We start from the raw sequence: 57136 nt of genomic DNA on the forward strand, positions 1-57136 counted from the left end.
CTGGCCCGCATCCTTGCGCTGACCAGCGCGATCTGGCTCAACGATAAAACCGGCCAGCCGATCAAGCGATCCCTGATCGCCTACGACCACTAACCGTAACCAGACCCCTTGGCATCAATCATCTAGACGGGCTGGTGGCGGCGCGCCCACACCCTGCGGGTGTGCGCCTGCCACGCCTGGAAGTCCTCGTGGGTGTGCGGATCGTGGCCGAGCGCGATGAGCGCGCTGTCCGCCCAGGCGGCCGCCTCTTCGGGGGTGGCCCCGGCGAGGATCGGTACGGCCTGGGCGACATGGTCGGGCAGTGGCCCCGCGTGCGTCCTGGCCGCCACCGCGAACGCGCAGCCCTGAGCCACGTGCGCCCTGAACCCGTCGGCGCCCGCGTGGTCGGTCAGCCACCACAGCTCGTCGGCCTCCGCGCCGCCGGTGTAGGCCGCCGCGAATCCGACGCCGCTCCACAGGGCGGCCCGCCTGCCGACCGGGTATGCGGCGATCCTGGCGGCCACGTCGTCCGGCGAGGCGCAGTCGTGATACCAGAGCAGGCGTCCCAGGCCCTGGTCGAACAGTGCGCAGTGCGCCCTGGTGAGCAGATCGGGCATGGCCCGCTCACCCACCATCCTGTCGGCCCGGGCCATGCTCCACCCGAAGCCGAACCCGTCGAGGGCCAGCCAGCGAAGCAGCGGATGGACCCGCCGCAGCGGCCGCACCGGGCGCAGGCGCAGCATCGCGTAACCCCTGCCGGCGCCCAGATGGACGGCGAACGGGTGACGTGCCCCGGGGCCGGTCAGTAGCTCGCGAAGGCGCCGGCCCCGGGTCGCGGTGATCAGGTCGAGCACCGCACACGCCGCCCCCGCCCCTTCGAAGGCGAAGGCTTGCTGCTCACGGGAAATCTCATCGATCCTCACAACTTCCCGTGAGATAACTGCGTTGAAGCCAAACAGATACGACTTTTCCGCATTCTCAATGACCGCCCGAGAAAGTCCTCGGGTGAGCCGGAACCTCCGTCTACTCAGATCGGACTCGCGAGGATCCTTGACCAGAAATCGTCGCCAGCCCCGGACCGGGGCCAGCGTCGGCTGGATCCCGACCTGCTCCAAGAACGATGTTGTGCCCGTGTCGCCCACGCTTCCCCCGAAGACGCCTCGTACGGCCACTCCCGAAACTAGTGACCCCAATGCGCACATCCACGGAGCCGCCCCGCCCTCACCGGCAAAGAAGCTGCAAAACCCCTTGCGTCAGCGGTGGGCGGGGGTGCAGCCGCACACCTCGGGCTGCGCGGGGGAGTGGGCGGAGTCGGCGGCGGCGTCGCGGAAGATGCCGGACGCGCCCGTCAGGCCGCCGAGGGCGTCCGCGGCCAGCACCACGGCCGCGGCGGTGTATCCGGATCTCTCGTGCGGGAAGTGCTTGGCGTTGGCGAACTGCCAGCCGGTCCAGTAGGACCCGTCCTCGTGCCGCAGATGCTGCATGTCGCCGAACAGCGTCGCCGCGCGCCCGGTGTCGCCGAGCGCGTCGAGGGCCAGCGCCAGCTCGCACGTCTCGGCTCCGGTCACCCACGGCTGGTCCGACACGCACCGGATGCCGAGCCCCGGCACCACGAACGTGGACCACTCGCGTTCCAGCAGCTCGAACGCCTGCGGCCCGCGGACGGCGCCGCCGAGGACCGGGTAGTACCAGTCCATCGAGTAACGGCTCTTGTCGGCGAACGCCTCGGGATGGGCGGCGAGCACGTGCGCCAGGCGGTCGGCGGCCAGCTCCCAGTGCGGCTGCGGATCGCCCAGATGGTCGGCGAGCAGCACGCCGCACCGCAGACCCTGGTGGATGGACGAGCACCCGGTCAGCAGCGCGTACGTGGACGCCCGGCCGTGCGCGTCGCGCTCCCAGACGATCTCGCCGCGCTCGGTCTGCAGCCCCGCCACGTAGTCGAGCGCGGCCTTGGCCATCGGCCACCGCTCCTCGGCGAAGGACCGCTCACCGGTGACGAGGAGGTGGTGCCAGAGCCCGACCGCGATGTAGGCGGCGTGGTTGGACTCGCCGCCCTGCTCGACGGCGAGCCCGTCGACCAGCTTCATCGGCCAGGAGCCGTCGTCGCGCTGGTGCCTGGCGAGCCAGTCGTAGCCCCTGCGCACGGGCTCGTCCAGCCCGGCGACGGTCATGGCCATCAGGCACTCGATGTGGTTCCACGCGTCGACGTGCCCCTCCGGCCAGGGCACACCGCCGTCCTCCCGCTGGATCGCCGCGATGCTCTGTGCCGTCTGGACGACCTGCTCGCGCGAGATCACGCCTCGGGCTTCCTGACGTAGAGGACGACGCTCTTGCCGATGACCGGATTGAGCAGGGCCTCGGCTATCCGGGTCGCGGCGGGGCGCTTCATGATGTCCCAGACCAGCAGCTCGTGGTAGGCCTTGGCGATCGGGTGGTCGTCGTTGTTGACGCCGACGGCGCACTTGATCCACCAGTACGGCGCGTGCAGGCCGTGGGCGTGGTGGTGCGGGCCGACGACGAACCCGGTGGCCTTCAGCTTGGCCGACAGCTCGGCCAGCGTGTAGATGCGCACGTGCCCGCCGGGGGCGGTGTGGTAGTCCTCGTCGAGAGCCCAGCAGATCCGCTCGGGCAGGAAGCTCGGCACGGTGATCGCGGCCGTGCCGCCGGGCTTGAGCACCCGGAAGATCTCCCGCATCGCCGCCATGTCGTCGGGGATGTGCTCGAGCACCTCCGCCGCGATGACGCGGTCGAAGCCGCCCTCGTCGAACGGCATGTCCAGCGCCGTGCCCTGGACGGTCTCGCCGGTGGCTCCGAGCGGCACCTCGCCGGCCTTGTCCATGGCCACGAACATGGCGGCCACGTTGTCGAGCTCGGTCTGGTCCATGTCGAACGCGACGACGTCCGCGCCGCGGCGCAGCACCTCGAAGGCGTGCCGGCCGCCGCCGCACCCCAGGTCGAGTACGCGCACGCCGGGGCCGACGGGCAGCCGGTCGAAGTCGACTGTCAGCACTGCACGATCTCCTCTGATCAGCGGGTACGGCGGGCCGCGATGGCCTCTCGGTAGGCCTCGACGGTCTTCTTGGCGACGACGTGCCAGGTGTAGCGCTCCATGGCGCGGTCGTATCCGGCCTTGCCGACGCGCTCGCGCTCCTCGGGCGAGTCGTGCAGGCGGAGCAGGACGGCGGCGAGCTCCTCGGAGTCGCCGGGCGCGACCTGGACGGCGGCGTCGCCGACGACCTCGGGCAGCGCGCCGGTGCGGCTGGCGACCAGCGGCGTGGCGCAGGCCATGTGTTCCACGGCGGGCAGGGAGAAGCCCTCGTACAGTGACGGCACGACCGAGATCTCGGAGGTAGCGATGAGCTCGCCCAGCTCGTCGTCGGAGATGCCGTGCACGAACCGGACCCGGTCCTCCAGGGACAGCTCGCGCACCAGCTTCTCGGTGGGCCCGCCGGGGGTGGGCTTGCTGACCACGGTCAGGTTCACGTCGCGCTCGGTGGCGAGCTTGGCCACCGCCCGCAGCAGCGTCGAGACGCCCTTCATGGGCGAGTCGGCGCTGGCCACGGCCACGATCGAGCCCTTGCGCCGGGGCTTGTCCGGACGCGGGTGGAAGTAGCGGGTGTCGACCCCGAGCGGGATGAGGCGCATGTTCGCCTGCGGCACGTTGAAATCGCGGTGGATGTCGGCCAGCGACGACTCGCTGACCGTCAGGATCGGGTTCAGCCGGGGCGCGACCTTGGCCTGCATCTTCACGAAGCCGTACCACCGGCGCATGGTCAGCTTCTTGGCGCCCTTGGCGGCCTCCAGCTCGATGCGCCGGTCCACGCTGATCGGGTGGTGGATGGTGCCGACCACCGGGAAGAGCTTCTGGATGCCGAGCAGGCCGTAGCCGAGCGTCTGGTTGTCCTGGACGACGTCGAAGTCGCCGACGCGCTTCTTCAGCTCGCGATGGGCGCGCAGGGTGAAGGTGAGCGGCTCGGGGAAGCCGGCGGTCCACATGGTGCCGACCTCGAGCAGGTCGATCCAGTCGCGGTATTCGCCGAGCTTGGGAGTCCTGAAGGGGTCCTCGTCGCGGTAGAGGTCGAGGCTCGGCACCTTCCGCAGGATCACGCCCTCGTCGAGCTCGGGGTAGGGCTGGCCGGAGAACACCTCGACGTGGTGCCCGAGCGCGACCAGCTCGCGGCTCAGGTGGCGGAGATAGACGCCCTGGCCACCGCAGGTGGGTTTGCTGCGGTAGGACAGCAGCGCGATCCGCAGCGAGTCGCTCACGGACACCCCTTTCTCCGCCGGTAGGCCCAGACGCGGGCGTGTACCGTGAAAGATGACCTTAGTCCGAGAAGGCTACCATTCGGTAGGTCATCTGGAATTGTTCACAACGGCAGCCACAGGCCGTGCGAACTGCGACGTTGCCGTAACCGAGCGTGGTTCGGTGGAACGTGTTCTAGATGGGTGGGTGCTTAACAAAGGTCGTAGCTGTACATTCCCGTCCCAACGGACGCGGTAGCGATAGTTGGAGGAACCGTTGGCCAGGCGCGCTCTGATTACCGGCATCACCGGCCAGGACGGTTCCTATCTGGCGGAGCACCTGCTCGGCCAGGGATACGAGGTGTGGGGACTGGCCCGCGGCCAGGCCAATCCGAGGCTGTCGCGGATGCGCAAACTGCTGGCCGACGTCCAGGTGGTCCGTGGCGATCTGCTCGACCAGGGGTCGCTCATCTCCGCGGTGGAGCGTGTTCAGCCCGACGAGGTCTACAACCTCGGCGCGATCTCGTTCGTGCCGATGTCGTGGGAGCAGGCCGAGCTGACCGCCGAGGTCACGGGCATGGGCGTGCTGCGCATGCTGGAGGCCATCCGGGTGTGTTCGGGGGCGTCGCGCGGTGGCCGCCCTTCAGGCCAAATCCGCTTTTATCAGGCTTCGTCCTCCGAGATGTTCGGGCAGGTCAGCGAGACGCCCCAGACGGAGAGCACCGCCTTCCATCCCCGCTCGCCCTACGGCGTCGCCAAGACCTACGGCCACTTCCTCACCCAGAACTACCGCGAGTCCTACGGCATGTTCGCGGTCTCCGGGATCCTGTTCAACCACGAGTCGCCGCGCCGGGGCGCCGAGTTCGTCACCCGCAAGGTCTCGCTCGGCGTGGCCCGCATCAAGCTCGGCCTGGCCTCCGAGCTCCGCCTCGGCAACCTGGAGGCCAGGCGCGACTGGGGCTTCGCGGGCGACTACGTCCGGGCCATGCACCTGATGCTGCAGGCAGACACCCCGGAGGACTACGTCATCGGCACGGGCCGGATGAAGTCGGTCAGGGAGCTGGTGGAGGCCGCGTTCGCGGCGGTCGAGCTGGACTGGGAGCGGTACGTCGTCACCGACCAGAGCCTGCGCCGCCCGGCCGAGGTCGACCTGCTGTGCGCCGACCCGAAGAAGGCCCGCGTCCAGCTCGGCTGGGAGCCGACGGTGCCCTTCGACGAGCTGGTGGCCATGATGGTGGAATCCGACCTGCACCTGCTGTCCAACGGCGGCGATCCGGACCAGGAAAGCTCCTGGCCCTGATCTGGATCCAGGCTTCTTTGCGCTCATTCTCGCGGCGTTATTGACAAACGCGATTTTTACGTAAAGAGTGATTTTTGCGATGAGAGACGTCCTGTATCTGGAAGAGATCGAGCAGGCCGAGGCACTGCTCAAGCCGCAGCGCGTCGAGGTGCTGCGGCAGCTCGCCGAGCCGCGCACCTGCACCGAGGTCGCGGCCCGGCTCGGGCAGACCCCGCAGCGGGTCTACTACCACGTCAAGAGGCTGCTGGACGCGGGCCTGGTCGACCTGGTCTCCGAGCGCAAGGTGCGCGGCATCAACGAGGGCATCTACCAGGCCGGTGCCCGCGCCTACTGGCTGTCGCCCCGTCTGGTCGGCCGGATCGGGCTGAGCAGGGCGCGCGACGAGCTCAGCCTCGGCTACCTGCTCGACCTGATGGAGGAGGTTCAGGCCGACATCGCGGCCCTGGACAGGACCGCGCCGGAGCTGCCCTCGATCGGCCTGTCCGGGGAGATCCACGTACGGCCTGAAGACCGTCAGGGGTTCCTGGACGATCTGCAGACGATGATGCGGGACCTGTTCACCAGGTACGGCGGAACCGAAGGCGACGCCTTCAAGCTCGCCGTGGCCTGCTACCCCAAGGGAGAAGACCATGAGTGACCCGATGATCATTCGTGCCCGTGTCCCGGCCCCGGTCAAGGAGGTGCGGCACGCCCTGACCGACCCCGCCGTCCTGCGCGTGTGGCTGGCCGAGCATGTGGAGGTGGAGCTGCCCGACCGCTACGAGTTCTGGGGCCGCTACACGCCGGAGGGCGACGCGCCCCACCAGCGGCTGCTCCATGCCGACGACCACACGGTGCGCTTCGCCTGGACCCTCGACGGCGTCGAGACCACGACGGAGTTCGCCGTGGCCGAGGACGGCCCGGAGGCGACGATCGTGTCGGTGTCGCAGACCCACTTCGACATGAGCGAGGCGCACGAGGACGGCGTCCGCGGCATGCTGCAGACCTTCTGGTACCTCGTGCTGGCGAACCTGGTCGAGCACTTCGAGGGCCGCCCCCTCACCCCCAGGCCCGACTTCACCTCCGCCGAGCTGCGCGCGGAGGTCCTGATCGACGCCGCGCCGGAGAAGGTGTACGGCTCGCTGATCGACTCGGAGTCGGTCACCCGCTGGTTCGGCTACCCGATCGAGATCGAGCCGCACGTCGGCGGGCGCTACGCCATGGGCGGCCTGGACAGCGGGGGCGAGCCTGCGAAGATCCTGGAGCTGGAGACCGACCGCAGGCTCTCCGTCGACTGGGGATCGGTCGGCGTCGCCACCTGGGAGCTGGAGGGGACGGGCGGCAAGACGCGGCTGACGATGTTCCAGAGCGGCTTCGACCGGACGCCGTACGCCGCCTGGCTCGGCAGCGTCGCCGGGCTGGCGGACCTGCGCCGCTTCAACGAGATGCCGGACTGGAGCCCGATCTGGCTCGCCTGATCACTCCTGCGGGTCCGGCAGGTGGGCCAGGACGGTCTCCGCGACCGTGCCCAGCACCTCGATCTGCTCCTCGGTCAGCAGGTCGATGAAATGGCGGCGCACCGACTCGACGTGGTCAGGCGCCGCCGCCTCGATGGCCCGCAACCCGCCCTCGGTCAGCACGATCTCGGCGCCCCTACCGTCGGACTCGCACTCCTCGCGGGTGACCAGACCGCGCTGCTCCATCCGCGAGATGTGCCGCGACAGCCGGCTCTTGGACCAGAGCATCCGATCGGCCAGCTTGGTCAGCCGCCAGCGGTGCTCCTTGGTCGAGGTCAGGGCCGAGAGCACGTCGTAATCAGGGTCCGACAGCCCTGACTCGCGCATCAGGTCGCGACTGATCTGGGCGTCGAGCAGCAGCCTCATCCGGCGATAGCCGATCCATGCCCGGAACTCGGCGTCGTCCAACCAGCGCGGCTCGTCCATGCTCCTACCCTAGCCCTCTTGTTGACATGTAACCAATACCCCCTTAGGTTTACATGTAAACCGTTTGGGAGGGTGTCATGACCATGTCACTGTTCGGGCTGGGTATTTCCACGTCGGCCGCGCCCGGGGCCGATCCGGTGGGCGACGCCCGGGCCGCCGAGGAGCTCGGGTACGACTTCGTCTCCGCCTCCGACCACCCGTCGGGCACCGAGCCGACGTACGAGGTGTGGACGATGCTCACCTGGGTCGCGGCCGCCACCTCACAGCTCAAGATCGCGACCCGGGTGCTGGGCGTCCCCTACAGGCCGCCCGCGATGGTCGCCAAGATGGCCGAGAGCCTGCACCGGCTCTCCGGCGGCAGGCTCATCCTCGGCCTCGGCGGCGGCTACTCCGACGAGGAGTTCCGGGCGTTCGGCCTGGGGGTGCCGACGCCACGGGAGAAGGTCGACGGCATGGTGGAGGCCATCCACATCATGCGCGGCCTGTGGTCGCAGCCGGAGTTCAGCTACGCGGGCAGCCGCTACCGCACCGAGCACGCGGCCATGGAGCCCAAGCCGGACACCCCCATCCCGATCTGGCTCGGCACCTACGGAAACCGCGCGCTGGCGGCGACCGGGCAACTGGCGGACGGCTGGATCCCCTCGCTCGGCTTCGCCCCGCCGGAGCAGGCCGCCGCCATGCGCGAGCGCGTCCTGGCCGCCGCCGAGGGGCGGGAGGTGCGGTGCGTGTACAACGTGCCCTTCCAGATCGGCGCTCCGGCCGCCGACTCGCCGTCGGTGGTGACCGGTTCGCCGCAGGCCGTGCTGGATCGGCTCGCGTCGTTCGCGGAGCTGGGGTTCGCCTCGATGAACTTCATGCCCACCGGCCCGGACCCTCGTGGCCAGGCGGAGCGGCTCGCCCGGGACGTCCTGCCGGACCTGCGCAAGCTGGTGTGACGTTCGCTCGCGATGGTGTCGCTGCGGCACAGGGCTGGGGGGCGGCTACGGGTCCCCCGCCGATCCGGCTTGTGGACGATGCCACGTCATCCACAGAATCCCGTTCGCCTCCGTGGGCGACGCCACGGGGCACGCATCCTGGACGACGTGCACGAACCCGCCCGATCTCTGCTCGACCGCGCCCGCCGCGTCACCCGTGCGATCCCCGAGGCCGTCGCCTGCCGCCGGACGGCGGCACGCATCTGGGGGCTCGACTCCCTGACCAGCGCCACCGCGGAGTGCGACTGGCCGGTCGAGCTCATCGCCCCCGGCCACCTGCCGATCCCCGGCTGCGCGTCATCGTCGTCGACGGCGGCCTCCCCGCACCCGCCGCGCAGATCCGCGTCCCCTCGACGGCGACCGCTGCGCCTACCTGGACCTCGGCTGGGAGCCCTACAGGGGGGCGGTCGAATACGACGGCCGAGCCCACCACACCTCTCCCGCCGACCAGCGGAGAGACGAGATCCGCAGGCAGGAGCTCGGGCGGCAGGGGTGGCGCGTCATCGCGGTCGGCCGCGACGTCATCCCCGCCCGGACCGCCGACCTCCTGGAGCACGTCGCCAACGCCCTGATCGAGCGTGGCTGGCAGCCAGGCCCCAAGGGCATGGTGCGCGTCCTGTCCCGCATCCGAGCCGCCCGCCGCCGCTCCCGCCCGCCGTCTCCCCGCAGCCGTCACTTCCGGCAGAGCGGCTACGGCTGACCTCTCCGCGCTCCGGCCCAGGCCGCCCTCACGGCGACTCCCAGGTCTCCGATCACGTTCTCGCCGACCGGTAGAGATAAGTCCACGTCATCGCTCGCGTTTTCCTACGGCGGTCACCCCGCAGGGCGCACAATAAGTGTGCGGCCATCGTTCTCCCTCGACCCTGAATCGTTGCTACTCGAAGGATCGCGGTGGCCGCACCCGCACCCGCACCCGCTTCCGGTGTCATGTCTCTGACGGGCGACTCGTCAATGCGACATTCTGTAGAAGCCGACACATGTCCCGCCGTCGTGTTCTGGTCCGGGAGACAATCAAGAAGCTCCGGCTCGGGAAGCCTTGTGAGGGCTGCCGGGGGCGAAGGAGCAGGTCAGGCCGACTCGCCGCGGGCTTCTGGGTAAGTGCTCACCATGGTATTGAAATATCCCTCTGGCAACTCCTCGAGATAGTCCAGCAAATTGTCCAGGAAGGTACGCAAGGGCGGATATTCGTGGTGCCGGTCAAGGTCCTCCTGGGAGCGCCAGATCTCATATAGAAAGAGTCGGCCGTCTTCTTGCTCGTGCAGGTGGTATTCGAGGTTGCCTTCCTCCTGGCGTGTGGGTTCCACCAGGGAGGCGAGAAGCTGCTTGACCTCGTCGGCGCGTTCGGGCTTGGGGCGCAGGAATCCATACAGGGAAATGGGGGCTTGATTCACATTCATAACTACAACCTAGAATCTGACATAATGTGAGGTTCAAGCGGAGTTCGTATGAGATGGGTCACATGAGGATCGGCGATCTGGCCGGCGAGACGGGCGTGAGCGTCAGGCTGCTGCGCTACTACGAGGAGCAGGGACTGCTGGAGCCTCACCGCACGAGCGGCGGACACCGGCACTACTCGGCCGACGCCCCGGCCACGGTCGTGCGCATTCGCATGCTGTTGGCCGCCGGGCTGCCGACCAAGGTGATCCGCGAGCTCATGCCGTGCTTCGCGGGGGACGGCCCCGAGCTTGAGGCATGCGTTCTCGAGCACGTCCGGGGCCAGTTGGCCGAGCTGGACACCCGGATCAGCGAGCTGCACCAGGCGCGGACATCGCTCAGCGATCTCCTCGACGCGTCCGTTCGAGTCCAGACCGGCGCCGTTGACGTGCTGTGACCGGAAACGACCATCGGGTCGGCTGGATGTGCTGTACGTGCCCGGTCGACGCCAGGAGGCGTGGTGCCAGGACCGGTCAGGGTGCGCAGGCTCACCGATCTGGAGGGGCGGAAGCTGCATCGGATCGCGCGGCGGGGCAGCATCGGCTCGGACGATCTGGAGGGGCGGAAGCTGCATCGGATCTCGCGGCGGGGCAGCGCCGGTTCGGCGGGCGATGAAGCTGCCGGCCTCCGCAGGAGGCGCCCAACCCGGTGATCGTTTTGGTCACAGCACGTGCGACGAGCAGCCGCCGTGTTCGGCGCGAAACCGCGTTGATCAGGCGGTACGCGTACAACCATGATGAACCTCATGGACGTCATCTCCTCTCTGCCCGCCTTCGTCCTCGCCGTGGTGCTGATCTCCGCCTCGCCGGGCCCGGCGATGGCGCTGATCCTGCGCCGCGCGGCCATGCGCGGCTTCTCCGGCGCGGTGCCCACGGTCCTGGGCCTGGAGGCCGGCCTGTACCTGTGGGCGTTGCTCGCCGCCGCCGGGCTCGCCGCCCTGGTGGCCGCCTCGGAGGTGGCCTTCCTCGTCCTGCGCGTGGTGGGCGCGGGCTTCCTGCTGTACCTGGGGTTCAAGGCCTGGCGCTCAGCGTGGCGCAGCCGGGGAGCAGACGGGGCGGCCGAAGAGGTCGCGGTCGGGGAGCCGAAGCCCGGCTCGGCGCTGACCTGGTGGAAGGCGTTCGGCGAGGGATCGGTGGTGATGCTGGCCAACCCGAAGGCCGCCGCCTTCATGATCGCGTTCTATCCACAGTTCGTACCGGCCGACCAGCCGCTGTTCGCCACGACCGCGCTACTCGCCGTGGTCCAGGTGGCCATCGAGATCGTCCTGTACCTGGCACTGGCGGCCGCGGTCGGGCGGGCCGGCGCGTGGTTCCACCGCCCGGTGATCCGGCGTCGGCTGGACGCAGTCAGCGGCACGGTCCTCGTCGCCCTGGGCCTGCGCGTGGCCGCCGAGACCCGCTGACGCGCCGGAGCCGAGCGGCGAGCCGTCGGGGAGTGTCAGTCTGGAGCGACGGCCGGTGGACGGTTGCGCCGGGATGGTCATGTCTGCTGGGGGCTGCTGACGCGCTGGAGTCGAGCGGTGAGCCGTCGGGACGTCAGTCCGGTCCGATCGCCGGTGAAGGGGCGCGCCATGCCTGCCCTGGGTGCTCCAGCACCTCGTGACCCAGTCTCCGGAGGTTGACCGATTGCCCCAACCTGCCCCCGTCAGCACTGTCCAGCCGCCAGCAGCGCCCCGCACAGCAACCAGGTGATCGTTTCCGGTCGCGGCGCTGGCGACGAGAGCCTCTGCACGACGAGACGAGGGGCCTCGGGGGCGGGAGGGGGGCAGGAGGCTTCGCCTTTCGGACGGGGGACATCGTGGGGCCGGGCTGAGGGGAGACGGTGTTCCCTTCTGCCCGCCTGGACTTCGCGCTCCCCGGAAGGCGGGTCAGTACGATGTCCGCGATTTGTCGAACGATGTCCCTTTCTACTGTGGGGTATAACGGGGTCCCGGCCCGCTGGACTGATGTCAGGAGGTCGTGACCGCCGTGGAGCGAAGAGGCTCGGCCGCCTTGATCGGGGTGCTCGGCGCGATCCTGGCGGCGGCGACGCTGGGGACCTACACCGGCTGGTGCGGCGGCGAGAGGTACTTGCCCTACCTCGTGGCGGGATACGGCCTCGGGATGGCCATGGCCGGTGGGGCGCTGATCATCCGTTTCAGGCTCCGCGTGGCGATGTCGGTCATCCTCATGATCGGTGTCGCGCTGATCGCCTTCCTCTTCGCGATCCTGGGCTTCGCCATCTCGTTCAGCCGTTGTTTCGAGTGGTGACCGCAACGAGATTCGCGTTCGGTGGCGCTCAAAGGGGTGGCAAGTCGGGGTGAGAGGCGCGCGCCGCCTTCGATGTCCACGGTGTGGCGCTGCCCATATCCCAGCGTGACTCCCCGGCGGACCCGAAAGGCCGGCGCCGCGTGGCGACCGCGCCATTCACCGAGTCGGCCAAGGCGCGGCGCATGACCGCGGGCCACGTGACCATCGTCCTTGCCCCTCAATCCCTGAGCCATCGGCGACCGGCCAGTCGTACCCCGCTCTCGGTTCCTGTGCTGTTGGTGGCTGGATGGTGGTGTCCTGATCGCGGTCCTTCAGCTGTCGGCGTGCGGACGGCCGTGCCTCCTCAGCGTGCGCCTTCGGCGTAGTGCCATAGGCGGGCCGCGGCTTTGTCCAGGTCGGCGGCGGCTGTCGTACATGCGGTGAGATAGGCGTTCACCGCTTCGCGCAGCCATGGCGGTGCGACGCCGCCGGCCGCGAGTGTGGTCTCGACGTGCCGCAGGCGGTCGGCGCACGCGGCGAGCTGGCGGGCGTCGGAGTGCAGGGCTTCGGCGCGTGCGGTGATCGCCGTGGGGTCAGTGGGCATGGGACCTCCAGGACGGGACCGGCACCGCGACGGCGGCGTCCCGCAGCGTCTGGCGGCCGGTGGCCGACAGGCACAGCAGGGGGCGGGCGCCGTTGAGGCCCAGTTCGCGGAGCCGGTGGGCCAGCGGGTGAGCCGACCGCGGGTCGACGGCCAACCGCAGGAGCGGCAGGGGATGCGCGCGGGCCCTGCCGCGGACGCGTACGGACGAGCGCAGGGCGGGATCGGCCGCATCCGCCCGCGAGTAGCCGACCAGGTCGCGGTCACGCACGGGCAGCCCGGGGCCGAGCAGGCCGCGCAGAGTGAGGAGCCGTTCGCCGGGAGCGCCGACGGCGACCCGCGCCGACCTCGCGGACAGCCCGAACTCCAGGGTCGCCTGGTGCGGCTCACCGCCCCACAGGCGGGGCGCCATGGAGGCGACGGCCTCACTGTCCACGACCGAGCCGATCAGAAAGCTGCCCGCGCGGCGCCGGTCGGCGCCGCGCAGCAGGTCGGGCCAGACGCCGAGGGACCGCCGCCGCCACGGGTCGGGCACGACGATGCCGAGGTGCATCTCGCGGTAGCCGCCCATGCTGGTGCGCCGGTTGCAGCAGGTGTGGACGGTGACGAGCGCGCGCCCGGCGAGCCGCACGGCGGGGCCGAACCCGGTGCCCTCCAGCAGGCGGTCCGCCGCCGCCGGGTCAGCGGCGAAGCAGGCCGTGAGAGCGCTGCCGTCATGGCATCTGATCGGCAGGTCCACGGCGCCGGCCGGGCTGTCGACCGGGTGCGTCGCAACGGTGAGGAAGGGGAAACCCTCCGGGCGGGGAGGGCGGTCGGACAGCAGGTAGGCCTGCGAGCGCACGACGCGTCCCCGGTACGGGCCGAGCCGCTCGTCGATGTGCTCGCGCGCCTCCACGAGGTCGTCGGCGAGATTGGCGACGTAGTGGTCGATGCTGTGGCAGAGCGGGAACAGGTGGGTGGAGTCGTAGTAGTCGACGACGTACCAGTCGGGATGCAGGTCGAAACAGACGCCCGCGCCCTGCCCGTCGAGGGTGGGGATGATGTCGTGCTGGTTGGTGACGCAGGCGACCCAGGTGCGCGGGTCGGCAGGTCGCTTGAAGTCGACGGGCGAGCCGACGGCCACGGCGTGGGTGACGGTGTAGCGGCTGCAGAATCCGGCGTCCTGTGCCAGGTTCATGATGGCGGCGCCACCCGCGCTGTGGCCGATGAGCGCCAGTTCGGCGCCCTGCGGCAGGCCGTAGTCGTCGACGGCCCGGGCCAGGGCGCGGCTGTAGGGGCTGCTGGCGAGCACGGCGCTGCTGAAGGCGCCGAGCAGGTCCTGAGGGGAGTCGCTGTCGGGCCGTCCGGCCCGCATCCCGGGAGCCTGGAGGACGTGACGCACCACACCGTCGGGGCCCTCGACGCTCTGGAGGATGGCGCGCCCTGTCGTGCCGATCGCGCTGATGTCGCGCAGGAAGCCGAGCAGCGACCCCTGCTTGCACAGCTGGGCCGATTCGGCGGCGGTCAGGGTGGTCCGGCGGGCGGCTCCCTCGCCCTTGTCGAGGGCGGCGACGGCCCGGTTGCTCATCCCGGTGATCGGGTCGGCGGTGGCGTAGCCCTTGCCGGTGGCGATCAGCCAGGCGGCGGCGTCGTTGAGCGGGTTCTCGTCCAGCAGCGCGCGCAGGGCGAGCACCTCGCCGAAGACGGGGGCGAGCTGGCTGAGCGCGCGCACCGCCCCGCGGTCCCTGAACAGGGTGCGCAGGGCGCGGACCGCCTCCAGGTCGCGATCGGCGGCGGCCGCCCGGATGAGCCGGTCGATCATGGGGTCGTCGGTCAGCTCGGGGTGGTCGGCGGCGACGGCGGCGATCCGCAGCCGCAGTGAGGTGGCCACGACGCGTACGGCCAGGCTCTCGGCGCCGGCCATGGCGCCCAGCTTCCCCGCCAGGGTGCCGAGCCGCCCGCCGGTGAACGCGTATCCGAGGCCTTGACCGTTCGTGACGGCACGCAGCAGCGCGCTGTAGGCCGCCTGCCCCGCAGACGGGGCGTGCGGCAGGGCGCGGAGCAGGGTGTCGTCGGTGAGCGCTGCCGTGGCGTGGGCCGCCGCCTGCTGGATCGTGAGCCCGATGTCCACCAGCTCGCGGGCCGCGTCGCGCAGTGGCCCGGCGGTCGCGGTGGCGTGCGCGCTCACGGTTGCCGCCGCCGGGTCATCCCGACGAAGCGGGGGGACGGATCCTCCGGGACGTTGCGGTGCAGGATGTCCGACAGGGAGCGCGTGGTCGCGATGATCCGCATGCCGTGCCGGGAGAAGGTCGCGGCGTTGAACACCCGAGGAGCCAGCAGCGGGTTGGTCAGCGCCTGGGAGAAGGCGTCGATGGCGATGATCTTCGTCAGGAGCGGCGGCAGGATCGCGCCGGGACCGCCGGGGTCCTCGGCGAAGAGGCCGACGTAAAGGTCGAGGTCGTCGACGCCGCGGTAGAGCTCGCGCAGCGCGCCGCTGACCCGCTCGTCGCCGCTGATCTGCTCGAACGTGCGCACGCGGGGGAAGCGGCAGTGCTCGCGGTAGCTGTTGTACGGAGCCAGGGCGAGGGCGCGGGAGTCTGCGACGCTGGCGACGTCGACCTCTCGCAGGAGGGGGTCGGTGTTGAACAGGCCGATGCGGCCGGCGCGCTGGAGTGAGGCGTCCTCGAAGAGCCGGCCGAGGCCGGGCTCGGGAATCAGCGCACCGGCGAACAGGGTCTGCGCCATGGGCAGGTCGCGTTCGCCCACCTTCAGGCAGGAGGGGATCAGGCTGTGCCAGCGGTAGACGAGGTTGAACTCCACCGAGGCCCAGTTCTCGCGGTGCCAGGGCGCGCGGGCCAGCATCGCCGGCAGCCGGGAGTCCAGGGTGAAGCGGAAGTGGTAGGGGGTGATGTGGTTGATGTACTCCTCGACCACCAGCTTGATCAGCAGCACGATGAGGATGTTGCGCGCCGTCTGGAACAGGCGCTCGTCGTCCCAGCGCGGGTAGTGGCGCGCGAGCTCGCGCGCCACCCTGTTGTGCTCGCGCAGGAACAGCACCGTGAGCATGGTGAAGCCGATCTGGCCGTTGCCCCGGTCGCTCCCGGTGGCGAACAGGGCGTCGCGTTGCGCCTCGGTGAGCTGGGCGAAGCGGATGGCGCTCAGCGGGGCGAACTCCGGCTTGATCGCCCCGTTCTCGCACAGATGGGGCGGGAACTCCCCGCCGTTGATGAGCTGGCTCTTGAGGAGCCCGCCTTCGAACGTGCGCAGCGCGGCCGTCGCCGTCGTGTTCAGGCCGTACACCTGGTTGAGGTCGATGTGATGGTTTGAGCTGTTCTTGCGGGGGTCGCGGGGGACGTTGGTGTCGCCGCGCAGGAATCCGTCGGTGAACCACTGGGCGAAATAGGCGAACAGCACCGTGGAGCGAGGGCAGGGGACCATGGTGTCGCCGCGGGTGAACAGGTCGGCGGCGCGCTCCGGGGTGGGGCGTCCCTCCTCGGCCACGGTGACCGGGGGCATGTGCCTGCCGCTGTAGGTGCGGTCGGTCAGGGAGGCCCACGAGGTGTAGTCGGCCATCGTGCTCAGCGGCTCCGGCCGTGGCGGCATCTCGCGGACCGCCCGGTCGATCAGCGAGACGTTGAGGTGTCGCCGTAGCGGCTCGACGGACTGGACGAGGTCCCAGAACGGCCGGCCGCTGGTCAGGGCCAGGAACTTGAGCCGGTTGGCGGCCCCGTCGGTGGCGATGCCGCGCGCCTTGACCCTGTCCGTCATCGTCGGCCCTCCTGCCCCTCAGGCTCGCCGTGCCCTTGGCCGGGCCCTTCGCCGAGTCCCAGGACGAACCGGTCGGGGAAGATCCCGTCGGCGCGGACGACCTGCCCGTCCGGCGGTGGGAGCGGGTGCACGCCGCGCAGCAGCAGGCGGCGGACGACTTCGCAGATGACGGCCCTGGCGGGATGCACTCCCAGGCACGCGTGGTGGCCGTGGCCGAAGAACAGCCGGTGGTGGCCCGGCCGGTCCGTGCGGAACTCCTCGGGCTGCTCCAGCACGTCCGCGTCGAACATGGCCGAGGCCGGCGCGGCGAGCACGAACGTGCCCGCGGGGATCATCGTGCTGCGAGAGGTGCCCGCCGCCAGGACGTGGTCGCGCTCGCAGAGCCGGGGCAGCAGCTTGAAGAACGGGTTGAACCGCAGCGCCTCCCAGACGTAGGGGTCGAAGAGCGCGGGGTCCCGGGCGGCCTCGACCGCCCGCGCCAGCACCCGCGGGCGCAGCAGGAGCTGCTCGACGGCCTCGGTCATGGCCCCGGGCGCGCTCTCCACGAATCCCAGGGGCAGCCCGGCCATGTTGATCAGGATGCGCTCGTCGTCCATGCCGATCCCGGCGGGCAGGGTGGTGCGGGCCAGCCGGGCGAGGACGTCGTCGGGCAGGTCCCGGCCCGCTCGCAGCGCGCTCCGGTACGCGGCGAGCCGCTCACCCGCGTAGGCCATCATCTCCGAGCCCGCGCGGACCGACGCGGCCTGGATGTGAGGGTCGCCCAGGAAGTTGGCGAAGCTGTCGTTGATGATGGCCCGCGTCCAGTGCGACAGGGTCTGCGGGTCCGGGCCGGGGAAGCCGAAGTAGCGGGCGCACACCTCCAGGGCGACGCGCCTGAACAGCGAGTGGACCGCCTCGACCCGGCCCTGGGGCCAGGCGGCGTCGAGGATCTCGTCGGTGGCGCGTCCGGCGAGCTCGCGCACGCCGGCCACGTCACGCGGGTCGAGCATGACCTGCATCAGACCCTTGTCGCGCCAGTTCATGGCGGTGGCGTCCCGGCCCAGCATGAACGGCCCGCCCAGCGCGGCGTCCAGGCGCGGGGCGAAGGCGCGCACCGAGAAGACCTCGTCGCGGGTGAGCACCTCGGTGACGTCGGCGAAACGGGTCACGACGGTGAAGGCGGGCGTGACGAAGATGGGGCGTCGCTCGCGGAGCTCGGCGAACAGCGCCCGCCAGTCGGTGCGCATCCACCCGTGTACGAGGCCGAAGGCGGACATCGGGTCGCGGGCCAGCGCCTGGTCATATCTCTCCAGATGGCCGCCGGTGGCCGCCTGATCGACAGCGCCCATGCCGTCCCCCTCGCCAGAAGCCGGAGCGAACAGATTTGATCACTCTTGGTGACCACAATCTAGGGAGCAACCTGTGGATCCAGGATGGCTACCATCCGCATTGTTTTGCTTCCTCAAAGTGACTGGCTCGTCACTGTCTGGTCATAGCCCCGATCGTAGGCCCCGGACCTTGATAGAGGCCGGACCGTCTTCACCGCTCAGGGAGGTAGCGTGATCCCATCCATCCCGCAGCCGGGTTCGGGTTCGGGCTCGGCGGAGACGGTGATGGTCACCACCGGTCGCCGCGCCGCCTACCTGATCGTCCTGGTGGTGCTGCCAGTGCTGCTCGTGGCCGTCGCCGTGCCCGCCGCGTGGGGATGGGGCATCGGCCCGCGCGACGTGGTCATCGCGGTCGTGATGTATCTGATCAGCATCTTCGGGATCGCCATCGGCTATCACCGGCTCTTCACCCATCGGGCCTTCAAGTGCGGCAGGCCGCTGCGCGTGGCCCTGATGCTGGCCGGCGGCATGGCGGTCGAGGGGCCGGTCAGCCTGTGGGCGGCCGAGCACCGCCGCCACCACAAGTACGCCGACCGCGACGGCGACCCGCACTCGCCCTGGCGCTACGGAGACAGCGGCCTGGCCCTGCTGCGTGGCATGGCGCACGCCCACATCGGCTGGTTCTACACGGCCCGTCACCGGTCCAGCCTCCGGCACTGGGTGCCGGACCTGCTGGCCGACCAGGACGTGCGGCGGTTCGACGCCGCCTACCCGGCCGTCGTGGCGCTGTCGTTCGCCCTGCCCGCCGCGGTGGGAGGGCTGTGGTCGATGTCGTGGGCGGGGGCATGGACCGCCTTCTTCTGGGGCGGGCTGGTCCGCTACGCCGTCGTGCACCACGTCACGTGGTCGGTGAACTCCGTGGCACACACCTTCGGCGAGCGGCCGTTCCGCACCAGGGACCGCTCGTCGAACGTGTGGTGGGTGGCGATGCTGACGCTCGGCGAAGGCTGGCACAACTGGCACCACGTGGAGCCGACCTGCGCGCGACACGGCGTGCTCAAGGGCCAGCTCGATCCCAGCGCCCGGCTGATCCGCTGGTTCGAGCAGGCGGGCTGGGCCCACAGCGTGCACTGGCCGCGACCCGGCCGCCTGGCCGCCCAGCGCGCCGGCCGGGACGATCCGGACCCCTGACGACGCCGGCCGGCCCTGACCGCCACCCGGACGCTCCGGGCGTCAGGTGAGTTTGACCGGGAGCTCCTTGATGCCGTTGATGAAGTTGGAGCGCAGGCGGCGGGCCTCGCCGGTCCGGGTGAGGCGGGGGTAGCGGCGGGCGAGTTGTTCGAACAGGACGCGGAGTTCGAGCTTGGCGAGGTGGTTGCCGAGGCAGAAGTGGGCGCCGCCGCCGCCGAAGCCGATGTGCGGGTTGGGGCTGCGGCCGATGTCGAAGACCTCGGCGTCCGGGAAGACGGTGGTGTCGCGGTTGGCGGAGGAGTAGAAGACGACGACCTTGTCGTTCTCCTTGATCTGCTGGCCGCCGAGGGTCTGGTCGGCGGTGGAGGTGCGGCGGAAGAGGTTGACGGGGGAGACCCATCGGACGATCTCGTCGGCCGCAGTGGCGGCGAGCTTGGGGTCGGCGACCAGGCGGGTCCACTGGTCGGGGTGGTCGAAGAGGGCGAGCATGCCGCCCGAGGCCGCGTTGCGGGTGGTCTCGTTGCCCGCGACGACGAGGAGCAGGATGAACAGGTCGAACTCGGTCTCGTCGAGAGTCTCGCCGCCCTCGTCGGGCTGGATGAGCTTGGAGACGATGTCGTCGCGGGGGTTGGCCTTGCGCTGCGCAGCGAGCTGGTTGGCGTAGGCGTAGACCTCCATGGCGGCGGCGCTGCCCTCTTCGGGGGAGGCGGCGTAGTCGGGGTCCTGGGCGCCGATCATGCGGTTCGACCAGGTGAAGAGCTTGTCGCGGTCGGTCACGGGGGCGCCGAGTAGCTCGCAGATCACGTAGAGCGGCAGGGGCGCCGCCACCTCGGTGACGAAGTCGGCCTCGGTGCCGCACTTGTCCAGCAGGTCATCGCAGATGTCGCGGATGTGCTGTTCGAGGGCGCCGATCGTCCGGGGGGTGAAGCCGCGGTTGACCAGGGAGCGGCGCCGGGTGTGGTCCGGCGGGTCCTGGTTGAGCATCATCATCCGCTGCATCGCCCGCTGTTCTTCGGGCATCTCGTTGAACAGGGCGAGTTTCCTCGACGAGGAGAACAGGTCGGAGTGCCGCGAGACGTGCACGACGTCGTCGTAGCGGGTGACCGCCCAGAAACCCGGCTCGCCCTCGTGCCAGTGAACGGGGTCGTTGGCGCGGAGCCAGGCGAGCTGCTCGTGTGGCGGTCCAGCGGTGGCGTAGTGGTCCTGGTCGACGAGGTCGATGTGCACCCGGGTTCACCCTCTTGATCAGTTGGTTGAGTCCACTGAAACGTGTTCTATTACGGCACTGTACGACCGTCAAGGAGGCAGGCAAAGCTCGAGGCAAGGTGGGGCGGGCCCGCGGGGCCACTCATGGGTGGGCGTTCACGCGGACGTCTCTGGTCGCCGGAGCGAAACGGCCTGTTCGCAGGAGGGGATATCTCCTGATCCTCCGATGTTTGCTCGACCAGTATTTCGCCCAGGTGAACGCGCCCGGCGCAACGTCCGAGGTGCAGGGCCTTCCAGCAGGGAGATCGCAGCGGATCTGGCTAGGTCACGGATCGGATGTATCCGGCTCGCGCCTCTTGACAGGATTGCCGGGATCGCAGCAGCATCAGGAGAAGAGACATCCGATGTATGACCGAAGGATGCGGTGTGAAGCTGCTGCGAGTAGGACCTGTCGGCCAGGAGCGACCGGTGGTGATGGACGGCGCCGGTAACCTGCGCGACATCGGAGAGCCCGAGATCGACGGGGCTTTCCTCGCCTCCGGGGGCGTGGCGCGGGTGCGTGACGCGCTTGAGCGTGACGCGCTGCCCGTGGTCGACGCCGAAGGGCTGCGGATCGGCGCGCCGATCGCGCGTCCCGGCAAGATCGTGTGCATCGGGCTCAACTACAGCGACCACGCCGCCGAGTCCGGCGCCGACGTGCCCGCCGAGCCCGTCGTGTTCATGAAGGCGAGCAACACCCTGGTCGGGCCGTACGACGAGGTGCTCGTGCCGCGCGACAGCGTGAAGACCGACTGGGAGGTGGAGCTCGCCGTCGTCATCGGCAAGCGGGCCCGCTACCTGGAGTCCCGCGAAGAGGCGCTCGACGCCGTGGCCGGGTACGCGGTGGCCAACGACGTGTCCGAGCGGGAGTTCCAGCTTGAGCGCGGCGGCCAGTGGGACAAGGGCAAGTCGTGCGAGACGTTCAACCCGCTGGGCCCCTGGCTGGTGACCGCCGACGAGGTGGGCGACCCGCAGAGCCTCCCGCTGCGCCTGTGGGTGAACGGCGAGCTGCGGCAGAACGGCGACACCAGGAACATGATCTTCGACGTGGCCGAGGTGGTGCGCTACCTGAGCCGGTTCATGGTGCTGGAGCCGGGCGACGTGATCAACACCGGCACGCCCGCCGGAGTGGCGATGGGCATGCCCGGCCAGCCCTACCTGCGCGCGGGTGACGTGATGGAGCTGGAGATCGAGGGTCTCGGCCGGCAGCGGCAGACGGTGGGGCAGGCATGACGGCTCCGCAGGCCGCCGCCGCGCAGGCGGGGGCGTACCGGATCGTCCGGATGGAGACGCACGACGTGCGCTTTCCCACCTCGCGCGAGCTCGACGGGTCCGACGCGATGAACCCCGATCCCGACTACTCCGCCGCCTACGTGGTGCTGGAGACGGACGACGGGTTCGCCGGGCACGGGTTCGCGTTCACCATCGGGCGCGGCAACGACGTGCAGACGGCGGCGATCAGCGCGCTGGAGCCGTACGTGATCGGGCGGGACGTCGAGGACCTGGGCGCGCTCTACAAGGAGATGGTCAACGACTCGCAACTGCGGTGGCTGGGGCCGGAGAAGGGCGTCATGCACATGGCGATCTCCGCCGTGGTCAACGCCCTGTGGGACCTGAAGGCCAAGCGGGCCGGCAAGCCGGTCTGGCTGCTGCTGTCGGAGATGTCGCCGGAGGAGATCGTCGGCCTCGTCGACTTCCGGTATCTGAGCGACGCGCTGACCAAGGACCAAGCACTCCAGATCCTGAAAAATGCCGAGAGTGGCAAGGAAGAGCGGATAAATCGGCTTAAGGCTGATGGGTACCCCGCCTACACCACCTCGCCCGGCTGGCTCGGCTACGACGACGACAAGCTGCGCCGCCTCTGCCAGGAGGCTCTGGAGCAGGGCTTCGGCCAGATCAAGCTCAAGGTCGGCGCCGACCTGGCCGACGACATCCGCCGGTTCAAGGTGGCCCGCGAGGTGTGCGGCCCCGACTACCCGATCGCGATCGACGCCAACCAGCGCTGGGACGTCGACTCGGCCATCGAGTGGGTGAACGCGCTCGGCGCGTTCGGGCCGCACTGGGTCGAGGAGCCGACCAGCCCGGACGACGTGCTCGGCCACGCCGCCATCGCCGAGGGCATCAGCCCCATCCCGGTGGCCACCGGCGAGCACGTCCAGAACCGGATCGTGTTCAAGCAGCTGCTGCAGGCCCGCGCGATCTCGTACCTGCAGATCGACTCCGCCCGCGTCGGCGGCGTGAACGAGAACATCGCGATCCTGCTGCTCGCCGCCAAGTTCGGCATCCCGGTCTGCCCGCACGCGGGCGGGGTCGGGCTGTGCGAGCTGGTGCAGCACCTGTCGATGTTCGACTACGTGGCGGTCACCGGATCCATGGACGACCGCGTGATCGAGTACGTGGACCACCTGCACGAGCACTTCGTCGACCCGGTCGTGATCGACAACGGCCGCTACCGGGCACCCTCGACGCCGGGGTTCAGCGCCGAGATGCACGCTGAGTCGATCACCGTGCACACCTACCCCGGTGGAGAGGTCTGGAGGCAGGCATGAGTCTCAAAGCCATCGTGACCGGCGGCGGCTCGGGCATCGGCCTGGCCACCGCCACGCTGCTCGCCGGGCGCGGGATGCGGGTCGCCTGCCTCGACCTGCACCCGCCCGGCGAGCCGTTCATCGGCGTCAAGGTGGACGTGACGGACGACGCGGCGGTGCGGCAGGCCGTCGAGGAGGCGGCCGAGCGCCTCGGCGGCATCGACATCCTGATCAACAACGCCGGCATCGGCGCCCAGGGCACCGTCGAGGACAACGGCGACGACGAGTGGCGCAAGGTGTTCGACGTCAACGTGTTCGGCCTGGTCAGAGTGACCAGGGCAGCGCTGCCGCACCTCAGGAGGTCCGAGCACGCCGCGATCGTCAACACCTGCTCGATCGCCGCCACGGCGGGCCTGCCCAGCCGTGCGCTCTACAGCGCGACCAAGGGCGCGGTGCAGTCGCTCACGCTCGCGATGGCCGCCGATCACATCCACGACGGCATCCGGGTCAACTGCGTGAACCCGGGCACCGCGGACACCCCGTGGGTCGCCAGGCTGCTCGACGCCGCCGACGACCCCGAGGCCGAACGGGCGGCGCTGAACGCCAGGCAGCCCATGGGCCGCCTGGTCAGCGCGGAAGAGGTCGCCGCGGCGATCGCCTACCTGGCCGGCCCGGAGGCCGGCGCCACCACCGGGACCGCGCTGGCCGTCGACGGCGGCATGCAGGGACTCCGGCTCCGGCCCCACAACCAAGGAAGGTAACCCCCCACGATGAAGCTCGGTCCGGTGGCCGCCTGCGCGGCCCTCTTGGCGGTCATCACCGCGTGCGGCACAAGCACCACGCCCTCAGCCGGAGGAGGTGGCGGCGGCAAGATCGGCATCGACCACCCGCGCGCCGACTCCGACTTCTGGAACTCCTACATCAAGTACGTCCCGCAGTTGGCGGGCGAGCTCAAGGTCGACCTCATGCCGGCCACGAACTCCCAGAACGACGTCGCCAAGCTGGTCAACAACGTGCAGGCGCTGACCGGCCAGGGCGCCAAGGCGATCGTCATGGCCCCGCAGGACACCGGCGCCATCGCCTCCACGCTGCAGCAGCTGGAGAACAAGAAGATCCCCGTCGTCACCGTCGACACCCGCCCCGACAAGGGCAAGGTCTTCATGGTCGTACGGGCCGACAACCGGGCCTACGGCACCAAGGCGTGCGAGTTCCTCGGCGAGAAGCTCGGCGGCAAGGGCAAGGTCGTCCAGCTCATGGGCGCGCTGAGCTCGGTCAACGGCCGCGACCGGGCCGAGGCGTTCGGCGAGTGCATGAAGACCAAGTTCCCCGGCATCACGGTCTTCGACGAGCCGACCGAGTGGGAGGGCAGCAAGGCCGCGTCCATGCTGCAGACCCGCCTGGAGCAGAACCCGGACGTCAAGGGCATCTACATGCACGCCGGCGGTGTCCATCTGGCGCCGACGCTGCAGGTGCTGAAGCAGAAGGGTCTGCTCGTCCCGCCGGAGGACCCCAAGCACGTCTTCGTGATCTCCAACGACGGCATCCCGCAGGAGTTCGAGGCGATCCGCAAGGGGGACATCGACGCCACGGTGTCGCAGCCGGCCGACCTGTACGCCAAGTACGCGCTGTTCTACGCGAAGGCGGCCGTCGACGGCAAGACGTTCAAGCCGGGGCCGACGGACCACGACAGCACGATCATTCAGCTACCGAACGGCCTGGAGGACCAGCTCCCCGCACCCCTGGTCACCAAGGACAATGTGGATGACCAGAATCTCTGGGGCAACCAGGTCAAGTAATGAAAAATCACGTTGAAGCCCGAAATATCGTGAAGCGCTTTGGCCCGACCACGGCGCTCAACGGTGCGGGCATCGCGATCGCGGAGGGTGAGACCCGCGCGCTCGTCGGCAGGAACGGCGCCGGGAAGTCCACCCTGGTGTCGATCCTCACCGGGCTCCAGCGGCCTGACGAGGGCGAGGTGCGGTTCTCGGGAGAGGCGGCGCCCGCCCTCGCGGACCGCGACGCCTGGCGGCAGCGGGTCGCCTGCGTCTACCAGAAGTCCACGATCATTCCGGCCCTCACCGTCGCCGAGAACCTCTTCGTCAACCGCCAGACCACCGGCCGGGTGATCAACTGGAGGGCGTTGCGGGTCAGGGCCAGGGAGCTGCTGGACACCTACGAGGTGGACGTGGACGCCGAGGCCCTCGCCGGAGACCTCGGCGTCGAGCAGCGCCAGCTCGTGGAGATCGCCCGCGCGCTGTCGTTCGGCGCCCGGTTCATCATCCTCGACGAGCCCACGGCCAGGCTCGACGGCCCGGCCATCGAGCGGCTCTTCGCCCGCATGCGGGCGCTGCGCGAGCAGGGCGTGACGATGATGTACATCTCCCACCACCTCGACGAGGTGTACGAGATCTGCCAGAGCGTCACGGTCTTCCGCGACGCCGGTCACGTCCTCACCAAGCCGGTCGCCGACCTGCCGCACGAGGAGCTGCTCGCCGCGATGACCGGCGAGGCCACCACGGCGTACGAGGCCAGGCCCCGCGTCGCGGGCGAGCCCGTCGTACTGGCCGCCGCGGGGCTGTCGCTGGCCGGCCGCTACGAGCAGATCGACCTGTCGGTACGGTCGGGCGAGGTGGTCGGGCTGGCCGGATCCGGCAGCAGCGGCAAGGTGTCCCTGGCCGAGACCCTGGTCGGGCTGCGCAAGGCAGACTCGGGCACGGTCACGGTCAAGGGCACGCCGGTCAAACCGGGCGACGTGCCCGCCGCCCTGCGTGCCGGGCTCGGCTTCGTGCCCGAGGACCGGCACCACGAGGGCTTCGTCCCGCTGCTGTCGGTGGGCGAGAACGCCACGATGCCGATCGCGCGCAAGCTGGGCCGGTTCGGCACCGTCTCACCGGCACAGCGCCGGGCCAAGGCCGTACAGATGATCAAAAATCTGGATATCAAGACCGAAGGGCCTGACCAGCCCGTCGGGGACCTGTCCGGGGGGAACGCGCAGAAGGTGGTGTTCGCGCGGGCGCTGGCCGACGACCCGGCCGCGCTGGTCGTGATCAACCCGACCGCGGGCGTCGACGTCAAGGCCAAGCAGGCCCTGCTCGGCGCCGTCGAGGACGCGGTCGAGCGGGGCGCCGGGGCCGTGCTGGTCTCGGACGAGCTCGACGACCTGCGCATCTGCGATCGGGTGCTGGTGATGTTCCACGGCAGAGTCGTCAAGGACGTGCCGCGTGGCTGGACAGACCACGAGCTCGTGGCCGTGATGGAAGGCATTGAGGAGTGACCACACTTACCGCGTCCGCGCCCAGGCTGCGGCTCGCCAGGTTCCGGGACCTGACCCTGGTGCCGGTGATCGTGCTCCTGCTGATCGTGGGCACGTTCCTGGACCCGACGTTCATGACCGCGGGCAACCTGACGAACGTGCTGCAGCAGCAGGCGGCGATCTCGCTGCTCGTGCTGGCCGAGGCGCTGATCCTGATCTCCGGCAAGTTCGACCTGTCGCTGGAGTCGACCGTCGGCATGGCACCCGCCATCGCGGTGATGCTGGTGGTGCCGGTCTCGGCCGGAGGGTTCGGCCTGGAGTTGCCCGGCATGCTGGTGATCCCGCTCTGCCTGCTCGTCGGGGCGCTGATCGGGGCCTTCAACGGGTTCCTGATCATCAAGTTTCAGCTGTCGGCGTTCATCGTCACGCTGGCCATGCTGATCATCGTGCACGGCCTGCAGCTCGGCCCGACCGAGGGCAAGACCCTGTTCGAGCTGCCCGAGTCCATCCTCTACCTCGGCAGCGCCACCTGGCTGGGCCTGCCCGCGTCCATCTGGATCGCCGGCGTGCTGTTCGCGGCGGGCATCGCCGGGCTGGCCTACTTCCGGGTCGGCCGCTCGCTCTACGCCATCGGCGGCAACAGCGACGCAGCCCGCGCCGCCGGCATCCGGGTGGACCGGGTGCTGTGGGGCGTGTTCATCCTGGGTGGCACGCTGGCCGCGCTCGCCGGAGTGCTGGAGACCGGGCGCCTCGGCGCGATCGGCTCCAACCAGGGCGTGGGCTGGATCTTCATGGTCTTCGCGGCTGCCGTCATCGGCGGCGTCAGCATGGACGGCGGCAAGGGCACGATTCTCGGCGCGCTCACCGGCGTGCTCGTCATCGGCCTGGTGCAGAACCTGCTCACCCTCAAGGGCGTCTCCGGCTTCTGGCAGCCCGTCGTCTACGGCGGCATCATCCTGATCGCGCTCATGATCAGCCGGGTGGCCGGTGGGAAGGCGCAGGATTGATGCAACGGCTCGCGTTGCGTACCCGGCTGAAGCAGGGCTGCGAAGAGGCCTACGACCGCGAGCACGCGCGGATCCCGGCCGAGCTGGAGCAGGCCATGCGCGAGCATGGCCTGCGCTCCTGGCGGATCTACCGCGACGGGCTGGACCTGTTCCACTTCGTCGAGGTCGAGGACTACGCCGCGTTGCAGGCGGCCCTCCGCGACCATCCTGCCGACCAGGCTTGGCAGGCGCGGATGAACCGGCTGCTCGACGGGGACTTCGACAAGGGATCCGGAGGACTCGCGCTGGTCTGGGAGCTGTCGTGATCGAGCTGCCCCGTCACGGGCTCGGCACCGCGCCGATCGGCGGCCTGTTCGAGGCGGTCAGCGACGAGCAGGCGCGGGCCACTGTCAACGCCGCCTGGCAGAGCGGCGTCCGGCTGTTCGACACCGCGCCGCACTACGGGCTCGGCCTGTCGGAGCGCCGCCTGGGAGCCGCGCTCGCCGGTCGCTCCGGCTACGTGCTGTCCACCAAGGTCGGCCGCCTGCTCGTCCCCTCCACCCGCGGCGGCCGCGACGACGAGGGCTTCGACGTGCCCGCCGACGTCGAGCGGGTGTGGGACTTCTCCCGCGACGGCGTGCTGCGCTCCCTGGAGGACTCCCTGGCGCGGCTCGGTCTGCCGCAGGTGGACATCGCCCTCATCCACGACCCCGACGGCCACGTCGACCAGGCCATCGCCGAGGCGTACCCGGCGCTGGCGGAGCTGCGCGCGCAGGGCGTCGTCAAGGCGATCGGGGTCGGCATGAACCAGTGGCAGGCGCCGCTGCGGTTCGTCCAGGAGACCGGCATCGACCTGGTCATGCTGGCCGGCCGCTACACCCTGCTGGACCAGTCCGGCCGGCCCCTGCTGGACGCCTGCGCCGAGCGGGGCGTGCGGGTGCTGGCGGCGGGCGTCTTCAACAGCGGCCTGCTGGCCACCCCGGACCCGTCGGGCACCTTCGACTACGCGCCCGCCCCCGCGGCGCTCGTGGACCGGGCCCGGCGCATCGCCGAAGTCTGCGACCGCCACGGGGTGACGCTGCCCCAGGCGGCGATGGCCTTCCCGCTGTGCCACCCGGCGGTCGCCTCGATCGTCCTGGGCGCACGCACTCCGGAGGAGATCGGGACCAACGCCGCCCTGTGGCAGAAGCCCGTGCCCGACGCCCTGTGGCCGGACCTGCACGCGGAGGGCCTTCTTCACGAGGCGTAGTTCACGAGGCGTAGTTCACGATCCACAACCCGGGAATCGGCTCGGCCTCGTCCTGCGCCACGAAGCCGAGCCGTTCGTAGAGCGTCCGCGCGGGCACGTTGTCGCGTCCCGTGGCCACCACGATCCTGCGCTCCCCGGCCCTGGCCATGACCTCCTCGACCAGGGCCCGGCCGATCCCGCGCCGGTGCGCCCCGGGATCCACGACCAACCGGTCGATGTCCACCTCATCGGATGTCTGCGCCCAGGCCACCGCCCCGAGCAGCCGCCCGCCGTCCTCCACCGCGCCCAGCCAGGTCAACGGCTGGGCCAGCAGGTCGTCCCAGGTCTCGCGCAGGGGCGGGATCCGGTCATCCTTGATGATCTCGGCCTCGACCGCATAGGCCGCGTGCTGCAGGCCGAGCAGCTGGGGGCCGACCTCTTCGGGCGATATCTCTGTTATCAGCATCGACCGATCATCCCCTGTCCTGCTTCCCACACCGTACTCAGAGGCATGGCCCGCATCCTGTCACCGGTGTGGAGGACCGGACCTGCGATGAAGTCGTCGCCCAGCCATGTGCTGGGCGGGCGTCAGGCGGGGATGAAGAGCCAGGCCGCCGACTCGCCAGGCTCGTAGGGGGAGTCGAGGCGTTTGGCGATCACGCCGGGGAGGTGCTGTTCGCGGGCGGCCTGCTGGACCGGCTCGGCCTGACCGGGCCAGGACGGGGCCGTCTGCCAGCGGGCCGACGACAGGCCGAGAGCCTCCAGGGCGGCGCGGCGGGTCTCGTACGGCTGGTCGACCAGCGAGTGGCCGTCGTCGTACAGCAGGTCGTAGAAGACGAGCACCTCCGCGCCCGAGAGGGTGGCGATCTCGCCGTCCAGCAGGACGGTGCGGCTGCCGAACGACTCCGCCAGCGGGCGGAGCCAGGGGTGCTCGCGGGCGGCGGCGGTGCGCCCGCCCTCGACGGGGACCAGGAGGCGGCGCCCGCCCCAGGCGAACTCGAAGGCGTAGGCGGCCACGTCGCGCGGCGGGCGGGTGCGTTCGGCGGGGAGCATGGGGGACAGGTCCGGCATCGGGTCGCGGGCCGGGGGATCCATGCGGTGGATCATCCAGTTCTTGCCGTTGGTCTGGAAGAGGACGAAGCGGCCGCTGGCGCGGGCGCCGTGCAGGATGATCTTGACCTCGCGGTCCGACCATTTCTCCGTCTCGTACGTGCCCCGATCCCAGATCGTCATCGTGCCGCCGCCGTACTCGCCCTTGGGGATCTCGCCGTGGAAGTCGAGATACTCCATGGGGTGGTCCTCGGTGTGGACGGCCAGGTGGTTGGTGCCGGGGTCGTCGGGCAGGCCCTTGGGAACGGCCCAGGAGGCCAGGACGCCGTCACGTTCGAGGCGCAGGTCCCAGTGCAGGGAGCGGGCGTGGTGCTCCTGGATGACGAACGCGTCGCCGCGTCGCGGCTCCGGGGATGCCTGGGGGACAGGCTCGGGGGTACGGCTGGCGTCGCGTTTGCTCCGATATTTCGCGAGTTTGTCGGCCACGTAGGCCTCATACCCCGGTTCGGCTAGGCGAGGGCCTTGCGCAGCCAGGATTCCACGCCCGCCACGTGCACCGTGGCCCAGGAGCGGGCCACGTCGGCCTGGCGGGCGGCGATGGCCTCGTAGATCGCCGTGTGCTGCTCCCGCGTCTTGTCCATGGCGCCTTCCTGGGTGAGGCCGCGCCAGATCCTGGCCCTGGTGGTCGGCCCCGACAGGCTCTCGATGAACGAGCAGAGCACGCTGTTGCCCGAGCCCAGCGCGATCCGCCGGTGGAACTCCAGGTCGTTGGCGACGAGCTCCTCGATCGTGGGGGCGGCGGGCAGCGACTCCAGGATCAGGCGCAGCTCCTCGATCTCCTCCTCCGCCATCTGCTCGGCCGCCATCGCGGTGGCGGCCGGCTCCAGGATGCGGCGCACCTCGAAGAACTGGATGACGGTGTCGTCTCGGTGCAGGTCGAGCACGAACGACATGGTGTCCAGCAGCAGGCGCGGCTCCAGGCTGGTGACGTAGGTGCCGTCGCCCTGGCGCACGTCGAGGACGTTGATCAGGGCGAGGGCGCGCACGGCCTCGCGCAACGAGTTGCGTGACAGGCCGAGCCGCTCGGCGAGGTCGGCCTCCTTGGGCAGCCGGTCGCCGGGGGCGAGCTCGCCGGAGAGGATCATCTGCTTGATCTTGTCGATGGCCGCGTCGGTGACCGCCACGCTTTTCTCCCTAGACATCGGATGTCTAGGATTCTAGGGCCTGGAAACGCACCGGAACGACTCCAGGGACGCGGCGGATCGCGCCGCGGGCCTCCAGAGTGCGCAGATGGGCCGCGGCCTCGCCGGCCGCCATGCCTCGCAGCATGGCCGGCAGGTCTGCCCAGGGCCTGTTCCAGGTCATCATGGCGGCGGTCTCCCAGATGGTCGGCGGCTCGGCGACCTCGGACAGCTGGGCGTGCAGCCGTTCGAGCTTCTCCTCGTGATGGTGGCGGATCTCGACCGCCCGTGCCGCTACATCAGGAAATATCCACTCATGGGCGGGCAAGGCGTCGAGGGAGCCGAGCTCGTTCACCCGGTCCAGAGACTCCAAGAAATCACCCAATGGATCGACATCGTCCCGGTCATAGGGATAAATCCCGATGTGGGGGGTGATGTCGGGGAGCACGTGGTCACCCGTGAACAGGCGGTCCGCGTCCTCCAGGTGCAGGCAGATGTGGCCGGGAGTGTGGCCCGGCGTGTGCACGGCGCGCAACTTCCTGCCCGGCAGGTCGACCAGATCGCCGTCTCGAAGCCGCCGGTCGGGGATCGCGGGCGCCTGCCTTTCGGCCGGGGCCGGGTCGTCTCCGGCCGGTCCGCCCCCGTCGACGGCCGCCACCTCGCCGGCGCTGGCGCCGGCTCGTCTCAGCATCTCCGACTGGAAGTCCCGGTGGGCGTCGTCGGACAGGCCGTTCATGAGCTCGACCAGCGCCGCGTCCGCCTCGTGCATCGCGATCCAGGCGCCGGACTCCTGCCTGACCCGCCCGGCCAGCCCGGCGTGGTCCGGGTGGAAGTGGGTGACGACCACGCCCCTGACCGACGTCACATCGAGCCCGAGCGCCCCCAGCCCGCCGCTGAGCGCCTCCCAGGCGTCGGGGTGGTTCCACCCCGCGTCCACCAGCACGGGACCCGCGGGCGACTCCAGGGCGTACACCAGCGTGTAGCCGAGCGGGTTCCCGGGGATCGGCACGGGCACGCTCCACACCCCGCCGCCGAGGTCCTGCGGGCGTTGCTGGGCATACGGCATGCGCCGTGTTCGGCTCATCGCGGGTCCCCCGTCGTGCGTGCGTGTCCTTCGTAGAGTGTGGGGGAGGCTGGCGCGGATTGGATACGACTTTTCTGGACCTGTCCGGTCACGCGATGCGCTCGAGGATCGTGGCCGTGGCCAGCGCGCCGCCCGCGCACATCGTCACCAGCGCCGTCGCCGAGTCCGAGCGTTCCAGCTCGTGCAGCGCCGTGGTGATCAGCCGCGCGCCGGTGGCGCCGACCGGATGGCCGAGCGCGATCGCGCCGCCGTTGACGTTGACCCGGTCGAGGTCCGGCTGGTGCACGCTCGCCCAGGACAGCACCACCGACGCGAACGCCTCGTTCACCTCGAACCTGTCGATGTCACCGATCGACATCCCGGCCGCCGCGAGCGCCTTCGCCGTCGCGTCCACCGGCCCGTCCAGGTGGTAGTACGGCTCCGAGCCGACGAGCGCCTGGGCCAGGATCCGCGCGCGGGGGCGCAGCCCGTGCCTGGCGGCGACCTCCTCGCTCATCACCAGCACGGCGGCGGCCCCGTCGGAGATCTGCGACGAGGTGCCCGCGGTGTGCAGCGTGCCCTCGCCCTGGACGGGCTTCAGCCTGGAGAGCGTCTCGGCGGTCGTCTCGCGCAGCCCCTCGTCCCTGCTCACCTCCCCGACCGGCACGATCTCCCGCTCGAACCTCCCGTCGGACCAGGCCTTGGCGGCGAGCTGCTGGGACCGCGCGCCGAAGGCGTCGAGCCGCTCGCGGGTGAGCCCCCGCCGCCGGGCGATGCGCTCCGCGGCGGTGAACTGGTCGGGCAGGTCGATGCTCCAGTCGTCCGGTCGCGGGTTGGCCGGTAACACGTTGCTGCCGAGCGGCGCCCGGCTCATCACCTCCACCCCGCAGCCCACGCCGGTGTCGATCACCCCGGCCCTGATCATCGCCGCGGCGAGGTGCACCGCCTGCTGCGAGGATCCGCACTGCGCGTCGACGGTGGTGACGCCTGTCTGGTAGGGCAGCCCGGCATAGAGCCACGAGTGCCGCCCGACGTGCCCACCCTGCTCGCCCGCCTGCGTCACGCACCCGGCGAACACCTGCTCGACGATCGCGGGGTCGATCCCGGCGCGTTCGATCAGGCCGGTCAGCGCGGTGGCCAGCACCTGCTGAGGCTTGAGGCCGGCCAACCGGCCGCCACGCTTGCCGATGGGAGTACGGACGGCCTCGACGATCACCGGTGTGCCCACAGTCGCCTCCAGAACGATGCTCTGGTCGTGACTGTAACGCGTTCTACTTTGCCGTGGAAGTCCCGGCAGGCAGGGAGGCCGGCAGCTCGAACAGCTCGAAGAGCCGGTCGTCGAAGAACATCCCGACATGGCTGACCAGTGAGCCGGTGAACGTGAGCACGGCCAGTGCGAAGTGCTGGTAGAGGTCGCCCTCGCGCAGATAGAGGGCGAACGCCGGCTGGCCGTTGGCATGGATGGGTACCAGACGCAGGTCTCCTGGCCCCTTCGCCGGGCACTGGGTCCGCACCAGCGCGACGATGGCCTCGGGCCCCTGATACCACCCGTCGAAGGGGGGCATCTCCCAGATCGCGTCCTTGGCGAACAGCTCCACGATGGCGCCGACGTCGTAATTCTCGAACGCCTTCACGTAGCGGTCGAGCTGGGCCCGCTGCTCCTGAGTCAGCGGCTCGGGCCGGTCGTCGAGGCTGGGCGCCACCTCGTCGAGCTGCGCGCGGGCCCGCTGCAGGATGCTGTTGACGGCGGTGGTGGTGGTGTCGAGCACCTCGGCCACCTCCGCCGCCCGCCACTTGAGCACGTCGCGCAGGATCAGGACCGCGCGCTGGCGCGGCGGCAGGTGCTGCAGGGCGGCGACGAGCGCGAGCCGGATGCTCTCGCGGGAGGTGACGATCGCGGCCGGGTCGTCGGCCCCGGCGCCCACGATCCCGTCGGGCACCGGCTCCAGCCACGGCACCTCGCCGCGCTCGACCAGCGGCGCGGTCGGCTCCGACGCGGGTGCGCCGAGGCCGGTCGGCAACGGCCTGCGGCCGCGGCTGTCGAGCGCGGTGAGGCACTGCGTGGTGGCGATGCGGTAGAGCCAGGTGCGCAGCGACGAGCGCCCCTCGAACCCGTCATAGGCCCGCCAGGCCCGTAGGTAGGTCTCCTGGACCAGGTCCTCGGCGTCGTGCACCGAACCCAGCATGCGATAGCAGTGCGCGAGCAGCTCGCGCCGCATCGGGTCAGCCAGGCGGAGGAAATCCTCGTTCGATGGCTTGTCGCTCATACCTCCTGTATAGGCCACGCCACCGACAGACTGCGTACGGCTCAGTGCGGAACGGTCAGGACGATCTTGCCGGAGGTGCGGCCGGTCTCCCCGAGTTCGTGCGCCTTGGCCGCGTCGGCCAGGGTGAGCACCGCGGCGATCTCCGCGCGCAGCCTGCCCGCCTCCACCAGCGCCGCCAGTGCTCGCATCGCCGCGTGGTCGGGCTCGACGAGCAGCGCCTCCGACCGGATGCCCAGCTCAGCGGCCCGGGCGTCCAGGTCCCCGTCCAGCTTCGACAGCGCCAGGGAGACGATCGTGCCGCCCCTGCGCAGGGTGCGCAGCGAGCGGACGCCGTAGTCGCCGCCCATGGTGTCGAGCACCGTGTCGACGTCGCCCACCACCTCGGCGAAATCGGTGTCGCGATAGTCGACGAGCTCGTCGGCGCCGAGGTCGCGCAGGAGGCCGTGCTTGGCCGCGCTGGCCGTTCCGATCACGTACGCGCCGCGTGCCTTGGCGATCTGCACCGCGAAGTGCCCCACCCCGCCGGCGGCGGCGTGCACGAGCAGGCGGTCGCCCGATCGCACCCCGGCGACGTCCACGAGCGACTGCCAGGCGGTGAGGGCGGCCAGCGGGATCGCGGCCAGGGCCTCGCCGGGCTAGATGCCGCTCAGCAGCCGGTCGGAGGCTATCTCGATGCGGCGCTGGATCTGCTCGTAGGTGCGGCGGCCGCGCAGCATCTCCAGCAGCTCCTGGACCCAGACGCTCGACAGCGAACCGGCGAGCGCGACCTGCTCCTCGCTCGCCTGGTCGCGGCTGATGCCACTGGCCGAGACGCGCAGCAGCAAGCCGGTCATCCGGTCGCCGAACGGGGTCTCGACCTCGGCCAGGATCAGCGAGCGGATGAGCGCGTCGGCCAGCTCGGGCTCGCGCATCAGGCCGCGGGTGGCGCGCATCAGGACGTCGACCGCGCGGCCCGCCGGGGTGGAGGCGCTCGGCGGTCTGCGCTCGATGCTGCTCTCCAGGAGGTCGATCTCCTCGCCGACGACGGCCACGACCAGGTCCATCTTGGACGGGAAGTAGCGGTAGAGGGTGCCGAGCGCCACGCCTGCCCGCTCGGCGACCGTGCGCATCTGCATCGCCTCGACGCCGCCCCGCGAGGCCAGGGCGGCCGCCGCCTGGACGATGCGCTTGCGGCGCTGGTGCTGGCTGCGAGTCCGGACGCTGTGCCCGCTGGTGGTCGGGTGCTCCATGGCCTCCCCGGTGTCGCTGGGGGGCGTGGCGATTGCCGCCTGCGGGGTGCGCATAAGAACACGTTACTTGATTTCTCGGCGGCCGGGCTTGTTACTCGTCAGTCACAAAGAGCCCGTATAGATGCATGTCTTTGGCGCTACAGCCGTATATCCGGACTTGTCCCAGAACGTTCCCTCTAGACAGATATTAGAATCTGTTCTAGTTTGCGGTTCGGCTGACCGAGCGCTTGGTGGAGGCGCGATGACCGCGGACACGCTCGCCGCCCTGCTGGCGGCCCGGGCCGAGGACGACCGTCCCGGGCTCCTGCACGAGGACCGGCGCTGGTCGTGGCGGGAGTGCGTGGCCGCCTGCCGCCGGGCGGGCGCGTGGCTGGACGCGCGAGCCGCCGCCCCGCGCGCCGACCTCGCCCGCCCCGGGCCGCTGCATGTGGGCGTGCTCTGCGACAACGTTCCCGAGCTGGTCTTCCTGCTGGGCGGGGCGGCGCTGACCGGGCATGTGGTGGTGGCGCTGAACTGCACCCGGCCGGTGGCCGAGCTGACCCGCGACGCCCGCGCGACCGACGTGGACGTGCTGCTCTGGGACGAGCCCTACGAGGCGCTCGCACGCGAGCTCGCCCGCGACACCGGCGTGGAGCCCGTCCCCGTCTCGGTCCTGGACCGCATCCCGGCGCCGGAGACCGGGCCGGACGAGCGCGAGCCTGGCGACCTGGTGATGCTGATCTTCACCTCCGGCACCTCCGGCCGCCCGCGCGCGGTCCGCGTCACGCAGCGCAAGGTCGCGGTCCCGGGACGATCCCTGGCCGCGCTCCTCACGCCGGAGGACGTCGTCTACTGCTCGATGCCGCTCTTCCACTCCGCGGCGATCATGGCCGCCTACGCCCCGGCGGTCGCCTCGGGGGCCGCGCTGGCGCTGCGCAGCAAGTTCTCGGCCTCCGGCACCCTGCCCGACATCCGGCGGTACGGGTGCACGTACCTGCACTATGTGGGCAAGGCGCTCTCCTACGTGCTGGCCACCCCGGAGCTGCCCGGCGACGCCGCCAACCCGTTGAAGATCGCCTTCGGCAACGAGGGCAGCGCCACGGCGACCCGGCGGTTCGGGGAGCGCTTCGGCTGCTACGTGATCGACGCGTTCGGCTCGACGGAGACGGCGATCGCGATCACCCCGGATCCGTCGGGCCCACCCGGCTGCCTCGGCAGGCTCCCGGACGGGGTGGAGATTCGCGACCCGTTCACCGGCAAGCGGTGCGCCACGGCGGTGCTGGCGGACGGGCGGCTGCTCAACCCGGACGAGGCGATCGGCGAGCTGGTCAACGTGACGGGACTGGGCCTGTTCGAGGGCTACTACAACGACCCGGAGGCCGACGCCGAGCGCGTCCGCGACGGTGCGTTCTGGTCCGGCGACCTGGCCTACGTGGACGGCGACGGCTACGTGTTCTTCGCCGGGCGCGGCACCGAACGGCTCCGGGTGGACGGGGAGAACATGGCGGTCGCCCCGATCGAGGCGGCCGTGCGGGAGTTCGCCGGCGTGGTCGAGGCGGCGGTCTACCCGGTGCCGGACGCCGAGGCCGGCGACCAGGTCATGGCCGCCCTGGTGATGAGCGATTCCGGCGCGGCGTTCGATCCGGCCGGGTTCGCCGCGTTCCTCGCCTCCCGGCGGGACCTGGGCCCGAAGGCGCGGCCGCGCTATGTGCGACTGTGCCGCTCGCTTCCCCAGACGCCCTCGCACAAGGTGATCAAGCGGATCCTGGCCGAGGACGCCTGGCGGACCTCCGACCCCGTCTGGTGGTGGCCGTCGGCCTCCGCCAGGGCGCGATTACTGGGCCGGGAGGACATCGCGGCGATCGAGGGCGAGTTCGTCCGGCACGGCAGGCACCACCTACTGGAGGGCAGCTGATGGATTTCAACCTCGACGAGACCCAGGAGGAGCTGCGGACCCTGGCCGCGGACCTGCTGGCGAAGGAGGCGAGCCACGAGAGGCTGGAGGCGCACGACAAGAGCGGCAGGCCGTACGACGAGCGGCTGTGGAAGGCGCTGCGGGAGGCGGGCCTGACGGCCGTCTGCGTGCCCGAGCACGCCGGTGGCGCGGGGCTCGGGCCCGTCGAGATGGCGGTGGTGCTGCGCGAGGCGGGGGCGCGGGCCGTGCCGGGCCCGCTGGCGGCGACGCTGGTGAGCACCCTGGCCGCGAGCACGTACGGCTCCCGCGAGCACCAGGAGAGGCTGTCCGGGGCGACGGTGTCAACGGTGGCGATCAGGGAGCCGGGCAGGGCGCTCGCCGATCCGCCCGCCACCGCGGCCGAGCAGGTGGCGGACGGCTGGGCGCTCACCGGGCGCAAGACCGGCGTCGCGCACGCGGACGGCGACGTCCTGGTGACGGCCGATCAGGGTCTGTTCCTGGTGCACGCGCCACCGGCGACACCCGCCTTCGCCTCCACGGGGGAGCCCTCGGCCACGATCACGCTCGACCGCACCCCGGCCGAGCGGGTGGCGGGGCAGGAGGCGATCGAGGGGGTCCGGCACCTGTACACGGCCGCCGCCGTCGCTCAGGCCTCGGGCGTGCTGGCCGGTGCGCTGGAGCTCACCACCGGATACATCAGGACCAGGAAGCAGTTCGGCCGGGCGCTGGCCGAGTTCCAGGCGGTGACCATGCAGATCGCCGACGTCTACATCGCCGGGCGGGCGCTGGACGTGGCGATGTGGTCGGGCGCCTGGCGGCTGGCCGCCGGCCTGCCCGCCGAGGAGGACCTGGCCCTGGCCGCCTTCCATGCGAGCGAGGCGGTCAGGGCGCTCTACACCTGCCAGCACCTGCACGGCGGCCTCGGCCTCGACGTGACCTACCCGCTGCACCGCTACTTCGCGCAAGCCAAGCACCTGGCACACCTGCTCGGCGGCGCCGACGCCCAGCTCGACCTGATCGGAGCGCTGGTCTGATGCTCATCGACCTCACACCCGACCAGCGCAGGCTCCGCGACGAGCTGCGCGAGTACTTCAACGGCTGCCTGACCGGCGAGGACCGCAGGAAGATCGCCGAAGACCCGTTCGGCGAGGCGTACATGGCGCACTGCCGCAGGCTCGGCGGCGACGGCAAGCTGGGCCTCGGCTGGCCCAAGGAGTACGGCGGCGGCGGCCACGGCCCACTCGAACAGCAGATCTTCGCCAACGAGATCGCCCGCGCCGGCGTGCCGTACCCGATCATCACCGTGCAGACGGTCGGCCCCACCCTGATGCAGTACGGCACGCGTAAGCAGAAGGACCTGTTCCTGCCGAGCATCCTGGCCGGCGAGTGCCACTTCGCGATCGGCTACAGCGAGCCCGAGGCGGGCACCGACCTGGCCTCGCTGCGGACGACGGCGGTGCTCGACGGCGACCACTACGTCGTCAACGGCCAGAAGATCTTCACCAGCGGCGCCCACTACGCCCAGTACATCTGGCTCGCCACCCGCACCAACCCCGAGGCGAAGAAGCACAAGGGCATCACCATGATGATCGCCTCGACCGACGATCCCGGCTACTCCTGGACCCCGATCACCACCATGGACGGCCGCCACCACACGAACTCCACCTACTACGCCGACGTGCGCGTCCCGGCGGACATGGTCGTGGGCGAGGTGGACAGGGGCTGGGATCTGATCGTCAACCAGCTCAACCACGAGCGCGTCACGCTCGGCCCGGCGGGCAACCTCGGCCAGACCTACGACCGCTTCCTCGCCTGGGCCCGCCGCACCGGACTGGTGGACGAGCCCGACGTACGGCGCGCGCTCGGCCGGGTGCGGGCCCATTTCCGCACCAACGAGCTGCTCAACTGGCAGGTCGCGGCCAACATGGACCTCGGCTGGCTGGGCGCGCCGGACGCGTCGGCCACCAAGGTCTACGGCTCGGAGCGGATGCAGGAGACCGGCCGGCTGGTCGGCGACATCCTGGCCCGCTACGGTGACCCGTCGGACCCGGAGACGGCCGAGCTGATCGAGCGGACGGACCACGGGGCCAAGGGCGCGGTGGTGCTCACCTTCGGCGGCGGCGTCAACGAGGTGCAGCGGGAGCTGATCGCCATGCTGGGCCTGAGCCTGCCGAGGCCGCCCCGATGAGCGACACGACCGACAGGGACCTGCACGAGCTGGCGGTCAAGCAGGCGGCGCTCGGCGAGGTGCGGGGCGCCCCGGCGGCGGACCCGGTCAACGCCCCCATGATCAGGCACTGGCTGGACGCGATGGGCGACGCCAATCCCGTCTACCTCGACCAGGGGATCGCGCCGCCGGCGATGGCGCAGGTGTGGACCATGCCGGGCGTGCGCCGGGGGGCCAAGCAGGGCTCGCCGGTGGACGACGTCATGGCCGCGCTCGACGCCGGCGGGTTCACGGGCGTGGTGGCGACCAACTGCGAGCAGACCTACCACCGCCCCGCTCGGCTGGGCGAGCGGCTGACCTCCGCGACCCGCTTCACCGACCTGGCCGGACCGAAACGGACGGCGCTCGGCGAAGGGTACTTCGCCACCTGGAATGTCACTTGGTATGCCGAATCCGGCGAAGCGGTGGCGGAGATGCTGTTCCGGGTTCTCAAGTTCCGTCCACCGGAGCGGCGACCGCCATCGCCACCGGCCGAGGAGCGCAGGCCGTACCCGCTCAGGCCCGCCGTCAACAGGGACACCGAGTTCTTCTGGGAAGGCGTGCGGCAGGGCGAGCTGCGCATCCAGAGCTGTGCCGACTGCGGCGAACTGCGCCACCCGCCGGGCCCGATCTGCCCCCACTGCCGATCCACCAACCGCGCGCACGTGGTCGCGAGCGGCGAAGGCACGGTCTACAGCTACGTGGTGCACCACCACCCGCCGGTGCCGGGGCGCGAGCCGCCCTTCGTCGTGGCGGTGGTGTCCCTCCCGGAGGGGGTGCGGATCGTGGGCAACATTGTGGACTGCCCGCCCGAGGCGGTGGGTATCGGTATGTCGTTGCGCGTGACGTACCGCTCGATGGATGACGAACTGGTTCTGCCCATGTGGGCACCACGGGAGCCGTGATGCGGACGCTGACAGAAGAGCAGGTCGAGCTCGGCTCGGCGCTACCCGAGCTGGCGATCGGCCTCACGCCCACGGTGGTCGTCTCCACCGCGCTCGCCACGATGGACTTCACCCCGGTGCACCACGACGTCGAAGGCGCCCGCGCGCAGGGGTCCAAGGACATCTTCCTCAACATCCTGACCACGATGGGGCTGGTGGAGCGCTACGTCACCGACTGGGCCGGCCCGGAGGCCGTGATCAGGCGGATCAACGTCAAGCTGGGCGTCCCCGCGTACGCGGGAGACCGGCTGGTCTTCAGCGGCACGGTCGCCTCGCTGGAGGCCGGCGTGATCACGGTCGAGGTCCGCGGCAAGGTCAGCCTCGGCGACCACGCCACCGGGACCGTCGCCCTCGTCCTCCCGTCACGCCGGTAACGGCCGCGCCGTCATCAAGGAGCGAACGTGTTGAGATCTCGCGCGGCCATCGCCGGCATCGGAGCCACGGACTTCAGCAAGGACTCGGGCCGGTCGGAGCTGCGGCTGGCGGCCGAGGCGGTGTTCGCCGCGCTGGACGACGCCGGGCTGTCTCCGTCCGAGGTCGACGGCATGGTCACCTACACCCAGGACGCCAACCAGGAGATCGCGGTGGCACGGGAGGTGGGGATCGGCGAGCTGAGCTACTTCTCCCGGGTCGAGTACGGCGGCGGCGCGGCCTGCGGGACCGTGGCGCACGCGGCGATGGCCGTGGCCACCGGGATGGCCGACACGGTCGTCTGTTACCGGGCCTTCAACGAGCGCTCCGGGCGGCGGTTCGGCCAGCCCGACGCCCGGCTCGGCGGGCAGCCGTCGTCGCAGGGGCTGGAGATGAGCTGGCACGTGCCGTACGGGCTGATGACGCCCGCCGCCTGGGTGGCCATGTTCGCCCAGCGGTACATGCACGTCTACGGCGCGAGCTCCGCGGACTTCGGGCGGGTGGCCGTGGCGATGCGCAGGCATGCGGCGACCAACCCCGCCGCCTGGTTCCACGGGCGCCCGATCACGCTGGCGGAGCACCAGGCGTCCAGGTGGATCGTGGAGCCGCTGCGGCTGCTCGACTGCTGCCAGGAGAGCGACGGCGCGGTGGCTCTGGTGGTGACCTCGGTCGAACGGGCGCGGGACCTGCGACGCTCGCCGGCGGTGATCACGGCGGCGGCGCAGGGCGCGGGGGCAGGCCAGATGATGATGACCAGCTACTACCGGGACGACATGACCGGCCTGCCGGAGATGTCAGTGGTCGGCAGGCGGTTGTGGGAGATGTCCGGGCTGACGCCCGTGGACATCCAGACCGCGATCCTGTACGACCATTTCACCCCGTTCGTGCTGACCCAGCTGGAAGAGCTCGGGTTCTGCGGGCGGGGAGAGGCCGCCGACTACCTCAAGGACGGGGGCATCGAGATCGACGGCCGCCTGCCCGTCAACCCGCATGGAGGCCAGCTGGGCGAGGCGTACATCCATGGCATGAACGGCATCGCCGAGGCGGTGCGCCAGATCCGCGGCACGTCCGTCAACCAGGTCGGCGGGGTCGCGAACGTGCTGGTGACCGCCGGCACGGGGGTGCCGACCAGCGGTCTGATCCTCTCAGCTCCGTGACGCGGTCACGGGCTGATGATCATCGGCACCGAGAAGAACACGATCATCGCGATCACCACGCAGATGCCGAAGCCGATCAGCTCCCACGCCCAGTCGTGGTGGCGCTGGCGCCGCTTCTTCTTGCCGGGACGCCGGGCCGGCGGCCCCTGCCTCGGCCGCGCGGGCTTGCGGACCGCGGTCCCCTGAGCCCCCGGTTTCTTGCCCGCGGGCCTGCCGGCGCCCGGCCTCTGGGCGCCTGACCTCTGGGCCGGCGGCTTGCGGGTGTCGGCCATGCGCGGCTCGGACTGCCGTGTTTCGGACTGCGCGCCCTCCGGCGCGATCCGCGGCCGCGCGGCGGCCCTGGGCTCCTCGACCCGCGCCTCGGGCTCCTCGGCTTGCGGACGGACGGCCTCGGTGCGCGGGTGGGCGGCGGGCTCGGGCAGCGGCATCCGGTAGACCGGCTCCGCGGCCGCCGACCGGGGCGTGAACAGGCGGCCCGCATCGCCCGGCACGATCACGTCGCCGGTCGCGGGCGGCTCCTGCACTCTCGGCAGGTCGTCCAGCACGTCGGCCGGAACCGGCGAGGGCATGATGAACGGCCGCTCGACCGGCGCCTTCCTCGGCGGCGTCCCGGCAGGCGTCCTGCGCCGGGGCTCGAACGCGGCGAACGGCGTCGGCGGGGCGTCGAACACCCTGCGAGCCTTCGACGGGAACGGGCCCGCGCTCTCGGGAGAGGCGGCGAGCGGATCGCTCAGCTTCGGCATCGGCGCCGTGGTCGCCTCGTGGGCGGCGACGCGCGAAGGCGGCGGGGTCAGCAGCTCGGTGGGGAAGAGCCCGGTGGTGGTCGCCGGGTCGGCCTCGCCCAGTGGCAGCGGCCAGGTGGGGGGAACCGGCCAGCGCGGCTTGACGAACAGCGGCGCGGCCCCCGCGGTGAGGGATCCGGCGAAGTGGACGCGCAGCGAGCCGGGCGGCGACGGCCACGGCAGGCGGCCGAGCACGTCGCGCAGCGGAGCGACCGTCAGCGCGCCGTAGACGTCGGCGACCGGCTTGGGCACCCGCCGCTCGGTGGTGGCCAGCGCGAGCCCCAGAGCCTGGGTGAGCCGGTGCGCGGCGTTGATCGCCAGCTCCTCGGCGGTGTCGGGCGCGACGTCGAGCACCCAGGCCAGCTCGGCCCGGTTGAGCCCGCAGATCTGCGTCAGCACCAGCACCTCGCGCTGCTGGAGCCGCAGCTCGCGCAGCGCCCGCTCCACCAGGGCGGAGGCGGGGTCGATGAGCGGGTCCACCACGGGAGGCGAGTAGACGACGTCTCGCCGGTGGATCTCGCGGCGGGCGAACGCGTAGAGAGCCGCCCGCGGGGGCCCAGGCTGACCGTCCGCAACCGGCACGCTGGTGAGGACGGCCACCAGGACGTCGGCCGCTGAGCCGGGGTCGCCGAGCTGGTCCGCGCAGTAGGCGTACAGCCCGGCGGCGTGACGGTCGTAGAGCTCTGCGACCAGCTCGGGGCGCGAGCGCTGATCGGTGAGCGAGTGAGTCACGTGACCGGTTCCTCTTACTGGAAGAGCTGACACCGCAGGGTGAGGAGCGGCGTCGGAGGTTTGTGAAGGTAATCATGCCAACACACCCAGGTCCAGCGCACTATCACAGCGGGATTTCCTACAGAATCCCTGGTCAGTGAAGCGTTTAAGCGAGGGCCGGGAGGACAGACCGGGCTGGATCGCCGTAGTCTGTGCTCCAAGAGATCATGTGGCGGTCGTGGCAGGGGGGCCGCGGCCCCGCCCTGAAGCGGAAGGTCGCGCGTGATCACGTTCGACGCTGTCACCAAACGCTATCCAGACGGAACCGTCGCCGTGGACAGCCTCAGCCTGGAGGCGCCCACCGGCGAGATCACCGTGTTCGTCGGCCCGTCTGGCTGCGGGAAGACGACGTCCCTACGGATGATCAACAGGATGATCGACGCCACCGAAGGGCAGATCCTGCTCGACGGCAAGCCCGTGCAGAGCATCGACCCGCCCACGCTGCGCCGGGGCATCGGCTACGTCATCCAGCAGGCCGGCCTCTTCCCGCACCGCAAGATCGTGGACAACGTCGCCACCGTCCCGTTCCTGCTCGGCTGGAGCCGCCAGAAGGCCCGCGACCGGGCCATGGAGCTGCTCGAGCGCGTCGGCCTCGATCCGGGGCTGGCCCAGCGCTACCCGTTCCAGCTCTCCGGCGGCCAGCAGCAGCGCGTGGGCGTGGCCCGCGCGCTGGCCGCGGACCCGCCCGTGCTGCTGATGGACGAGCCGTTCAGCGCGGTGGACCCGGTCGTCCGCACCAGCCTGCAGGACGAGCTGCTCAGGCTCCAGGCGGAGCTGAACAAGACGATCGTCTTCGTCACCCACGACATCGACGAGGCCATCAAGCTCGGCGACCGCGTCGCGGTGCTGCGCGTGGGCGGCAAGCTGGCGCAGCTCGCGGACCCGAAGACGCTGCTGTCGGAGCCGGCCGACGACTTCGTCAGCGAGTTCCTCGGCCGTGACAGGGGCATCCGCCGCCTGCAGTTCGTCTCCACCGCCGGCCTGCGACCGCGCACCGACCTCACCGTCCCGGTGGGGTTCGAGGGCAGTACGGACGAGCCGTGGCTGCTCGCCGTCACCCCGGACGACCGGCCCGCGGGCTGGATCTCCAAGGACCTGCCGGGCGAGCCGAAGCCGTTCGGGACCTACGTGCACGGCCAGGACCCGTTGCGCTCGGCCCTCGACGCGGCGTTGCTGTCGCCGTCGGGCTGCGCGGTGGCCGTGGACGAGCAGGGCAAGGTCGTCGGCGTGGTCACCAGGCAGGCGCTCGACCAGGCGATGACGGAGGCCGCCGATGGGTGAGGGCCCGCCCACACTCTGGGAGTGGTTCGCGCGCAACTGGGACACCGGGCGGGTCGGCAGCATCAGGGACCTGCTCGGCGACCACCTGCTGATGTCGCTGGTGCCCATCGTCGTCGGGCTGGTCCTGGCGCTGCCGCTGGGGCTGGCCAGCGTGCGCTGGCGCTGGCTCTACCAGCCCACGGCGGGCGTGTTCAACGTGATCTACGCGCTGCCCTCCCTCCCGGTCTTCATGCTGCTCATCTCGATCACCGGACTGTCCCCGGTCACCGTGATCATCCCGCTCACCTTCTACGCCATGGCCGTGCTCATCCCCGCCGTGGTCGACGGGCTCGGCTCGGTGCCCGACCACGTGCGGCAGTCGGCGGTGGCGATGGGCTTCACGCCGCTGCGCCGCCTGGTCCAGGTGGAGCTGCCGATCGCCGCGCCCGTGGTGCTCGCCGGGCTGCGCGTGGTGGCGGTCTCCAGCATCAGCCTGGTGAGCGTGGGCGCGCTGATCGGCCAGGGCGGGCTCGGCATGCTCTTCACCAGGGCCTACCAGAACCCGTTCCTGCCGCCGGTCATCGTCGGGATCGTGCTGATCGTGGCCCTGGCGCTGGTCGCCGACGGCCTGCTGGTCCTCGCGCAGCGGCTGCTCACCCCATGGGTGCGGGCGAGGAGGGCCTCGTGAGCTGGCTGACCGACTTCTTCGGCGACGGCGCCAGGTGGTCCGGGCCCGACGGCATCCCCATCCGGCTGCTGGAGCACCTGGAGTTCTCCGTCCTGGCGCTCGCGCTGGCCATGCTGATCGCGATCCCGCTCGGGCTGCTGATCGGCCACACCGGGCGCGGCGGGGTCGCCGTGGTCCTGTCGGCCAACCTGGCCAGGGCGCTGCCCACGCTGGGCATGCTGGTGCTGTTCGTGCTGCTGCTCGGCACCGCGTCGATCTGGCCGGTGATCATCCCGCTGGTGCTGCTGGCCGTGCCGCCGATCCTGGTCAACACCTTCGAGGGCATCAGAGGAGTGGATCCCGAGCTGCGTGACGCGGCGTACGGGATGGGGCTGCGCGGCGGGCAGGTGCTCGGGCGGGTGCTGGTGCCCGTGGCCCTGCCCCTGATCCTGCTCGGGCTCAGGCTCTCGGCCATCCAGGTGGTCGCGACCACGACCGTCGCCGCCTACACGGGCCTGGGCGGGCTGGGGCGCTACGTGATCGACGGTTTCGCGACCAAGGATTACGCGAGCGTGGTCGGCGGTTCAGTGTTGATTGTGCTGTTCGCACTCGTGGTGCAGATCGCCTTCACGCTCGTACAGAGGGTGACCGTCTCTCCGGGGGTGAGTCAGCGATTGAAGACTCGATGATTTTCGTACTAACTCCCGCAGAAGGGGAAATCTTATGAGACGCATGTTCGGCACCGCGGCGGTGCTCCTGTCCGCGACGCTCGCGTTGTCCGCTTGCGGCGGCGGTGGCGGCGGGGGCAACCCGCTCGAGACCACGAGCGCGGCGCCCACGGGCTCGGCCTCCGGCGCGGGGACGGTCGTGATCGGGTCGTTCGACTTCGACGAGAGCGTGCTGCTCGGCTCGATCTACGCCCAGGCGCTGGAGGCCAAGGGTGTCCAGGTCGAGGAGAAGCCGCGCATCGGCAGCCGCGAGGTCGTCTACGACCAGGTCAAGAGCGGCGGACTGACCCTCGTGCCCGAGTACAACGGCAACCTGCTGGCCTTCATCGACCAGCAGAACACCGCGACCACCACCGACGAGATCAACACGGCGCTGAAGGAGAAGCTCCCGGCCGAGGTCGAGGTCCTGGACGCCGCCCCAGCCGAGGACAAGGACACCCTGTCCATCTCCAAGGACACCCAAACCAAGCAGTCGCTCAACACCATGGAAGACCTGGCCAAGGTCTCCAAGGACATGATCGTCGGCGGTCCGCCCGAGTTCAAGAAGCGCTGGGAGGCGCGCTTCAAGGACGTCTACGGCATCGAGTTCAAGCAGTGGAAGTCCACCGGCCCGACGACCGCGGACGCCATCAAGGACGGCTCGATCCAGGTGGGCAACGTCTTCAGCACCGACCCGAAGATCACCGCCAACAACCTCGTGCCCCTCGAGGACACCAAGAACATCTTCCCCGCCCAGAACGTGACCCCGCTGCTCTACAAGGCCGGAGCCACCGACGCCGTGCGGACCACGCTCAACGGCGTCTCGGCCAAGCTGACGACCGAGGCCCTGCTCGACATGATGCAGAAGATCGCCGTCAACAAGGACGAGCCCGCCACGGTGGCCAAGGAATGGCTGACCGCCAACGGCCTCGGCTGACCCGCCCGGCGAGGGTCCCCGTCCCCCGGGGGCCCTCGTCGTGAGCGAGTTCACCGACGCCATGGCACAGCTCGCGGCCGGCGTGGCGGTCATCACCGTCCGCGACGACCGCGACGACCTCGGCGCCACGGTCTCCACGCTGATGTCCGTCTCGCTGGAGCCGCCGCTGCTTCTGGTCAGCCTGTCCAGCAGCGGCTATCTCAACGAGGTCATGCTCAGGCGGGACCGCTGGGGCTGCTCCCTGCTCTCCTCCGGCCAGGCGGCCATGGCCAGCCGCTTCGCCACCGCCGGCCGTCCCAGCGCCCGCCACCTCGTGGCCGGCGCCCCGCACCACCGCGGCCCCCACACCGGCGCGCTGGTGCTCCAGGGCGGCGTCGCCGCCCTGGAGGCGGAGACGTCGCAGGTGGTCCCGGCGGGCGACCACACGCTGTTCATCGCGACGGTCCTCGCCGTCGACTACGTGACGCCCTCACTCCAGCCCCTGGTACGGCTCCGCGGCCGCTACCGCGCGGCAGGCGCCTGAGCGAGACGAGTCTTCACGCTGACACGCATCCGGACCTGCTGTGACTCCTAGCGGATCACGTACCAGGCCGGCAGGGTCAGGGGGCCGGTGGCGGGGAGGCCGAGCTCGGCGGACAGCCGGGCGAGCGGGCCCCAGGCGTCCAGCCTGACCCTGGCGAGGGCGGCGGCCCGGTCCTCGCTGGACTCCGGCCCGCGCAGCCGCTCCAGCGGGTTGAGACGCGGGAAGGCGCGCACCGGTGCCTCGTCGGAGAGGCCCGCGCGCTTCCTGGCCAGGGCGAGAGCGTCCTCCAGCCCGCCCAGCTCGTCGACGAGCCCGCGCTCCTGGGCGTCGGCGCCGGTCCAGACGCGGCCTCGGGCCAGCTCGTGGGCGCGTTCGGGGGTGAGGTCGCGGCCCTGGGCCACCTTGCCGACGAAGTCGTCGTAGATGCGGTCCAGCCAGGCGTTGATCCGCGCCCACTGCTCGGGGGAGAAGGCGCGCGAGGTGGAGAACATCCCGGCGTTGGCCCCCTCGGAGACCAGCTCCGAGTTGATCCCGATCTTCTCCAGGAGCTCGGCGAGCACCGGCTTGCCGCCGAAGACGCCGATCGAGCCCGTCAGCGTGCCGGGCTGGGCGACGATCACGTCGGCCGCCATCGAGACGAAGTAGCCGCCGGAGGCCGCCAGGTCGCCCATGGAGACGATGACCGGCTTGACCTTGCGGGTGAGCACGACCTCCCGCCAGACGGTGTCGGAGGCGACGTACGAGCCGCCGGGGCTGTCCACCCGGAAGACGACGGCCTTGACGTGCTCGTCGCGGCGGGCGGCCCGCAGGGCGGCGCTGATCGTGTCGGAGCCCATCGCGCCGCCCCCGCCGAGCGGGCTGCGGCCGCTGCGGCCGGTGCGGATCTGTCCGGCGCCGTGGACGAGGGCGATGCCGTCGGCCGTCGGGTGCGGCAGCTTGCGCACGGCGGCGGCGCGGGCGTAACGGGAGACGTACAGCAGCTGGGCCTCGCCGCCGGCGGACTGCTTGACCTCGTCGTAGACCTCGTCCCGGTAGGCGAGCCCGTCGACCAGCCCGGCCTCCAGGGCCTCGGGGCCGATGAACGGGCCGCGGTCGACGAGCTCGCGCACCTTGGCCGGGTCGAGCCTGCGGCCTTCGGCGATGCCGGCGACGAGCTGGTCGGTGACCGACTCGACGATGCGGGTCATGGACTCGCGGTGCGGCTCGGTCATGTGGTCCTGGGTGAAGGTGTTGGCGGCGGTCTTGTACTCGTGCCGCTGGCCCATCTCGAAGTCGACGCCCAGCTTGGTCAGGGCGCCCTTGACGAAGCGCTGCTCCAGGGCCACGCCGGTCAGCCCGATGTCGCCGCTGGGCTGCAGGTAGACGCGCTCGAACGCGCTGGCCAGGTAGTAAGGCACGGTGCCGCCGGCGAATTCGCCGAACGTCTCGCCGAAGGCCACCGTCAGCTTTCCGGAGGCGCGGAAGCCGAGCACGGCCTGGCGCACCTCCTGGACCAGCGCCAGCCCCAGCGGGTTGCCGCCGATCTTCACGATCAGCGCCTTGACCCGGGAGTCCTTGGCGGCCCGCCTGAGCCCGGCTCGTACGTCGGACAGGCGGGTCTTGCGCATGGACAGCACTGCGGTGAGTGGGTCGGCAGGGGGCCCGTCGGTCAGCCCTTCGGTGAGGTCAAGCTCCAGGATCAGAGGTCCGGTGCGCCGCTGACGGAGCTTGTCGATGCTGTCGATGATCGCCTTGCCTGCATCCATAGAGCCACCCTAAGCGGCAGGAGTCGGCCATGGGTGGCCAACTCCTGCCGAAGCGGACCGCGCAGGGAGACGGCCGACGTCAAGGTGGCGGAAGGGTCAGACGCGCGGCACGCTGCCCGTGGCCGCCCCGACGTCGACCCGGACCGTGGACACCCGCGGCCCGAAGGGGTTGGAGACGACCCGGTCGCCGCTCGCCTGCAGCCGCTGGAGTATCTGGACCGGATTGAGGTGCGGGTAGGCCTGCTTCATCAGCGCGAAGCTGCCCGCCACGTGCGGTGTGGACATCGAGGTGCCGTTCAGCACCCCGTAGGTGTCGTCCGGTACCGAAGAGTTGATCTCCGCGCCCGGCGCGAACAGGTCGAGCAGCTTGCCCCGGTTGGAGAAGGCGGTGATCTGGTCGCGGTCGTTCGTGGCCCCCACGGCGACGGCGCTGGAGACGCAGGCGGGGGAGGCGACGGCGTCACGCCAGCCGGCGTTGCCCGCCGCGGCCACCGGCGCGACGCCGGCGTTCAGGAGCCCGTCGAACTGGTCCTTCAGGGCCCCGGCCTGCGGGTCGCCGTCGCAGTGCTCCCGGTGCGGACCGCCTCCGCCGTAGCTCATGTTCACCGCCGCCACGTTGTGCGTGCGGGCCGTTCGCGCCACGTACTCCAGTGCCAGCTTCTGGTCGGAGGTGAAGCTCATGAAGCAGGGCGCCGCGCCCCCGCAGGTCAGGAGGCTGTCGATGCGGCTGAAAACCTGGATCGGCAGGATTCCGGCGGCCGGCGCGACGCCGTTGCCGGGAGATCCCGCCACCGTCCGGCCGGCCGCGATGCCCGCCACGTGGGTGCCGTGGCTGCACTGGTTGCCGCCGCTGACCATGCACGGCGCGATCTCGGCGTCGGCCGCGCCGGGGCCGGTCTGGCTGGACTGGCCGTTCGGGCAGAGCGAGACGGCCCCGGAGGTCGCGTCCGAGGTCGAGAAGCAGGCCTCGTCCACGATCCTGCCGCTCAGGAACGGGTGGTCGCGGTCGATCCCGGTGTCCAGGACGGCGACGGTGGTGCCCCGGCCGGTCCAGCCCGATGCGTTGGCGTCGTCCGAGGCGATCACCCCGGTGCTGTCGTCCAGGAACGCGACGCTCAGCGTGTCCTGGTACACCGCCTTGACCCGGGGGTCCTTCCGCAGCTCGGCCAGCGTGGTGCTGTCGATCTCGGCGACGAGGAAGTTCGGCGACTCCGTGGCCTCCAGCACGCTGGCCGTGGTCGAGGCCTTCTCGATGTCGCCGGCGACGGCGCTGACGCTGTGGCCGGGCCTGAGCTCGACGATCGAGCGCACCTTCTGCCGGGCGTCGATCTCGGCGGCCAGCGTCGGGCTGATGGCCGGGTCGCCGGTGTCCGGGGCGCCGGCCCGTGCCGTGGCCGGCGCCCCGGCGAGCAGCGCCGTGGCCGTGGCGAGCGCGAGGCCGCCCGCCGTGAGAGAACGTGAACGCACCGGTTCCTCCGAGATGTCGCAGACAGTCGGGGGGCGGCTGGGCGATAGATCCCCGCAGGTGTTGCCGGTGATGCGTCGGTTTCCTAAGTGACGGAGGAGGCTTTTAGCGAGATTTAGCGATACTCGTGACCGCCCGCTTGAGCGCCGCGCTCGTGGACTTGCTACTCAGTCGCACCTTCTCGGCGGAGTTGAGGGTCTTGGTGTTGTTCATCCCCTGCGCCCAGTTGAGCCAGCCCGTGAGCAGTGCGCTGTCCAGCCGCTGCTTGGCGGTCTTGGCGCCCTTCAGCACCCGGTAGGCCTTGCCCAGCGACGAGGCCTTGGTCAGCTCGGGGAAGACCTTGCTGGCCTTGTGCGCCAGCTTCAGATAGCAGGTGAGCGTGGCGTCGGCCATCGTGCCACTGCCGCGGTGGATCTCCACGGCCCACTGCTTGGCCGTCATCCGCTTGCCCGCCGTGCCACGCGTGCAGACGGTGGCGGCAGGGGTGGTGGCGGCGGGCGAAGGCGTCACCGTGAGGGTCACCGTGACCGTGATGGTCGGCAGCGGGATCGGCGTCGGGTCCGGCTCGTCCGCCCCCGGGTCGTCGGGCTCGGGCGTCGGGCCGCTGCCCGTGGGGTCGGGCTCCGGTTCGGGGCCCGGGTCGTCCGGGCCGGGGGCCGGGGCGGACGGCGGGCTCTGGCTGATGTCCGGCTGCGGCGCCGTGCCGTTCAGCGCGGCGGCCACGTCCAGCCGCGGCGTGCGCACCTCGGCGCCGTTCGCCTGGTAGACGTACGGCCTGCCGGTCGTCTTGAGCTTGTCGATCAGCTCGGGCATCGGGGACTGCGGGAACCTGGCCTTCAGCAGGGCCAGGGCGCCCGCCACGTGCGGGGTGGCCATCGAGGTGCCGCTGTGGACCGCCATCTGGTTGTCCGGCACCGACGACTCGATGTCCACGCCCGGCGCGAACAGGTCGAGCAGCGCGCCCCTGTTGGAGAAGTCGGCGATGGCGTCGCCGTCGTCGTTCGCGCCGACCGCCACCGCCGAGGAGATGCAGGAGGGGAACGAGGCGCCTTCGAAGAACTCGTTGCCCGCGGCCACCACGGTCGCGATGCCCTTGGCCAGCAGGGCGTCGATCTTCGGCTTGAAGACCAGGCCCTCCTCGCTGCCGTCGCAGGAGCTCTCGGACGGCATGCCGCCCAGGCTCAGGTTGACGGCGGCGATCGGCTCGCTCAGCGAGGCCACGTGGTCCAGGGCCAGCCGCAGCGACGACTCGAAGGCCAGCAGGCAGGACGGCTCGCCGCACATGTCCTCGTCGTCGACCCGGCTGAAGACCTGCACCGCGATGATCCCCGCGCCGGGGGCCACGCCACCGCTGCCCGCGGCGATGCCGGCCACGTGGGTGCCGTGCTCGCACAGGTTCACGCCGCCCGCCAGGCACTTGGCGGTGGTGGCGTCGGCCGAGCCCGGGCCGGTCTGGCTGATCTGCCCGTTCGGGCAGAGCGTATCGACGCCCTGCTCCATGGCGGAGAAGCAGGCTTCGGCGACGATCCGGCCGCCGAAGAACGGGTGGTCGCGGTCGATCCCGGTGTCCAGGATGACGACGTTCTGGCCGCTGCCCGTGTGGCCCGCGGCGTGCGCCTGGTCGGCGCCGATCTGCTTGATGCTGGAGGCCAGCGACGGCGGGTAGGCGCGGTCCCGGTGGATGGAGGTGACCCGGGGGTTCTCGGCGAGTGCGGCCAGCTCCTTCGCGGTGCCCTCGACGACCATGAACGGCTGGCTCGCCGGCTGGAGGAGGACCTCCACGCTGTCCGCCGCCGCCTGGCCGGCCACCGCCGCGTGCTGCGCCGGGTCGGTCAGCTCGACGATGGCGCGCACGGTGCCGCCGTCGACGGCTAACCCCTCCTCGACCTTCTCCTCAGCGCTCCGGGTGACGCCGGGAGTGGGGGTCGGATCCTCGGCGAAGGCGGGCGCCGCAGGGATCAGGGCCAGCATGATCGAGCACACGATCAGGGGGCGAAGTCGCACCGGGGTCCTCCGAGAAGGGATGATCTCGGAGTTTAGAGTGATTTGTCAGAAGCGCACAGGCCCGGGAGGCGCTTTCCCACCAGACTTTCAGTCAGTCGGCGCCGGAATCGACAGCCAGACCGCGCCCAGCGACGGCACCCGCAAGGTCGTCGAGTACGGCAGGCCGTGCCAGGGCTCCTCGACCGCCTCCACCGAGCCCAGGTTGCCCACTCCGCTGCCCCAGTACTCGTAGGCGTCGGTGTTGACCGCCTCCGTCCACTGCCCGCCGTAGGGCAGGCCGAGCCGGTAGTTCTCGTGCGCCCCGCCGCTGAAGTTGACCACGCACGCCACCGCGGACCCGTCGGCCGCGTAGCGCAGGAACGACAGCGTGTTGCCCGGAGCGTCGTCGGCGTCGATCCACCGGAACCCCTCCGGCCTCGTGTCCTGCTCCCACAGCGCCGGGGTCTCCCGGTAGAACCGGTTGAGGTCGCGCACCAGCCGCTGCACGCCCTGGTGCCCGTCGAACTCCAGCACCCACCAGTCGAGCCCGCGCTCCTCCGACCACTCCGAGCCCTGGCCGAACTCCCCGCCCATGAACAGCAGCTGCTTGCCCGGATGCGCCCACATGAACGCCAGCAGGGCGCGCAACTGGGAGAAGCGCTGCCACTCGTCGCCCGGCATCTTGCCCAGCAGCGAGCCCTTGCCGTGCACGACCTCGTCGTGCGACAGCGGCAGCACGTAGTTCTCCGAATAGGCGTAGATGAGGGAGAAGGTCATCTGGTGGTGGTGATACTGCCGGAAGACCGGTTCGTGCCGCAGATACTCCAGCGTGTCGTGCATCCAGCCCATGTTCCACTTGAAGCCGAACCCGAGCCCGCCCAGGTGCACCGGCCGCGAGACGCCGGGCCAGGCCGTGGACTCCTCGGCGATGGTGGTGATGCCGGGCGCCTCCCGATAGCAGACGGCGTTCATCTCCTTGATGAACTCGACCGCGTCGAGGTTCTCCCTGCCGCCGTAGACGTTCGGCGTCCACTCGCCCTCGCGCCGCGAGTAGTCCAGGTAGAGCATCGAGGCCACCGCGTCCACCCGCAGGCCGTCGATGTGGAACTCCCGCAGCCAGTAGACGGCGTTGGCCACCAGGAAGTTGCGCACCTCCCTGCGGCCGAAGTCGAAGACGTAGGTCCCCCAGTCGGGGTGCTCGCCGCGCCCCGGGTCGGCGTGCTCGTACAGCGGGGTCCCGTCGAAGCGGGCCAGCGCCCACTCGTCCATCGGGAAGTGCGCGGGGACCCAGTCCAGCAGCACCCCGACGCCCCTGCGGTGCATCTCGTCCACGAAGTGCCGGAACTCGTCGGGCGTGCCGAACCTGGCCGTCGGGGCGTAGTAGGAGGTCACCTGGTAGCCCCACGACCCGCCGAACGGGTGCTCGGCCACCGGCAGCAGCTCCACGTGCGTGAAGCCCAGGTCGGCGACGTACTCCGAGAGCTGGTCGGCCAGCTCCAGGTAGGACAGGCCGGGCCGCCACGAGCCCAGGTGCACCTCGTAGATGCTCATCGGCCGGCGCTGTGCCTGCTTGCCGCCGCGCTCGGCCATCCACTCCTCGTCCTGCCAGGAGTAGCTCGACTGCTCGACCACCGAGGCGGTCTGCGGCGGCACCTCGGTCCGCCTGGCCATCGGGTCGGCCTTGTCCCGCCACACGCCGTCGGCGCCGAGGATCTGGTACTTGTACCGCTCGCCCGCCGTGATGCCGGGGACGAACAGCTCCCAGACGCCCGAACGGCCCAGCGAGCGCATCGGGTGGGCGGTGCCGTCCCAGTGGTTGAAGTCGCCGACGACCCTGATGCCGCGGGCGTTCGGCGCCCAGACGGCGAACGCCGTGCCCGGCACGTCCTGGTGTTCCATCACGCGGGCGCCGAGCACCTCCCACAGCCGCTCGTGCCGCCCCTCGCCGATCAGGTGCAGGTCCACCTCCCCCAGCGTGGGCCAGTGGCGGTATGGATCGCGCACCTCGTGCGTCTCGCCTCCGCCGTACTGCACGCTCAGCGTGTACTCGGGCACCTTGTCCAGTCCTGGGACAGTGGTTTCGAACACCCCGTGAGCCTGATGCCTCATGTCGTGGGCGGTGCCGTCCTCCAGCACCACCCGGACACGTTCGGCGAGCGGGCGCAGCGCGCGGAAGGTCACCCCGCCTGCCACGGGGTGCGCTCCGAGCACGGAGTGCGGATCGTGGTGCGCCCCGCCCGCGAGGCGGTCGAGCTCTGTCCTCATCGGCATGCTCCCAACCCTGCCCTACGACGACCGTCCAACCCAGCCACTGCCCGCATTCACCGAGACAATCACCGAAAGTGCGGAATCTTGGGTTTATCCGGAGCGGAAACCACCACTTCGATCACTATCGACTTGACCTCAAGCTTGGTTGACCTTCTAGATTTCCATGCATGAACATGCAACGTGCCGGCCGGCGGGAGTGGATCGGACTGGCCGTCCTCATCCTGCCGACCCTCCTGCTCTCCATCGACGTGACCGTCCTGCACCTGGCGGTGCCCGCCCTGAGCGAGGAACTCCGGCCGACCGGCGCGCAGCTTCTCTGGATCAACGACATCTACGGGTTCCTCATCGCCGGGTTCCTCATCACGATGGGCAACATCGGCGACCGGATCGGCCGCAGGAAGCTGCTGCTGATCGGCGCGGCCGCGTTCGCCGTCGCCTCGACGCTGGCCGCCTACGCGCCGAGCGCCGACGTGCTCATCGCCGCGCGGGCGCTGCTCGGCGTGGCCGGGGCGACGCTGATGCCGTCGACGCTGGCGTTGATCCGCAACATGTTCCACGACCCCGCCCAGCGCACCACGGCGATCAGCCTGTGGATGGTCGGGTTCACCGGCGGCATGGTGATCGGGCCCCTGGTGGGCGGGGTGCTGCTGGAGAACTTCTGGTGGGGGTCGGTGTTCCTGCTCGGGGTGCCGGTCATGGCCGTGCTCCTGGTGACCGGCCCGCTGCTCCTGCCGGAATACCGCGCCCCTGCCACCGGCCGCGTCGACCTGGTCAGCGTGGTCCTGTCGGTGGTCGCCGCGCTCACCACCGTCTACGGCGTCAAGGAGCTCGCCGCCGAAGGGCCCGGCACGGTTCCCCTGCTCGCCGTGCTCGCCGGTCTCGGGCTCGCCCTCGCCTTCGTACGGCGTCAGCGTACGATCCCCGAACCGTTGCTGGACCTGAAGCTGTTCGCCGAGCGGCGCTTCAGCGGCTCGCTGAGCACACTGATGCTGGTCATCCTGACGGGACCGGGAGTCGGCCTGCTGGTCGGCCAGTACATGCAGCTCGTCCTCGGCCTGTCGCCGCTGGAGGCCGGACTGTGGAGCCTGCCCTCGGTCGTGGCGGTCATCACCGGGTTCGTGGTGTCGCCGATGCTGGCGCGCCGGATCCGGCCCGGCTACCTGGCGGTGGGCGGTCTGGTGCTGGCAGCGGCCGGGATCCTGCTGCTCACCGTGGGCGAACCCGGGCTCGGGCTGGTGGTGGCGGGGCAGACGGCGTACTTCCTCGGCGGGTCGCCGCTGCTCGTGCTCGGCACCGACCTGGTGATCGGCTCGGCGCCGCCCGAGCGGTCGGGGTCGGCGGCGGCGCTGTCGGAGACGGCCCAGGAGTTCGGCGGCGCGGTCGGCCTGGCCGTCTTCGGCAGCATCGCGGCCGCCGTCTACCGTGCCGGGCTCGACGTGCCCGAAGGCGTCTCGGCGTCGGCGGCCGAGGCCGCCGGCGACACGCTCGGCGGTGCGGTCGCGGTCGCGGTCGAGCAGCCGGCGCCGATCGCCGCCGCGCTGCTCGACTCCGCCCGCGCCGCCTTCACCGGGGGCCTCGCCGCCGTGGCGGTCGCGAGCGCCGTGGTGTTGCTGGTGGCGGCGGCGCTCGCCGCGACGGTGCTGCGCCAGGTCCCCCCGTCGGGCAGCGCTCCCGCCGACGCCCCGGCGGAACGCGAACCGGTGCCACTGGGGGAGTGACCCGGCGGGGCCGGGTCTCCACGGGGAACACGGTGAGCGACGAGGCGGGCCGGTGTCCGGTCGGCGGCCGGGCGCGGCGGCGACCACCTCGACGGCGGCATCATGGCCGTCCCCCAGATGATCGGCCGGCCAGATCGCCGGCTTCCTGGAGGCGGGGCGCCGGTGGCCTCGGAGAAGGCGCCGGTGGCCGACTTCACCGACACGCTGTTGCTGCCGTGGACGCACGCGATGGCGGACCTCATCCCGGAGTGGACGGAGAAGATCGAGGGCCTAGGCGTGCCGGAAGGCGGCCAGCGGGATGGAGATCCACGAGGGGCGGTTGCGGGACTCGTAGACGACCTCGTACACCGCCTTGGACAGCTCGAACGCGCGCAGCAGGGCCGCGTCACCCGTCGTGATCGTCCCGCCGCCCTGGACGTACCCGTCGAGGAACGCGGCCCTGTTGCGCTCGGCCCACTGCTCGGCCTTCGGCTCCAGTTTCGCGGCCTCGGCGTGCCCGGCAAGCAGGTGCCGGGCGGCGTAGTCGAACGAGCGGAGCATCCCGGCCACGTCGCGTAGCGGCGAGGACAGCGCCCTGCGCTCGGCCAGCGGCTGGCCGGGCTCGCCCTCGAAGTCGAGCACCACCCAGTCGGAGGTGGTGCGCATCACCTGGCCCAGGTGGTAGTCGCCGTGCACGCGCTGTACGGGCACCTCGGTGGTCAGGTCCTCGACCTGGTGGTAGGCCGCCTCCAGCACGCCGACGT

52 protein-coding genes and 1 pseudogene (1 of these 53 cut by a window edge) are annotated in these 57136 nt (G+C 70.8%); 28 read left to right on the plus strand and 25 right to left on the minus strand.

The annotated features are described in order from the left end of the window. Positions 1 to 122: 122 nt before the first annotated feature. The 4 genes from V5E28_RS08560 to V5E28_RS08575 are packed head-to-tail and all read right to left on the minus strand — an operon-like array spanning position 123 to position 4251. Positions 123 to 1181, minus strand: a complete 1059-nt coding sequence (locus V5E28_RS08560) for a DUF1702 family protein (protein WP_336205880.1) — start codon at positions 1179 to 1181, stop codon at positions 123 to 125. Positions 1182 to 1232: 51 nt separating this feature from the next. Then, complete coding sequence (locus tag V5E28_RS08565) at positions 1233 to 2276, minus strand: prenyltransferase (protein WP_336205881.1); 1044 nt, start codon at positions 2274 to 2276, stop codon at positions 1233 to 1235. Beyond that, a complete protein-coding gene (locus V5E28_RS08570; protein ID WP_336205882.1) occupies positions 2273 to 2989 on the minus strand; it encodes a class I SAM-dependent methyltransferase in 717 nt (238 codons plus the stop codon). The genes V5E28_RS08565 and V5E28_RS08570 overlap by 4 nt, the downstream gene beginning before the upstream one ends. A gap of 17 nt (positions 2990 to 3006) precedes the next feature. Beyond that, positions 3007 to 4251: a glycosyltransferase family 4 protein gene (locus V5E28_RS08575; RefSeq protein WP_336205883.1), complete on the minus strand. Its 1245-nt coding sequence runs from the start codon at positions 4249 to 4251 to the stop codon at positions 3007 to 3009. A gap of 247 nt (positions 4252 to 4498) precedes the next feature. Here V5E28_RS08575 and V5E28_RS08580 point away from each other — a divergent pair, with 247 nt between their 5' ends. The 3 genes from V5E28_RS08580 to V5E28_RS08590 all read left to right on the plus strand — a co-directional run bounded on the left by V5E28_RS08580 (position 4499) and on the right by V5E28_RS08590 (position 6978). Then, positions 4499 to 5521 (plus strand): GDP-mannose 4,6-dehydratase, encoded by a 1023-nt coding sequence (locus tag V5E28_RS08580; RefSeq protein ID WP_336205884.1) that lies wholly within the window; start codon positions 4499 to 4501, stop codon positions 5519 to 5521. Positions 5522 to 5600: 79 nt separating this feature from the next. Continuing rightward, positions 5601 to 6158 carry a helix-turn-helix domain-containing protein gene (locus V5E28_RS08585; RefSeq protein WP_336205885.1) on the plus strand — a complete coding sequence of 186 codons (558 nt, stop codon included), beginning with the start codon at positions 5601 to 5603 and terminating at the stop codon, positions 6156 to 6158. Beyond that, the gene (locus V5E28_RS08590) at positions 6151 to 6978 is read left to right on the plus strand and encodes an SRPBCC family protein (protein WP_336205886.1); all 828 of its coding nucleotides are present in this window, start codon (positions 6151 to 6153) and stop codon (positions 6976 to 6978) included. The genes V5E28_RS08585 and V5E28_RS08590 overlap by 8 nt, the downstream gene beginning before the upstream one ends. Here the strand turns inward: V5E28_RS08590 and V5E28_RS08595 are convergent, their stop codons facing one another. After that, complete coding sequence (locus V5E28_RS08595; protein WP_336205887.1) at positions 6979 to 7443, minus strand: MarR family winged helix-turn-helix transcriptional regulator; 465 nt, start codon at positions 7441 to 7443, stop codon at positions 6979 to 6981. A 77-nt stretch (positions 7444 to 7520) separates the two neighbouring features. Here V5E28_RS08595 and V5E28_RS08600 point away from each other — a divergent pair, with 77 nt between their 5' ends. After that, positions 7521 to 8378 (plus strand): LLM class flavin-dependent oxidoreductase, encoded by an 858-nt coding sequence (locus tag V5E28_RS08600; RefSeq protein ID WP_336205888.1) that lies wholly within the window; start codon positions 7521 to 7523, stop codon positions 8376 to 8378. Between the two features lie 1106 nt (positions 8379 to 9484). Here the strand turns inward: V5E28_RS08600 and V5E28_RS08605 are convergent. Next, positions 9485 to 9814 (minus strand): putative quinol monooxygenase, encoded by a 330-nt coding sequence (locus tag V5E28_RS08605; protein ID WP_336205889.1) that lies wholly within the window; start codon positions 9812 to 9814, stop codon positions 9485 to 9487. Between the two features lie 62 nt (positions 9815 to 9876). Here V5E28_RS08605 and V5E28_RS08610 point away from each other — a divergent pair, with 62 nt between their 5' ends. From V5E28_RS08610 to V5E28_RS08620, 3 genes are all read left to right on the plus strand, one after another. Next, positions 9877 to 10248, plus strand: coding sequence for a MerR family transcriptional regulator (locus V5E28_RS08610; protein ID WP_336205890.1), 372 nt, complete (start codon positions 9877 to 9879; stop codon positions 10246 to 10248). A 348-nt stretch (positions 10249 to 10596) separates the two neighbouring features. Continuing rightward, complete coding sequence (locus tag V5E28_RS08615; RefSeq protein WP_336205891.1) at positions 10597 to 11253, plus strand: LysE family translocator; 657 nt, start codon at positions 10597 to 10599, stop codon at positions 11251 to 11253. A 556-nt stretch (positions 11254 to 11809) separates the two neighbouring features. Further along, positions 11810 to 12100 carry a hypothetical protein gene (locus tag V5E28_RS08620; RefSeq protein WP_336205892.1) on the plus strand — a complete coding sequence of 97 codons (291 nt, stop codon included), beginning with the start codon at positions 11810 to 11812 and terminating at the stop codon, positions 12098 to 12100. 343 nt (positions 12101 to 12443) lie between these two features. Here V5E28_RS08620 and V5E28_RS08625 read toward each other — a convergent pair whose 3' ends face one another. Genes V5E28_RS08625 through V5E28_RS08640 form a run of 4 tightly spaced genes read right to left on the minus strand, consistent with a single transcriptional unit; the run spans position 12444 to position 17755 of the window. After that, positions 12444 to 12683, minus strand: a complete 240-nt coding sequence (locus tag V5E28_RS08625; protein ID WP_336205893.1) for a hypothetical protein — start codon at positions 12681 to 12683, stop codon at positions 12444 to 12446. Next, positions 12673 to 14847, minus strand: coding sequence for a hypothetical protein (locus V5E28_RS08630; protein ID WP_336205894.1), 2175 nt, complete (start codon positions 14845 to 14847; stop codon positions 12673 to 12675). Before V5E28_RS08630 ends, V5E28_RS08625 begins: the two co-directional genes overlap by 11 nt. Further along, a complete protein-coding gene (locus V5E28_RS08635; RefSeq protein WP_336205895.1) occupies positions 14844 to 16427 on the minus strand; it encodes a peroxidase family protein in 1584 nt (527 codons plus the stop codon). The genes V5E28_RS08630 and V5E28_RS08635 overlap by 4 nt, the downstream gene beginning before the upstream one ends. Then, positions 16424 to 17755 (minus strand): cytochrome P450, encoded by a 1332-nt coding sequence (locus tag V5E28_RS08640; RefSeq protein WP_336205896.1) that lies wholly within the window; start codon positions 17753 to 17755, stop codon positions 16424 to 16426. Before V5E28_RS08640 ends, V5E28_RS08635 begins: the two co-directional genes overlap by 4 nt. A 210-nt stretch (positions 17756 to 17965) precedes the next feature. Between V5E28_RS08640 and V5E28_RS08645 the strand changes: the two genes are divergently transcribed. Further along, on the plus strand, positions 17966 to 18925 hold the full coding sequence (locus V5E28_RS08645) for an acyl-CoA desaturase (protein WP_336205897.1): 960 nt from the start codon (positions 17966 to 17968) through the stop codon (positions 18923 to 18925). 42 nt (positions 18926 to 18967) lie between these two features. On the opposite strand, the gene V5E28_RS08650 is transcribed toward V5E28_RS08645, so the two are convergent. Beyond that, positions 18968 to 20152: a cytochrome P450 gene (locus V5E28_RS08650; protein WP_336205898.1), complete on the minus strand. Its 1185-nt coding sequence runs from the start codon at positions 20150 to 20152 to the stop codon at positions 18968 to 18970. A 405-nt stretch (positions 20153 to 20557) separates the two neighbouring features. On the opposite strand from V5E28_RS08650, the gene V5E28_RS08655 reads away from it, so the two are divergent. Genes V5E28_RS08655 through V5E28_RS08690 form a run of 8 tightly spaced genes read left to right on the plus strand, consistent with a single transcriptional unit; the run spans position 20558 to position 28186 of the window. Continuing rightward, positions 20558 to 21403 carry a fumarylacetoacetate hydrolase family protein gene (locus V5E28_RS08655; protein WP_336205899.1) on the plus strand — a complete coding sequence of 282 codons (846 nt, stop codon included), beginning with the start codon at positions 20558 to 20560 and terminating at the stop codon, positions 21401 to 21403. Further along, positions 21400 to 22719: an L-fuconate dehydratase gene (locus V5E28_RS08660; protein ID WP_336205900.1), complete on the plus strand. Its 1320-nt coding sequence runs from the start codon at positions 21400 to 21402 to the stop codon at positions 22717 to 22719. Before V5E28_RS08655 ends, V5E28_RS08660 begins: the two co-directional genes overlap by 4 nt. Next, positions 22716 to 23459 carry an SDR family NAD(P)-dependent oxidoreductase gene (locus V5E28_RS08665; protein WP_336205901.1) on the plus strand — a complete coding sequence of 248 codons (744 nt, stop codon included), beginning with the start codon at positions 22716 to 22718 and terminating at the stop codon, positions 23457 to 23459. Before V5E28_RS08660 ends, V5E28_RS08665 begins: the two co-directional genes overlap by 4 nt. 9 nt (positions 23460 to 23468) lie before the next feature. Then, positions 23469 to 24494 (plus strand): sugar ABC transporter substrate-binding protein, encoded by a 1026-nt coding sequence (locus tag V5E28_RS08670; protein WP_336205902.1) that lies wholly within the window; start codon positions 23469 to 23471, stop codon positions 24492 to 24494. A gap of 29 nt (positions 24495 to 24523) precedes the next feature. Next, on the plus strand, positions 24524 to 25972 hold the full coding sequence (locus tag V5E28_RS08675) for a sugar ABC transporter ATP-binding protein (RefSeq protein WP_336205903.1): 1449 nt from the start codon (positions 24524 to 24526) through the stop codon (positions 25970 to 25972). After that, positions 25969 to 26958 (plus strand): ABC transporter permease, encoded by a 990-nt coding sequence (locus V5E28_RS08680; RefSeq protein WP_336205904.1) that lies wholly within the window; start codon positions 25969 to 25971, stop codon positions 26956 to 26958. Before V5E28_RS08675 ends, V5E28_RS08680 begins: the two co-directional genes overlap by 4 nt. Next, a complete protein-coding gene (locus V5E28_RS08685) occupies positions 26958 to 27263 on the plus strand; it encodes an L-rhamnose mutarotase (protein ID WP_336205905.1) in 306 nt (101 codons plus the stop codon). The genes V5E28_RS08680 and V5E28_RS08685 overlap by 1 nt, the downstream gene beginning before the upstream one ends. Beyond that, positions 27260 to 28186 (plus strand): aldo/keto reductase, encoded by a 927-nt coding sequence (locus V5E28_RS08690; RefSeq protein WP_336205906.1) that lies wholly within the window; start codon positions 27260 to 27262, stop codon positions 28184 to 28186. Before V5E28_RS08685 ends, V5E28_RS08690 begins: the two co-directional genes overlap by 4 nt. Position 28187: 1 nt before the next feature. On the opposite strand, the gene V5E28_RS08695 is transcribed toward V5E28_RS08690, so the two are convergent. The 8 genes and pseudogenes from V5E28_RS08695 to V5E28_RS08730 form a co-directional block, all read right to left on the minus strand. Next, a complete protein-coding gene (locus tag V5E28_RS08695) occupies positions 28188 to 28631 on the minus strand; it encodes a GNAT family N-acetyltransferase (protein ID WP_336205907.1) in 444 nt (147 codons plus the stop codon). A 122-nt stretch (positions 28632 to 28753) separates the two neighbouring features. Beyond that, complete coding sequence (locus V5E28_RS08700; RefSeq protein WP_336205908.1) at positions 28754 to 29701, minus strand: DNA polymerase ligase N-terminal domain-containing protein; 948 nt, start codon at positions 29699 to 29701, stop codon at positions 28754 to 28756. Positions 29702 to 29724: 23 nt separating this feature from the next. Then, positions 29725 to 30399 (minus strand): FadR/GntR family transcriptional regulator, encoded by a 675-nt coding sequence (locus V5E28_RS08705; protein ID WP_336205909.1) that lies wholly within the window; start codon positions 30397 to 30399, stop codon positions 29725 to 29727. Positions 30400 to 30424: 25 nt separating this feature from the next. Beyond that, the gene (locus V5E28_RS08710) at positions 30425 to 31480 is read right to left on the minus strand and encodes an MBL fold metallo-hydrolase (protein WP_336205910.1); all 1056 of its coding nucleotides are present in this window, start codon (positions 31478 to 31480) and stop codon (positions 30425 to 30427) included. 88 nt (positions 31481 to 31568) lie between these two features. Further along, complete coding sequence (locus V5E28_RS08715; RefSeq protein WP_336205911.1) at positions 31569 to 32687, minus strand: steroid 3-ketoacyl-CoA thiolase; 1119 nt, start codon at positions 32685 to 32687, stop codon at positions 31569 to 31571. Positions 32688 to 32730: 43 nt separating this feature from the next. Further along, on the minus strand, positions 32731 to 33726 hold the full coding sequence (locus V5E28_RS08720; protein WP_336205912.1) for a sigma-70 family RNA polymerase sigma factor: 996 nt from the start codon (positions 33724 to 33726) through the stop codon (positions 32731 to 32733). A 41-nt stretch (positions 33727 to 33767) separates the two neighbouring features. Further along, a pseudogene (locus tag V5E28_RS08725) lies at positions 33768 to 34343 on the minus strand (NADP-dependent oxidoreductase); the annotation flags it as partial. Positions 34344 to 34361: 18 nt separating this feature from the next. After that, positions 34362 to 34955 carry a TetR family transcriptional regulator gene (locus tag V5E28_RS08730; RefSeq protein WP_336206403.1) on the minus strand — a complete coding sequence of 198 codons (594 nt, stop codon included), beginning with the start codon at positions 34953 to 34955 and terminating at the stop codon, positions 34362 to 34364. A gap of 241 nt (positions 34956 to 35196) precedes the next feature. Between V5E28_RS08730 and V5E28_RS08735 the strand changes: the two genes are divergently transcribed. From V5E28_RS08735 to V5E28_RS08760, 6 genes are read left to right on the plus strand one after another with little or no spacing between them, the layout of a single operon-like run. Beyond that, positions 35197 to 36849, plus strand: coding sequence for an AMP-binding protein (locus tag V5E28_RS08735; RefSeq protein WP_336205914.1), 1653 nt, complete (start codon positions 35197 to 35199; stop codon positions 36847 to 36849). Next, complete coding sequence (locus V5E28_RS08740; RefSeq protein ID WP_336205915.1) at positions 36849 to 37883, plus strand: acyl-CoA dehydrogenase family protein; 1035 nt, start codon at positions 36849 to 36851, stop codon at positions 37881 to 37883. Before V5E28_RS08735 ends, V5E28_RS08740 begins: the two co-directional genes overlap by 1 nt. Further along, a complete protein-coding gene (locus tag V5E28_RS08745) occupies positions 37883 to 39037 on the plus strand; it encodes an acyl-CoA dehydrogenase family protein (protein ID WP_336205916.1) in 1155 nt (384 codons plus the stop codon). The genes V5E28_RS08740 and V5E28_RS08745 overlap by 1 nt, the downstream gene beginning before the upstream one ends. Next, the gene (locus tag V5E28_RS08750) at positions 39034 to 39960 is read left to right on the plus strand and encodes a bifunctional MaoC family dehydratase N-terminal/OB-fold nucleic acid binding domain-containing protein (protein WP_336205917.1); all 927 of its coding nucleotides are present in this window, start codon (positions 39034 to 39036) and stop codon (positions 39958 to 39960) included. Before V5E28_RS08745 ends, V5E28_RS08750 begins: the two co-directional genes overlap by 4 nt. Next, positions 39960 to 40373 carry a MaoC/PaaZ C-terminal domain-containing protein gene (locus tag V5E28_RS08755; protein WP_336205918.1) on the plus strand — a complete coding sequence of 138 codons (414 nt, stop codon included), beginning with the start codon at positions 39960 to 39962 and terminating at the stop codon, positions 40371 to 40373. The genes V5E28_RS08750 and V5E28_RS08755 overlap by 1 nt, the downstream gene beginning before the upstream one ends. Positions 40374 to 40403: 30 nt before the next feature. Beyond that, positions 40404 to 41567 carry a lipid-transfer protein gene (locus V5E28_RS08760; protein ID WP_336206405.1) on the plus strand — a complete coding sequence of 388 codons (1164 nt, stop codon included), beginning with the start codon at positions 40404 to 40406 and terminating at the stop codon, positions 41565 to 41567. A 5-nt stretch (positions 41568 to 41572) separates the two neighbouring features. Here the strand turns inward: V5E28_RS08760 and V5E28_RS08765 are convergent, their stop codons facing one another. Continuing rightward, positions 41573 to 43081, minus strand: coding sequence for a hypothetical protein (locus tag V5E28_RS08765; RefSeq protein ID WP_336205919.1), 1509 nt, complete (start codon positions 43079 to 43081; stop codon positions 41573 to 41575). A gap of 261 nt (positions 43082 to 43342) precedes the next feature. Here V5E28_RS08765 and V5E28_RS08770 point away from each other — a divergent pair, with 261 nt between their 5' ends. From V5E28_RS08770 to V5E28_RS08790, 5 genes are read left to right on the plus strand one after another with little or no spacing between them, the layout of a single operon-like run. After that, complete coding sequence (locus V5E28_RS08770) at positions 43343 to 44401, plus strand: ABC transporter ATP-binding protein (RefSeq protein WP_336205920.1); 1059 nt, start codon at positions 43343 to 43345, stop codon at positions 44399 to 44401. Beyond that, positions 44394 to 45068, plus strand: a complete 675-nt coding sequence (locus V5E28_RS08775) for an ABC transporter permease (protein WP_336205921.1) — start codon at positions 44394 to 44396, stop codon at positions 45066 to 45068. Before V5E28_RS08770 ends, V5E28_RS08775 begins: the two co-directional genes overlap by 8 nt. Continuing rightward, complete coding sequence (locus V5E28_RS08780; protein ID WP_336205922.1) at positions 45041 to 45736, plus strand: ABC transporter permease; 696 nt, start codon at positions 45041 to 45043, stop codon at positions 45734 to 45736. The genes V5E28_RS08775 and V5E28_RS08780 overlap by 28 nt, the downstream gene beginning before the upstream one ends. Positions 45737 to 45770: 34 nt before the next feature. Next, entirely contained in the window at positions 45771 to 46691 is a 921-nt protein-coding gene (locus V5E28_RS08785; protein ID WP_336205923.1) for an ABC transporter substrate-binding protein, read from the plus strand. A gap of 40 nt (positions 46692 to 46731) precedes the next feature. Next, positions 46732 to 47214, plus strand: coding sequence for a flavin reductase family protein (locus tag V5E28_RS08790; protein WP_336205924.1), 483 nt, complete (start codon positions 46732 to 46734; stop codon positions 47212 to 47214). A gap of 47 nt (positions 47215 to 47261) precedes the next feature. Here V5E28_RS08790 and sppA read toward each other — a convergent pair whose 3' ends face one another. The 4 genes from sppA to glgB form a co-directional block, all read right to left on the minus strand. Then, on the minus strand, positions 47262 to 48959 hold the full coding sequence (sppA, locus tag V5E28_RS08795; protein WP_336205925.1) for a signal peptide peptidase SppA: 1698 nt from the start codon (positions 48957 to 48959) through the stop codon (positions 47262 to 47264). Between the two features lie 96 nt (positions 48960 to 49055). Continuing rightward, on the minus strand, positions 49056 to 50426 hold the full coding sequence (locus V5E28_RS08800) for a S8 family peptidase (RefSeq protein WP_336205926.1): 1371 nt from the start codon (positions 50424 to 50426) through the stop codon (positions 49056 to 49058). A gap of 103 nt (positions 50427 to 50529) precedes the next feature. Further along, positions 50530 to 52428: a S8 family peptidase gene (locus tag V5E28_RS08805; RefSeq protein ID WP_336205927.1), complete on the minus strand. Its 1899-nt coding sequence runs from the start codon at positions 52426 to 52428 to the stop codon at positions 50530 to 50532. Positions 52429 to 52515: 87 nt separating this feature from the next. Then, complete coding sequence (gene glgB, locus V5E28_RS08810; RefSeq protein WP_336205928.1) at positions 52516 to 54672, minus strand: 1,4-alpha-glucan branching protein GlgB; 2157 nt, start codon at positions 54670 to 54672, stop codon at positions 52516 to 52518. A gap of 170 nt (positions 54673 to 54842) precedes the next feature. On the opposite strand from glgB, the gene V5E28_RS08815 reads away from it, so the two are divergent. Further along, positions 54843 to 56393 carry an MFS transporter gene (locus V5E28_RS08815; protein ID WP_336205929.1) on the plus strand — a complete coding sequence of 517 codons (1551 nt, stop codon included), beginning with the start codon at positions 54843 to 54845 and terminating at the stop codon, positions 56391 to 56393. A gap of 270 nt (positions 56394 to 56663) precedes the next feature. Here the strand turns inward: V5E28_RS08815 and V5E28_RS08820 are convergent, their stop codons facing one another. Further along, positions 56664 to 57136, minus strand: the final stretch of a protein-coding gene (locus V5E28_RS08820; protein WP_336205930.1) for a maltokinase N-terminal cap-like domain-containing protein. Its footprint extends 862 nt past the window's final position; the window shows 473 of its 1335 coding nt (coding positions 863-1335); its start codon lies off the right edge, out of view — the gene reads right to left on this strand; the stop codon is at positions 56664 to 56666.

This window comes from Nonomuraea sp. LPB2021202275-12-8 (assembly GCF_037044575.1).
In the GTDB taxonomy this organism is placed as follows: domain Bacteria; phylum Actinomycetota; class Actinomycetes; order Streptosporangiales; family Streptosporangiaceae; genus Nonomuraea.

Coding starts and splice junctions, on each gene's coding strand:
- V5E28_RS08735 (WP_336205914.1), top strand. CDS start 35,197: ATGACCGCGGACACGCTCGCCGCCCTGCTGGCGGCCCGGGCCGAGGAC.
- V5E28_RS08585 (WP_336205885.1), top strand. CDS start 5,601: ATGAGAGACGTCCTGTATCTGGAAGAGATCGAGCAGGCCGAGGCACTG.
- V5E28_RS08600 (WP_336205888.1), top strand. CDS start 7,521: ATGACCATGTCACTGTTCGGGCTGGGTATTTCCACGTCGGCCGCGCCC.
- V5E28_RS08755 (WP_336205918.1), top strand. CDS start 39,960: ATGCGGACGCTGACAGAAGAGCAGGTCGAGCTCGGCTCGGCGCTACCC.
- V5E28_RS08685 (WP_336205905.1), top strand. CDS start 26,958: ATGCAACGGCTCGCGTTGCGTACCCGGCTGAAGCAGGGCTGCGAAGAG.
- V5E28_RS08740 (WP_336205915.1), top strand. CDS start 36,849: ATGGATTTCAACCTCGACGAGACCCAGGAGGAGCTGCGGACCCTGGCC.
- V5E28_RS08730 (WP_336206403.1), bottom strand. CDS start 34,955: ATGGAGCACCCGACCACCAGCGGGCACAGCGTCCGGACTCGCAGCCAG.
- sppA (WP_336205925.1), bottom strand. CDS start 48,959: ATGGATGCAGGCAAGGCGATCATCGACAGCATCGACAAGCTCCGTCAG.
- V5E28_RS08605 (WP_336205889.1), bottom strand. CDS start 9,814: ATGAATGTGAATCAAGCCCCCATTTCCCTGTATGGATTCCTGCGCCCC.
- V5E28_RS08615 (WP_336205891.1), top strand. CDS start 10,597: ATGGACGTCATCTCCTCTCTGCCCGCCTTCGTCCTCGCCGTGGTGCTG.
- V5E28_RS08665 (WP_336205901.1), top strand. CDS start 22,716: ATGAGTCTCAAAGCCATCGTGACCGGCGGCGGCTCGGGCATCGGCCTG.
- V5E28_RS08635 (WP_336205895.1), bottom strand. CDS start 16,427: ATGACGGACAGGGTCAAGGCGCGCGGCATCGCCACCGACGGGGCCGCC.
- V5E28_RS08625 (WP_336205893.1), bottom strand. CDS start 12,683: ATGCCCACTGACCCCACGGCGATCACCGCACGCGCCGAAGCCCTGCAC.
- V5E28_RS08640 (WP_336205896.1), bottom strand. CDS start 17,755: ATGGGCGCTGTCGATCAGGCGGCCACCGGCGGCCATCTGGAGAGATAT.
- V5E28_RS08695 (WP_336205907.1), bottom strand. CDS start 28,631: ATGCTGATAACAGAGATATCGCCCGAAGAGGTCGGCCCCCAGCTGCTC.
- V5E28_RS08670 (WP_336205902.1), top strand. CDS start 23,469: ATGAAGCTCGGTCCGGTGGCCGCCTGCGCGGCCCTCTTGGCGGTCATC.
- V5E28_RS08815 (WP_336205929.1), top strand. CDS start 54,843: ATGAACATGCAACGTGCCGGCCGGCGGGAGTGGATCGGACTGGCCGTC.
- V5E28_RS08750 (WP_336205917.1), top strand. CDS start 39,034: ATGAGCGACACGACCGACAGGGACCTGCACGAGCTGGCGGTCAAGCAG.
- V5E28_RS08780 (WP_336205922.1), top strand. CDS start 45,041: ATGGGTGCGGGCGAGGAGGGCCTCGTGAGCTGGCTGACCGACTTCTTC.
- V5E28_RS08745 (WP_336205916.1), top strand. CDS start 37,883: ATGCTCATCGACCTCACACCCGACCAGCGCAGGCTCCGCGACGAGCTG.
- V5E28_RS08590 (WP_336205886.1), top strand. CDS start 6,151: ATGAGTGACCCGATGATCATTCGTGCCCGTGTCCCGGCCCCGGTCAAG.
- V5E28_RS08785 (WP_336205923.1), top strand. CDS start 45,771: ATGAGACGCATGTTCGGCACCGCGGCGGTGCTCCTGTCCGCGACGCTC.
- glgB (WP_336205928.1), bottom strand. CDS start 54,672: ATGAGGACAGAGCTCGACCGCCTCGCGGGCGGGGCGCACCACGATCCG.
- V5E28_RS08720 (WP_336205912.1), bottom strand. CDS start 33,726: ATGAGCGACAAGCCATCGAACGAGGATTTCCTCCGCCTGGCTGACCCG.
- V5E28_RS08560 (WP_336205880.1), bottom strand. CDS start 1,181: ATGTGCGCATTGGGGTCACTAGTTTCGGGAGTGGCCGTACGAGGCGTC.
- V5E28_RS08595 (WP_336205887.1), bottom strand. CDS start 7,443: ATGGACGAGCCGCGCTGGTTGGACGACGCCGAGTTCCGGGCATGGATC.
- V5E28_RS08710 (WP_336205910.1), bottom strand. CDS start 31,480: ATGAGCCGAACACGGCGCATGCCGTATGCCCAGCAACGCCCGCAGGAC.
- V5E28_RS08775 (WP_336205921.1), top strand. CDS start 44,394: ATGGGTGAGGGCCCGCCCACACTCTGGGAGTGGTTCGCGCGCAACTGG.
- V5E28_RS08610 (WP_336205890.1), top strand. CDS start 9,877: ATGAGGATCGGCGATCTGGCCGGCGAGACGGGCGTGAGCGTCAGGCTG.
- V5E28_RS08660 (WP_336205900.1), top strand. CDS start 21,400: ATGACGGCTCCGCAGGCCGCCGCCGCGCAGGCGGGGGCGTACCGGATC.